The sequence below is a fragment of the Salinivibrio sp. MA351 genome, from assembly GCF_001996065.1.
GTDB classification, from domain to species: Bacteria; Pseudomonadota; Gammaproteobacteria; order Enterobacterales; family Vibrionaceae; genus Salinivibrio; species Salinivibrio costicola.
This window is the reverse complement of the sequence record NZ_MUFG01000001.1, coordinates 1-57,671: the sequence shown is the minus strand read 5'-3', so window position 1 is coordinate 57,671 and position 57,671 is coordinate 1. Positions and strand designations below refer to the sequence as shown.

Below are 57,671 nucleotides of genomic sequence, written 5' to 3'. Positions count from 1 at the left end.
GTGGGTCATCGTTGCATTGGTGCCAAAGTAGAAGGGCGAATTGTTCCGTTCACCTATCACCTACAAATGGGCGACCAGGTTGAAATCATCACGCAAAAAGAGCCTAACCCGTCGCGAGATTGGCTCAATCCCAGCCATGGATTTGTTAACTCAAGTCGTGCGCGCGCCAAAATAAATGCTTGGTTCCGCAAGCAAGACAAAGACAAGAACATTGCTGCCGGTAAAGAAATCTTGGATACCGAGCTACAAAAAATTGGCGGCATCAGTAAAGATGCCAATTTGGCGCTAAAACGCTTTAACGTTAACACGCTGGACGAGCTTTATGCCGGCGTGGGCAGTGGTGATTTGCGCATTAATCAGGTAGTGAACCATATTAATGGCCTGATTAATAAACCGAGCCTGGAAGAAGAAGAGCAGCAGTTGTTAGAAAAACTGCAGCAAAGCGAACAAAAACCGAGCACCGGCAAAGCCCACCGCGATGCCGTGGTTGTCGAAGGTGTTGATAACCTGATGACGCATCTCGCGCGCTGCTGCCAGCCGTTGCCGGGTGATGACATTAAAGGATTTGTTACCCAAGGGCGTGGTATTTCGGTCCATCGTGCAGATTGCGAACAGCTCAATGAGCTTAGCCATCATGCACCGGAGCGGATTATCGCCACGGTGTGGGGGAAAGGCCATATTGGTCAATACCATGTACGCATTCGCCTTTCGGCAAATGAACGAACCGGGCTGGTCAAAGATATCAATAACGTGCTAAGCAATGAGAAAGCACGGGTAGCCGGGATGCAAAGCCGAGTTGATTATAAAAAGCAAATGTCGATCATGGACTTTGATCTCGAAATCTCTGATTTAGATACCTTAAGCCGCGTTGTAAACCGGCTTGAACAAGTGAAAGACGTGGTCGAAGCGAAACGCCTCCGCTAATACATTCGCCCTGTTTCGACAGGGCGTTTTTTTCATGAAGGAACCTTCTTATGGCGTCAATTGACAACTTACTGACGATCATGGCGACCTTACGCGACCCTAATCATGGTTGTGACTGGGACAAGGCACAAACCTTTGCCTCTATCGTGCCTCATACTTTAGAAGAGGCGTACGAAGTGGCTGACGCCATCGAGCGTGAAAACTGGTCGGACCTAAAAGACGAGTTGGGCGACCTTCTTTTTCAAATTGTGTTCTACAGTCAATTAGGGCGCGAACAACATCGATTTGATTTTGACGATGTCGTCAGTGCAGTGTGCGATAAGCTCACGCGTCGTCACCCTCACGTATTCGGTCCTAAAGATGCGGACGGGAAGCCATTAAGCTCGCCTGATTGGGAAGGTATTAAGGCGCAAGAGCGCGCAGAGAAAATGCCCTCAACCCAATCCTGCAGTCTATTAGATGGCGTGACTCAGGGGTTGCCCGCGTTAACTCGCGCCCACAAGCTACAAAAACGATGTGCAAGGGCAGGGTTTGATTGGCCAACCGTGGCGCCGGTTATCGAGAAGGTGCGAGAAGAGCTGGAAGAGGTCGAACATGAATTGGCACAGACACCGGTTGACGCAAGCCGTGTGGAAGACGAAGTTGGTGATCTTTTGTTTGCTGTCGTCAATGTCGCGCGCCACCTAGGCACGGATGCTGAGCAGGCGTTGCGCGCAGCCAATCAGAAATTTGAACGTCGCTTTCGTGGCGTTGAAAATCAATTACGTGATAATGGAAAAAATATTCAACAATGTCAGCTGGATGAACTAGAATCGGCGTGGCAAGCGGTTAAAAAAGACGGGTAAGGCAATATCCTGTAATTGGCATAATTGATTTGTGACAATTAAAAACACCAGGGTGTGTGGTAGCTTTCACATTGTGGGAGTCAGTGGGGTCTGGTATCATAATATCCCGTCCAGAACTTCATTTATTTCCTCTAAATCCAACTCTCAGGTTTAGCATGACGACGAACTACATTTTTGTTACGGGCGGTGTTGTATCCTCCCTCGGTAAGGGTATTGCTGCAGCCTCATTAGCAGCCATTCTTGAAGCGCGTGGCCTTAACGTCACCATCATGAAACTCGACCCTTATATTAACGTGGATCCAGGGACAATGAGCCCTACCCAGCACGGAGAAGTATTCGTCACGGAAGACGGCGCAGAGACCGACCTTGATCTCGGTCACTATGAGCGCTTCATTCGCACTAAAATGACCAAGCGTAATAACTTTACCTCTGGCCGTGTTTATGCGGATGTACTGCGCAAAGAGCGCCGTGGAGACTACCTGGGGGCGACGATTCAGGTGATCCCACATATTACCAACTCGATCAAAGATCGCATCGTCGCAGGCGGTGAAGGTCACGATATTGTGATCGTCGAGATCGGCGGAACGGTCGGTGATATTGAATCATTACCATTTTTGGAAGCGATTCGTCAGTTGACGGTAGACGTGGGCCGCGAACATGCCATGTTCATGCATCTGACATTAGTGCCTTACTTGGCTGCGGCAGGCGAAGTAAAAACCAAGCCGACCCAGCACTCAGTAAAAGAGCTTCTGTCGATTGGTATTCAGCCGGATGTGCTGGTATGCCGTAGTGAGCGCCCAATTCCTGCCAATGAACGCGCTAAGATTGCGCTGTTCTGTAATGTGGCGGAAAAAGCGGTGATCACCATGAAAGACGTCGACTCTATTTACAAGATCCCATCGTTGATCCGTTCGCAAGGGTTGGACGATTTGGTGTGCAAGCGCTTTGGCATTGAAGCCGTAGAAGCTGACTTGTCTGAATGGGAGCAAGTGAGCTACGAAGAAGCCAACCCAATGGGTGAAGTCACCATTGGTATGGTCGGTAAGTACATTGAATTGCCGGATGCGTACAAGTCCGTCAATGAAGCGTTAAAACACGGTGGGTTGAAAAATCGCCTGACCGTCAACATCAAGTACGTGGATTCACAAGATCTTGAAACCCGCGGCAGTGAAATGCTGAAGGACTTGGACGCGATTCTCGTCCCTGGTGGATTTGGTGACCGCGGCATTGAAGGTAAGATCCTTGCGGCACAATATGCACGTGAAAACAATGTGCCGTATCTGGGTATTTGTCTTGGTATGCAGGTGGCGTTGATTGAATACGCACGTAATGTCGCCGGCATGGAAGGCGCTAACTCGACTGAGTTTAGCCAAGCAAGCCCTTATCCTGTCGTTGGCCTGATCACTGAGTGGGTCGATGAAGAAGGCAAAGTGGAAGAGCGTAGCGAGACGTCAGACCTTGGTGGCACCATGCGCCTAGGCGCGCAGCTTTGCCACTTAGCTGAAGGTTCGAAAGCGCATCAGCTCTACGGCAATACCCAAATCCATGAGCGCCATCGCCACCGTTATGAAGTGAATAATCTGCTACGTCCTAAGCTAGAAAAAGCAGGATTGTCAGTTTCTGGTCTGTCTGCCGATAAAAAGCTGGTAGAGATCATTGAAAACCCAGCACATCCTTGGTTCGTGGCGTGCCAGTTCCACCCGGAATTCACTTCAACGCCGCGTGATGGCCATCCACTGTTTGCTGGATTTGTTGCTGCGGCAGGCAAAAAACAGCGTGGTGAGCTATAAACGACATTCGAGCGGTAGCCCAGAAGGCGGCCGCTCTTTATTTTTAAAAACAATGACAGACGAGAGGAATCACAATGTCTAAGATCGTTAAAGTTCTAGGTCGTGAAATTATTGATTCACGCGGTAACCCTACCGTTGAAGCGGAAGTTCACCTAGAAGGTGGTTTCGTTGGTATGGCAGCAGCTCCTTCTGGTGCATCTACGGGTTCTCGCGAAGCACTAGAACTGCGTGACGGTGATAAGTCACGTTTCATGGGTAAAGGCGTACTGAAAGCGATTGAAGCTGTGAATGGCCCAATCGCAGAAGCATTGCTGGGTAAAGACGCTAAAGCGCAAGCGGATATCGACCAAGTGATGATCGATCTCGACGGTACCGAGAACAAATCTCAGTTCGGTGCTAACGCTATCCTCGCGGTTTCTTTGGCGAACGCCAAAGCAGCGGCAGCGGCAAAAGGCATGCCTTTGTTCGAGCATATCGCTGAGCTAAACGGTACTGCGGGTCAGTTCTCTATGCCTCTGCCAATGATGAATATCCTGAATGGTGGTGAGCACGCGGATAACAACGTTGATATCCAAGAGTTCATGATCCAGCCAGTCGGTGCTAAGACGCTAAAAGAAGCGCTGCGCATCGGTGCAGAAGTATTCCACAACCTTGCCAAAGTACTGAAAGCCAAAGGCCTAAGCACTGCTGTTGGTGACGAAGGTGGTTTTGCGCCTAACCTAGAGTCAAACGCAGCAGCACTCGCCGCGATTAAAGAAGCGGTTGAGCAAGCAGGCTACGAGCTGGGTAAAGACATTACTTTAGCAATGGACTGTGCAGCGTCTGAGTTCTATGACAAAGAGCAAGGCATCTACAACATGAAAGGTGAAGGTAAAACCTTCTCTTCAGAAGAGTTTAACCACTATCTTGCTAAGCTGGCTGAAGAGTACCCAATCGTGTCTATCGAAGACGGCCTCGACGAGTCTGATTGGGACGGCTTTAAGCACCAAACCGAACTGCTGGGTGACAAGCTTCAGCTGGTTGGTGATGACTTGTTTGTGACTAACACTAAGATCCTGAAAGAAGGCATCGACAAAGGTGTGGCGAACTCTATCTTGATCAAATTCAACCAGATCGGTTCATTGACTGAGACGCTGGCTGCAATCAAGATGGCGAAAGACGCTGGTTACACGGCGGTTATCTCTCACCGTTCAGGCGAAACTGAAGACGCAACCATCGCTGACTTAGCGGTGGGTACTGCAGCAGGCCAAATCAAAACCGGTTCGATGAGCCGTTCAGATCGCGTTGCTAAGTACAACCAGCTTATCCGCATCGAAGATGCGCTGGGTGAAAAAGCACCGTTTAACGGTCTAAAAGAAGTGAAAGGCCAATAATCGGCACTTAGACACTTTTATTAGAAAAGCCGCGCCGTTTAACGGCGCGGCTTTTTTCGTTTAGGAAAACCATGACACCAGCGACCTGATCCGCTAGCCTATGCGACTAGAATTCTATTGTGCAAATACGTCGAGCCGATATAGGAAGGAGTACAGGTATGAGGCTGCTATCGGTTGCGCTGTTTCTCACGCTTGTTTGGCTACAATACGATTTATGGTTAGGCAAAAATGGCGTGACAGATTACTGGCAAATTGAAGCCAATGTCGCCGTGCAGCAGCAGGCCAATCAAAAACTCGTGACGCGTAATCAACAAATGTACGCGGAGATTGCGGATTTAAAACGCGGTCAAGAAGCGATTGAAGAGCGCGCACGTAACGAGCTTGGCATGATCAAACCCGACGAAACATTTTTCCGATTGGTCGATACAAGACAATAACCGATTACCGCCTGCAGGCGGTACTAACAAAGAAGATAACTTGTGGTCGAACAAACCTCTTTGCAGCCTGGCGCTTTGCGGTCGGGTATCAGTGCCGTGGTCCCTGCCGCCGGGGTGGGACGGCGAATGCAGGCTCACTGTCCTAAACAATACCTTACTTTAGCAGGCAAAACGCTGCTTCAACATACCGTTGAGCGCTTGCTGGCACACCCTGCGATTAGTTCGGTGGTGATTGCGATTAGCGCTAACGACGGTTACTTTGCGCAAACTGGCCTTGGTGAGCATGCCGATGTGCAGGTTGTGACCGGGGGGCTAACTCGCGCAACCTCTGTACAAGCTGGATTAGCAGCGGTGACAACTCAGTGGGTCATGGTGCATGATGCGGCACGACCGTGTGTGACGCATGCAGACATTGATGCGCTGATCGCGCACGCGCAATCTCATCAAGACGGAGCCTTATTGGCGGCGCCAGTGAGAGACACGATGAAGCGCGCGAATGACGATGGACAAGTGGCACATACGGTTGAGCGCGAAGCGCTTTGGCATGCCCTGACGCCACAAATGTTTTTAACTCAAACACTAAAACGCGCACTGGAAATAGCCGGTGATCAGGTCACCGATGAAGCTTCCGCGATTGAAGCGATCGGCGGACATCCGATTTTGGTGCCTGCGAGTGCTAGCAATATTAAGGTCACCCATCCAGAGGATCAGTGGCTTGCAGCGTTTTACCTTTCACAACAAGAAGGCCAAGCATGATGCGAATTGGACACGGCTTTGACGTGCATAAATTTGGGGGCGATGGCCCGGTTATTATCGGTGGGGTGGCAGTGCCTTATGAGCAAGGACTGATCGCGCATTCAGACGGTGATGTTGCCCTCCATGCGTTATGTGATGCTTTACTGGGCGCGATTGCCGCCGGCGATATTGGCCAGCATTATCCAGATACCTGTGAAGAATGGGCTGGGGCCGATAGCCAGATGTTACTGCGAGACGTTTACACCAAAGTACGAGCGAAAGGCTATCAGCTCGGGAATGCGGATATCACCATTATTGCCCAAGCACCTAAAATGGGCCCGCATATTCAAGCGATGCGTGCGGCGATCGCAAAAGACTTGTGCGTGGAAACGGGCGCGGTCAACGTCAAAGCGACGACGTCAGAGCGTCTTGGTTTTACTGGCCGTAAAGAAGGCATCGCGTGCGAAGCCGTTGTCTTATTGAATAAAGAGGCTCTATGACAGACTTACTGGCACCTTTAGCGTACTCACATGGTCAGCCGACACAGTCCGGGACCTTAAAAGCCTCTCCAGACGATTTTATTGTCTCAGAATCCCTCGGTTTTACGCCATCTGGTCAAGGCGAGCACTTTTTAGTCCGAATTAAAAAGCGGGGTGAAAACACGCAATACGTGGCTAACGAGCTGGCAAAAGCCTGTGGTGTTACCTCGCGCCAAGTCAGCTGGGCCGGTTTAAAAGATCGCCATGCGGTAACAGAGCAATGGTTCAGCGTTCACCTGCCAGGAAAAGATGATCCGGATTTAGCGGCGTTTGTCGAGACCCATCCGGGTGTTGTCAGTCTCGAGGGCACCGCACGGCATCAACATAAACTACGTCCGGGTGATTTGATTGGTAATCAGTTTACGCTCTGTATTCGTCAGCTTACCGATCCGCAAGCATTGCTCCCTCGTCTTGAAGCCATTGCTAAAGAGGGCGTCCCTAATTATTTTGGCGCTCAGCGATTTGGTCGCGAGGGCAACAATGTGACGATAGCTCGTGCTTGGGGGCGTGGAGAGCGCAAAGTCCGGGATAAGAGTAAACGTAGTTTTTATCTCTCAGCTGCGCGTGCGTTGTTGTTTAATCAAGTGGTTTCTGCGCGATTAAAGGCTGGCTTGTTTGACCAGACACTGGCTGGTGATTTATGTATGGACGAGGAAAAACAAACGTATACGGTCGAGGCCGGTCTTCAAAAACCAACCATTACTGCACCGATGACGGGTGATAATGCTTTACCGACCACCGCTGACGCCGAGCAGTTTGAGTTAAATGTGGTAGAACAAGAGCCAGATTTATTGGCGGTGATTCGCGATAATCGCATGCGTCATGACCGTCGCCTAATACGTTTACTGCCTCGGGCCATGACGTGGTCGCACGATACTGATACCTTAACCGTCAGTTTCTTTTTACCTGCGGGGGCATTTGCGACAGCAGTGATGAGAGAAGTTGTGATTGCAAATGAACAAGGAGAGCGTGATGCGCATATTGATTAGTAACGATGACGGCTACCATGCGCAAGGGATCCAAACATTGACCGAGGTGTTATCGAGTATTGCTGATGTCGTAGTCGCCGCGCCGGATCGTAACTGCTCAGGGGCCTCCAACTCGTTAACGTTGGAAAATCCATTACGGGTACGTGAACTGGGTCCCCAACGTTATGCGGTTCAAGGCACCCCGACGGATTCGGTCCATTTAGCCCTGCGGGAGCTGTTGCCGTGGGAGCCCGATTTTGTGATTACAGGGATCAATCAGGGGGCGAATTTGGGTGATGACGTACTGTACTCGGGGACGGTCGCTGCGGCAACAGAAGGCTTTTTCCTCGGCGCGCCAGCAATCGCAGTCTCACTTTGTGGTCATCAACACTTTGACACTGCGGCACATGTGGTGAAACAGTTTTTAGCGAAAAACCAGCGTCATGAGGCGCCGAACCATCGTTTGATCAATATTAATGTGCCGGATGTGCCTCTTGACCGTCTTGCGGGTTGGAAAGTGACCCGTCTTGGCGCCCGCCACCACGCAGAAGATGTGATAAAACAAGGCGATCCGCGAGGTAAACCGATATACTGGATTGGCGCGCCGGGTAAAACACAAGACGCAGGACCAGGAACCGACTTCCACGCGATTTCTGAGCAGTTTGTCTCTATCACACCACTGCAAGTGGATTTAACCGCTCATGATACGCTAGGTGTGTTTTCGCAATGGCTGACTGAGTAATCCCCTCGCGTGCCATACTGGGCTAGCCGCAATGAGGCGGCAGCCTTATTTATCGATTCAAACTCAGTGATAAAGGAAGCAGACGTTGAGTCAAGCGCAATCACTTATTCAATTTTTGCAACAACAAGGTGTGACAAACACTGACGTTTTAGATGCCATGCAAGCCGTGCCCAGACATTTATTTGTCTCTGAAGCCATGACCCACCAGGCCTACGGAAACAATGCGTTACCGATTGGTTGGGGACAAACCATTTCACAACCTTATATTGTGGCTAAGATGACATCGCTACTCAATTTGCAACGAGATAGTCGCATTTTGGAAATTGGCACTGGGTCCGGTTATCAAACCGCCATCCTCGCGAACTTGGTCGATCATGTTTATTCTGTCGAACGGATTAAACAATTACAAATGCTGGCCAAACGGCGCCTTAAACAGCTGGATATTTATAACGTTTCCACCAAGCATGGAGATGGTTGGCAAGGTTGGCCGAGTAAAGGACCGTATGATGCTATTATGGTCACCGCGGCAGCCGCCAACATTCCGGAGGCTTTGTGTGAACAACTTAATGATGGCGGTGTGATGTTGATTCCCATTGGTGATGCTGAGCAAACGCTGATGAAAGTCACGCGTGACGGAACGAGATTCGACACCGAGATGGTTGAATCGGTTAAATTTGTTCCCCTTGTTGCGGGCGAACTGGCATAAACTGCCTGAGCGATGGAGCTGTGTTTTAAAATAGATGAAAATCGCGCTTTTTCTGTCACTATTGGTTTTTTTATCTGGTTGTTCCTGGCGAGGACCGGCACCGGTATCCAGTGTGACGCCCGATTACACCAGTGTGGATAGAGGCAGCTATCGCGGTAGCTATTATGAAGTGAAAAAAGGCGACACGCTTTACTACATCGCTTACATCACGGATCGCGATATTGACGATATCATCGAGCATAATAATTTACAGCCTCCTTACACCATTTACCCCGGGCAGACACTGGCATTGTGGAAGCCTGCTTATCAGCGTCCCGATGTGGCTAAATCGCCCACTAGGGACCAATCTTCCTCATCTTCTTCTGCTGCCGAGGTCGTCGCCAATGGCGCTTCTGTGGCCGCTGCCACAAAAGCCACTGCAAGTGCTGCGTCGGTAGCAGCATCTTCTAGAAAAGGCGCCGATCCTGGCAAATTCGAGGGGAAAAAGAAGTCAAAAACCGCGACTCAACGCACAAAAGACGTTGAATCGGACCCTTCAGCGGGGTACAGTCAAGTAAAAGAGAAAAGTAAGAAAGTTGTTAATAAGCGGACCGCTAGCGTATCTAACCAACAGATTACCTGGCAATGGCCAGCAAAAGGCCGAATGGTGTCCCGATTTTCTAGTACAGAGCGAGGCAATAAGGGCATAGATATTGCTGGGCAACGAGGACAACGTATTCAGGCAGCGGCAGATGGAAAAGTCGTTTACGCCGGAAGCGCGCTTCGAGGTTACGGTAAATTAATAATAGTGAAACACAATGATGATTATCTGAGTGCGTACGCGCACAACGATTCGTTTTATGTTTCAGAAGGCCAAGCTGTCACGAAGGGGCAAAAAATAGCTTCAATGGGCAGTTCTGGTGCAAACAGTGTTCGGTTGCATTTTGAAATTCGCTACAAAGGAAAATCGGTCAATCCGTTGCATTATCTGCCAAAGCGTTAGCACAGGGGCAAAACCAAAGTGATAACGCTGCAGCCACCGATGTGACGGGGCCGGTTAAAGCAGAAACACATTCTGCTTTGCTGCTACGTCATAAGGGAGGCGCTATGAGCCAAACAAATACCGCAAAAAAACTGGACGGCTTGAATCAAGACGTGGAATTGGACACCGTTGAGGCGCAAGCCCCAGAGGTGGCCGAAGAAGTCGAAGAGGCTGTTCAGCAACAAGCAGCCACGTCCAAAGCCTCTGATGCCACCCAACTTTACCTAAGTGAAATCGGCTTCTCACCACTTCTTACTGCCGAAGAAGAGGTGCTTTACGCACGTCGAGCGTTACGGGGTGATGAGGTTGCCCGTAAACGTATGATTGAGAGTAACTTGCGATTGGTGGTTAAAATTTCGCGTCGTTACTCGAATCGGGGGCTAGCGTTATTGGATCTGGTTGAAGAAGGGAACCTTGGCCTGATCCGTGCCGTAGAAAAGTTTGACCCAGAGCGCGGCTTCCGTTTTTCAACCTATGCAACCTGGTGGATTCGCCAAACCATTGAGCGTGCCATTATGAACCAGACGCGTACCATTCGTCTGCCTATTCATGTCGTCAAAGAGTTGAATGTGTATCTGCGTACTGCCCGTGAATTAGCGCAAAAGCTAGATCATGAGCCGACAGCGGAAGATATTGCCGCGCAGCTTGATAAGCCGGTTGAAGATGTAAATCGTATGCTCCGCCTTAATGAACGTATTGGCTCTGTGGATAATCCGATTGGTGGTGACTCAGAAAAAGCGCTGTTGGATATCATCCCTGACGAAAAGCAGGATGGCCCTGAATACACCACGCAAGACGATGATATGAAGAAATCGATTGTGCAATGGCTACAGGAGCTGAATCCGAAGCAACGCGAAGTGTTGTCGCGCCGGTTTGGTCTTCTGGGGCATGAAGCCTCTACGCTGGAAGATGTTGGGCGTGAAATTGGCCTAACCCGTGAGCGGGTTCGTCAAATTCAAGTGGAAGGCCTACGTCGTTTACGCGACATGCTGACCCATCAAGGGCTAAGTATTGAGTCGCTCTTTAATGTCGAACAATAGACAATACTACCCAAATCATAGAGCAACATTAAAACGGGACAGCAAAGGCTGTCCCGTTTTTTGTTGTGCGGTCATCGATGCTTTGGTGATGATTAACGCGCGATAATCAATGCGAATGGCTTCACTTAGCGTGATTAACGTGATTGCTGCAATGCTTTAAGGGCATAAAGCGCATCTAAGGCCTGACGCGGGGTCATTTCATCTGGATTGAGTGCATCAATTGCATGATCTAATTCACTGGGCTCGGGGAGCAAAGGCAATTGCGTCGGTATTATTTTACCGACCGACTGTTCGGTATTTGCCGTGTGCTGGCCGCTTTGCTCAAGTTGGGCCAGCTTATGTTTGGCGCGGCGAATGACGGGTTTGGGAACCCCGGCCAGGCTTGCGACTGCTAAACCATAAGATTTACTGGCTGCTCCCTCTTGTACCGCGTGCATAAAGGCGATTTCATCGCCATGCTCCATCGCATCTAGATGAACGTTGACCAAGCCTTCCATTTGTCCTGGCAGTTCGGTGAGCTCAAAGTAATGTGTGGCAAATAGGGTCATGGCATGGATTTTTTCTGCCAGCCACTCGGCACTGGCCCATGCTAAGGACAAGCCATCATAAGTACTGGTGCCGCGTCCAATTTCATCCATTAACACCAAGCTGTTGGCCGTGGCATTGTGAAGAATGTTCGCGGTTTCTGTCATCTCTACCATAAATGTCGAACGCCCTGAGGCAAGGTCATCGGACGCGCCAATACGGGTAAAGATACGATCAATAGGTCCAATGGAGGTGTGCTCGGCGGGCACATAGGCACCGATATGACTTAGCAAGGTGATCAAGGCTGTTTGACGCATATAGGTGGATTTACCCCCCATATTCGGACCGGTAATGATCAGCATGCGGCGTTCAGGATTTAATGTGATCGGGTTGGGGATAAACGGATCCGTCATGACCTGCTCAACCACCGGGTGTCGACCCGCTTCGATATCGATCCCCGGTTGTTCGGTCAATGTTGGGCGATGATAGTTGAGGCTATCAGCACGCTCCGCGAGGTTACACAATACATCTAACGCGGATAACGCCTCTGATGCTTGCTGTAATCGCGCCAAATGTGGCAGTAACTGATCAAACAATTCGTCCCATAAGCGTTTTTCGAGCGCCAACGCATTAGACCGAGAGCTTAATACTTTGTCTTCATGCTCTTTTAATTCTGGGATGATGTAGCGCTCGGCATTTTTAAGCGTTTGACGGCGAATATAGTGCGCAGGTACCCGATCACTTTGCGCGCGGCTGATTTGAATATAAAAACCATGCACCTGGTTATAACCCACTTTCAGCGTGTCGATGCCATATTGCTCGCGCTCGCGGGTTTCTAGTTCTTCTAAGTAACGTGATGCGCCTTCGGACAAGTCGCGCCACTCATCCAGTTCCGCGCTGTACCCTGGCGCAATCACGCCGCCATCACGGATCACTACCGGTGGATTGTCGACGACGGCCCGCGTGAGTAGATCGTGTAACTCCGGCATCGGAGTGGTGGCTTTTTGGTGATCGGAGAAGGCACTGTGGTCAAGCTCGGTGAGCAATGTTTGCACCTCAGGTAGCTGCGCCAATGCAGTACGTAGCCTTGCCATATCACGCGGGCGCGCTGAACGCATGGCCAAGCGAGCAAGGACACGTTCAATGTCTCCCACCGGCTTGAGAGCGTCGCTAAGATCCGTGTACAAGCTATTGTCTAGCAGGGTGCCAATGGCATCTAAGCGCTGATTGAGCACTTGGCGATCGCGCAAGGGTTGATGTAACCAGCGTTTGAGTAAACGGCTGCCCATCGGTGTCGTGGTTTGGTCTAGCACCTCGGCCAGCGTGTTATCGGTGCCACCGGCGAGATTTTGGGTGATTTCTAAGTTACGTCGTGTTGCAGCATCAAGCACGACAGAGCTATCTTGCTGATCTTTAACAATGGCACGAATGTGAGGCAGTGCAGTACGCTGCGTTTCTTTAGCATATTGTAAAACACAGCCTGCCGCGCTTAGCCCAAGAGAGCAGTCCTCGACGCCAAAGCCAACTAAATCGCGCGTACCAAACTGGCCGGTCAATTGGCTGCGTGCCGTGTCTAAATCAAACTCCCATATTGGACGGCGTCTTGCACCGCGGCTCACCGATAAGAGATCGGGGTAGGGGAAGTCCTCTGGATACAAGAGTTCGACAGGCTGAGTACGCTGCAATTCCGCCTGCATCTGCTCATAGGTTGTCGGCTCAGTCAGAACGAATCGCCCAGAGGTGATATCTAAGGTTGCAAAGCCAAACTGGTCGTTATCGCACGTCAATGCGGCCACTAGGTTGTCGACGCGTTCACTCAGCAATGCCTCATCAGAGACGGTACCCGGTGTCACGATGCGTACCACCTGGCGCTCAACGGGGCCTTTACTGGTGGCAGGATCACCAATTTGCTCGCAAATGGCAACGGGTTCACCCAATTGCACCAACTTGGCTAAATAGCCCTCCACGGCATGATAGGGCACGCCTGCCATGGGGATCGGTTCACCGCCTGAACTGCCGCGTTTGGTCAACGAAATATCTAATAATTGAGAGGCGCGTTTGGCATCGTCGTAAAAGAGTTCGTAAAAATCTCCCATACGATAAAAGAGCAGCTCTTCAGGATGCTGCGCTTTAAGTTTGAGATACTGTTGCATCATGGGAGTGTGCTTTTCGAGCGCTTGTACTGTCACGACTAGACCTGCAAAATGGAACGTTAAGGGCGTTAGAATACGTGATCGGACCGCAAGGGGTAAAGTTGTGGTGCAGGTTTCTCAACCCAATAAAAAGGAGTGCGCAGTGGACCCTTTATTCTCATTGGCAAAGCGTTTGGGTGATGCCCTATTGGATACAGAATTAACCGTGACTACCGCGGAGTCATGCACCGGCGGTGGTATTGCCTATTGCCTGACCGATGTGCCAGGCAGCTCGCAGTGGTTTCAGCAGGCATGGGTTACCTATAGCAACACCGCAAAGCAAGCATTAGTTCATGTCCCCACGGATTTACTGGCCCAGTATGGCGCAGTGAGCGAGCCTGTGGTCAGCGCGATGGCGGAAGGTGCATTGGCCGAGGCTAACGCAGGATTAGCGATTGCGGTCAGTGGTGTTGCAGGACCGAGTGGTGGTAGCGATGATAAACCGATCGGTACTGTTTGGTTTGCTTGGGCATGGCACAATGGTGAAACGGATAGTGAAGTATGTCATTTTGATGGTGATCGGCGCGCCGTGCGTGAACAAACCATTGAACATGCACTCTCATTTGCGCTACAGCGATTGTCGCCATAATCGGAGGCGTGTCGCATCCGATAGATTTTTTCTAAACAGGGCTAGACACTGTATAAATGGACAGTATACTTAGCCCCATTAATGATAGCTTTTATCTCATAGAGATAGCGTTTTATTTCCTGGAGACCGAAATGGACGATAACAAAGAAAAGGCGCTCGCAGCCGCACTCGGGCAAATCGAAAAGCAATTTGGCAAAGGCTCAATCATGCGTCTGGGTGATGACCGTACCATGGACATCGAAACCGTATCGACCGGCTCTTTGTCTCTGGATATTGCGCTAGGCGCCGGTGGCCTACCATTTGGTCGTATCATCGAGATCTATGGACCTGAGTCATCAGGTAAAACGACATTGACCCTAGAAGCCATCGCTGAAGCGCAAAAAAAGGGCAAGACTTGTGCGTTTATTGACGCGGAACACGCACTCGACCCAATCTATGCGCGCAAGCTGGGTGTCGATATTGATAACCTGTTGGTGTCTCAGCCCGATACTGGCGAACAAGCTTTGGAAATTGCTGATGCGCTGACGCGTTCCGGGGCCGTTGATATGATTGTTATCGATTCGGTCGCAGCCTTGACGCCAAAAGCTGAGATTGAAGGCGAAATGGGCGACTCCCACATGGGTCTGCAAGCGCGTATGCTGTCACAAGCGATGCGTAAGCTGACCGCCAACATCAAAAACAGCAATACCATGATGGTCTTTATCAACCAAATTCGGATGAAGATTGGTGTGATGTTTGGTAACCCAGAAACGACCACAGGCGGTAATGCATTGAAGTTCTATGCATCGGTCCGTTTAGATATTCGCCGCATTGGTGCGATTAAAGAAGGCGATGAAGTGGTGGGTAACGAAACCCGCGTCAAAGTGGTAAAAAACAAAGTCGCCGCACCGTTTAAACAAGCAGAGTTCCAAATCCTTTATGGTCAGGGCATTAACTTGCAGGGCGAGCTGGTGGATCTGGGTGTGAAACATAAACTGGTAGAAAAAGCCGGAGCTTGGTACAGCTACAAAGGCGATAAAATTGGCCAAGGTAAAGCCAATGCATGTAAATACCTGAAAGAAAACCCCCATATTGCTGAAGAAATTGACACCACCTTGCGTGAGATGTTGCTGCAGCCAGGCCTGAACAACGAAGCTGTAGACGCCAACGTTGAGGCAGATACTGAGGACGAGAAGCTGTAATGGCGGCATCGTGCCAAGAAATAGCGGTGGGCCTGTTGGCTCGCCGCGATCACTCTGTCCACGAGCTAACACAAAAATTGTCTCAACGCGGATTTGATGACGACGCAATTACCCTCACTATTAATGACTGCTTAGAACGAGGCTGGTTAGATGACGCGCGCTTTGCTACCAGCCTGTTGCGTCAGGGAATAAACAAACATCATGGCTGGTTGCGTATCTGCCAAGATGCGAAACGTAAAGGCGTTGATATTGAGCTACTCGCCCGCGCAGAGCAAGACGCTGAAGTGGATTGGTACCTACTCGCCAAAGAAACAGCGATACGTAAGTATGCTGACCTAGATGGCCGTCTTCCTCCTGTTGAGCACAAGGTGAAAGCGAAACGCATGCGTTTTTTACAATCGCGCGGTTTTAACTTTGATCAAATCCAATACGCGCTGAATGACGACGATATCGACCCGCATTTCTAAACCAATCCTACTCTGTCTCTTTTCCCCACGCGATCGGTTGTTTACAATGGCGTAAACAATACGATGCTCCCATCGCGTCATTACCATAACCGGTTGCTAACGCAATATTCGATTATCAGGATTAGCCAATGTATATGAGCACTGATGAGATCCGTACAGCGTTTCTCAAGTTCTTTGAAAGCAAAGGGCACCAGATTGTGCCTAGCTCATCGCTCGTCCCTGCCGACGACCCAACACTGTTGTTCACTAATGCAGGCATGAACCAATTTAAGGACACCTTCTTAGGGGCCGAGAAGCGAGACTACACACGTGCGACCTCAGCACAACGTTGTGTGCGCGCCGGCGGTAAACATAACGACCTTGAAAATGTAGGCTTTACCGCTCGTCATCACACCTTTTTTGAAATGCTCGGTAACTTTAGTTTTGGTGACTACTTCAAAAAAGACGCGATTGCTTATGCGTGGGCGTTTTTGACCGAGACGATCGGTTTGCCAAAAGAAAAACTGTTGGTGACCATTTACCACACTGATGACGAAGCGTTTGATCTTTGGCATAACACCATCGGTGTACCGGCGGATCGCATTGTGCGTATCGGCGATAAAGAAGGCGGAAAGCCGTATGAGTCAGACAACTTCTGGCAAATGGGGGATACCGGACCTTGTGGGCCTTGCAGTGAAATTTTCTACGACCACGGTGAGCATATCTGGGGAGGACCTCCAGGTACGCCTGAAGAAGACGGTGATCGCTTCATTGAGATCTGGAACATCGTTTTCATGCAGTTCAATCGACAAGCTGATGGCACCATGGAGAACCTCCCTAAACCGTCAGTTGATACGGGAATGGGGATTGAGCGTATCGCCGCGATTAAGCAAGGCGTGCACTCCAACTATGAAATTGATGTTTTCCAGCAATTAATTAAGCAAGTGGCTGACATCATCGGAGTTGAAGACCTGACCAATCAGTCTTTGCGTGTGGTCGCTGATCATATCCGATCTTGTGCGTATTTGATTGTCGATGGTGTGATGCCTTCTAACGAAGGGCGCGGCTACGTGTTACGTCGAATTATTCGTCGTGCGGTGCGTCATGGTAATAAGTTAGGCAGCAAAGACACCTTCTTCTACAAGTTGGTGGGGCCGTTGGCCACCATCATGGGCACGGCCGGCGAAGATCTGCGTGCGCAGCAAACCATGGTTGAAAAAGTCCTAAAAATTGAAGAAGACAACTTTAGTCGTACTCTTGAACGCGGCATGTTAATGCTAGAAGAAGCGTTAGATAAAGTGGATGGCGATGAGTTGGATGGCGAGACCGTCTTCAAGCTTTACGATACCTACGGCTTTCCAGCGGACTTAACCAACGATGTCGCACGTGAGCGCGGTTACCGCATTGATGAAGCCGGTTTTGAAGCGGCGATGGACGCTCAGCGTCAACGCGCGCGTGAAGCCGGTCAATTTGGCACCGATTATAACCAAACGATTAAAGTCGACCACGGCTCTGATTTCTGCGGTTACACAGGCACAGAGGCGAAAGGTCAGATTACTGAGATTTTCGTGGAGGGTGAATCGGTCGACCATCTGGCATCGGGCGATCACGCGGTGGTTATCCTCGACCACACCCCTTTCTATGCCGAAGCCGGTGGTCAGTGTGGCGATACAGGCATCATTGATACCGACCAAGGGCGTTTCACGGTAACGGATACCCAGAAGATCGGGCAGGCGATTGCTCATTATGGTGCTTTATCCGACGGACAGTTAAGTGTTGGCGCGCAGGCAACCGCGCAAGTCGATGCCAAGCGTCGTCATGCGGTGGCCATGAACCACTCAGCCACGCACCTGTTACATGCAGCGCTCCGTGACGTGCTCGGCGATCACATTGCGCAAAAAGGGTCCTTGGTGCGCGCTGATGGTTTGCGCTTTGATTTTTCTCACTTAGAGCCTGTGACTGCCGATGAGCTAAAAGCGGTAGAGCGTATCGTTAATGAGCAAATTCGCGCTAACAATGCAGTACAAACGGAAGTCATGGATATCGACGCTGCGAAACAAAAAGGCGCGATGGCATTGTTTGGTGAGAAATACGACGACGAAGTGCGCGTATTGAGTATGGGCGACTTCTCCATCGAGCTTTGCGGTGGCACGCATGCCAATCGTACCGGCGACATTGGTATGTTCAAAATCGTTTCAGAGGCAGGTATTGCAGCTGGAGTTCGTCGTATCGAGGCTATTACAGGTCAAGCGGCGATAGATAATGTGTACCAGACCCAAGCCGACTACGAGGCCAAATTGGATGAAGTGCATAGCAAAGCTAAAGGGTTGGAGAAGCAAATCCAACAACTGAAGCAAAAGCTCGCAGCACAAGAAAGCGCTGGATTGATTAATCAAGTGCGCGAAATCAATGGCACTAAGGTACTGGTCAGCCAACTCGATGGGGCAGATAACAAGGCACTGCGTAGTATGGTTGATGATCTCAAAAACCAAATGGGGAGCGGGATTGTGCTTCTTGGCAATGTCGCCAACGATAAAGTAGGCTTGATTGCGGGTGTGACCAAAGATCTCACCGGTACAGTGAAAGCGGGTGAGCTGGTCAATGTTGTCGCGCAACAAGTCGGTGGTAAAGGCGGTGGTCGCCCTGATATGGCGCAAGCGGGTGGTAGCGATGTAAGCGCATTACCCAGCGCGTTAGCCGCTGTCGATGCTTGGCTTGCCGAACGGTTATAATTCGCTAAAAAGCATTTAAGAAAAGTCAAGAAGGTCGCCATGCGCGGCCTTTTTTTGTGATCTAGATTAATAATTGCACTTTTTTTTTGATTCTGTATAGTGCAACGCCTTAGGCGATGTGTCGGTGCTGAGCGGTGATATCGCTTACATTTTATCGCTTTGCTGACCAGTGCAACACTGATTTCTCTTACTCTGTTGTCTCAGATCACGCGCCTTTATGGCTAACGGTATGATGATAAAACAGTAAATTTCTCTGCCCTTTTCTGGATATGGTGTGATAATTCGGCCATAGTGTGAAGTGCGGGTAACAAAACCTCCCGCATTGGCATCACGAGCAGGGAAATAATCCAACGATTGCAGATAGCGAGCCGATACGCTGGCGGGTTATCTGGCTCAGAAACTAATTGAATAAATAAAAGATTGATACTCAAGGAGTAGAAGCATGCTGATTTTGACTCGCCGTGTTGGCGAAACCTTGATGATTGGTGATGAAGTCACCGTCACTGTGTTGGGTGTAAAAGGTAACCAAGTACGTATTGGTGTGAATGCACCGAAAGATGTCTCTGTACACCGCGAAGAGATCTACATGCGTATTCAAGCCGAAAAAGGCGCGCCAGCCGGTAGTCAAAACGACTACTAACAAAGCAAAAGAGGTCGACCAGGGTCGGCCTTTTTTATGGTTGGTTTTCCCATAAAATCAAAATGAAACGGCGATAAAACCAACAATAAAAACACCTTGTGGGTGATAATTGTCCATTTGTTAGTAACAAGGCGACTTTTCCCCGAAAAGTGTTTGACATATATCTGGCTCAAAGTAATATGTGCACCCGCAGCGACGGTGAGGTGGCCGAGTGGCTGAAGGCGCTCCCCTGCTAAGGGAGTATACGGTTTGTAGCCGTATCGAGGGTTCGAATCCCTCCCTCACCGCCATGTTGTTGCAAGCAAGATAGATGCGCGTCCGTAGCTCAGCTGGATAGAGTACCTGGCTACGAACCAGGCGGTCGGAGGTTCGAATCCTCCCGGACGCGCCACTACTTGCGGTGAGGTGGCCGAGTGGCTGAAGGCGCTCCCCTGCTAAGGGAGTATACGGTTTGTAGCCGTATCGAGGGTTCGAATCCCTCCCTCACCGCCATTATCGACAAGCCTGCCTTGTGATAATTGCAGTAAAAGATGTGCGTCCGTAGCTCAGCTGGATAGAGTACCTGGCTACGAACCAGGCGGTCGGAGGTTCGAATCCTCCCGGACGCGCCATCACCTCCATGGAAGACCCGCAACACCGTTCATGATGAACATAAGATTGACGACACGCGCTCGTAGCTCAGCTGGATAGAGTACCTGGCTACGAACCAGGCGGTCGGAGGTTCGAATCCTCCCGAGCGCGCCATCTTCAATCTATGCAAATCCGTCAGCGCGTCCGTAGCTCAGCTGGATAGAGTACCTGGCTACGAACCAGGCGGTCGGAGGTTCGAATCCTCCCGGACGCGCCATTTTGCATTACCTCTTCCTTCTCCTTAATTCCCATTTCGCTATCTTTTCATTGTCACCCAAATCGACTTTTCCGTTTATTATTTTCGCTATCGCTATTGGACAGCGTATTGTGATACTGGAAAAACGCTTTTTCCAAAAATGGGATAGTGCGCCTCTATTGTTAGCCAAACCGTCAAAACCCGCTATGTACTAGGACGTTTCATCGCGCGATTAACGGACTTGGACGAGATAAATACGCCTTTTCGAGTGGCGGTTGTTCGCGTGCGATGAGCGCATCATGACCCGTGTTGTCAGGTAACAAAAACACAACACGAGATTGTCATTTATGCGAATTGTTAGTATTTTGAACGCCGATGATGAAATGGCCACCAAGATAAATGAATAATAACGGGCCATCCGCGCATCATTGTCAGTAAGAGTGAGTAACAAGGAAGAAACCATGGATTTAGGCGCGCTTTTAGAACAGGCAACGATGCTGATGTTAACCGGCATGGTTGTGGTATTTGTATTTCTTTCGGTATTAATTTTTTTGGTCCGCCAACTGGAACGTTTTGGTGACCCTACCCCCCCTGCCGCGGCGAAAGCGGCCGTTCAGCCCAAAGCCCAAGCAGCACCTGACGTATCGCAGCCTTCACCGGATGTCGTTGCCGCGATCACTGTCGCTGTCCAGCAGTACCGCCAACGCCATCGTTGAGTGGTAAGGCACATATAAAAAGGAGTTTGTTATGTCTACGCCGTTAGCTATTACCGATGTGGTATTGCGTGATGCCCATCAGTCGTTGTTTGCCACACGTCTGCGTTTGGACGATATGTTGCCGATTGCCGCCGAGCTCGATCAGATTGGGTTCTGGTCATTAGAAACATGGGGTGGCGCGACCTTTGATGCCTGTATTCGCTATTTGGGTGAAGACCCTTGGGTACGGTTGCGAGAGCTTAAAAAAGCCATGCCTAATACCCCGATGCAAATGCTTTTACGTGGGCAGAATCTCTTGGGTTACCGCCACTACGCCGATGATGTGGTATACAAGTTCGTTGAACGCGCTCATGCCAACGGTATGGATGTATTCCGCATCTTTGATGCCATGAATGATGTGCGTAACTTTCAAGCCGCTGTGGGTGCGGCAGTGGACGTAGGTGCCCACGCTCAGGGAACGATTTCTTACACCACTAGCCCTGTGCATACCATGGATACCTGGACCGATTTAGCCAAGCAGTTGGAAGATCTTGGCTGTCACTCTCTGTGCATCAAAGATATGTCCGGCCTGCTTAAACCTTATGAAGCGTATGAGCTCGTGAGCCGCATAAAATCGACCTGTGATATTCCCCTGTCGCTGCATTGTCATGCGACCACAGGGTTATCAACAGCAACGGCGGTTAAAGCAGTAGAAGCGGGGTTAGATGTCCTGGATACGGCCATTTCCTCAATGAGCCAAACTTATGGGCATACCCCGACTGAAACCGTTGTTGCGATGCTTGAAGGCACCGAGCGTGAAACTCACCTTGACCTGAATAAACTTGAATCGATTGCGGCTTACTTCCGTACCGTGCGGAAAAAATACGCCCAATTTGAAGGGCAGTTAAAAGGCGTCGACTCACGTATTTTGATCGCGCAAGTGCCCGGCGGTATGTTGACCAACATGGAAAGCCAGCTTAAAGAACAAGGCGCGGCTGACAAAATGGATGAGGTCTTAGACGAGATCCCGCGGGTGCGTGAAGACTTAGGATATATCCCCTTAGTTACGCCGACCTCACAAATTGTCGGATCGCAATCTGTCATTAATGTATTGACCGGCGAGCGTTATAAGAGCATTACTAAAGAGACTGCTGCGCTGTTAAAAGGCGAATACGGAAAAGCCCCCGCACCGGTCAATGCAAAATTACAAGCGCGCGTGCTTGACGGTGAACAAGCGATTACCTGCCGTCCGGCGGATAAATTAGCCCCCGAAATGGAAAACTTGACGCAGGCATTAACCGATAAAGCGTCGACAGAAGGTGTGAGTTTGGCGGAAGAGACGATTGACGATGTCCTCACTTACGCCTTGTTCCCACAAGTGGGTTGGAAATTCCTCCAAAATCGTGGCAATCCTGATGCGTTTGAACCGGTACCCACCGGAGACTCCACGCCGCCAGCAACGCCCGCGGCTAGCCCAGCGAGCCAAGTTGAGGTTGAAACTTACAGCGTGCGCGTTAATGGCCAGGTGTATCAAGTGGATGTCGGTCCCGATGGCGCACTAGGCGCGATCCAAACTGCTAACGATGTCGACAATGCGCCTACAGCACCGCGTGCCCCGGTGTCACAGCCGGCATCTACCCACGCAGAGCCAGTCACCGCACCGTTAGCGGGTAATATCTTTAAAGTCATGGTGACCGCCGGTGAGCATGTACAAGAAGGTGACGTTCTGATCATCCTAGAAGCGATGAAGATGGAAACCGAAGTCAGGGCTGCGCATGCTGGCACTGTCCAAGATGTACAAGTAAAAGAAGGCGACGCCGTGACTGTCGGCATGCCGCTTTTACATTTAGGATAAGAGGGCAGCATGGAAGGATTAATGATCCTGTGGTCGGAAACTGGACTGGCGAATTTCCAGTGGCCACAGCTGGTGATGATGGCCGTCGGTTGTCTGCTGCTCTTTCTTGCGATCCGACGTGGGTTTGAGCCTTTGCTTCTGTTGCCCATCGGGTTTGGGGCAATCTTGGCGAATATTCCCAACGCGGGTTTTAACGAGCCGGGCGGTTTGTTGTATTACGTCTACCATGTCGGGATTGATACGGGGGTTTTCCCGTTATTGATCTTTATGGGAGTGGGGGCGATGACCGACTTTGGTGCCTTGATTGCTAACCCGCGTACCTTGCTTTTAGGGGCGGCGGCGCAATTTGGCATTTTTGCTACCTTGTTCGGTGCTATCTTGCTCAATCTGGTCCCAGGCATGGAATTTAGCCTTCAAGATGCAGCATCAATTGCGATTATTGGTGGTGCGGATGGACCGACGGCCATCTTCTTGGCTAGCCGACTATCGCCGGATCTTCTTGGCGCGATTGCAGTCGCGGCCTATAGTTACATGGCGTTGGTGCCAATTATTCAACCGCCGATCATGAAGTTGTTCACCTCGCCACAAGAACGCCAAATTGAAATGAAACAGCTGCGTCATGTCTCGAAAACGGAGAAAGTGCTGTTTCCTTTAGCGGTCTTGATGATGACGATCTTATTCTTACCCTCCGCAACGCCCTTGGTTGGTATGTTTTGTCTGGGCAATCTGATGCGTGAGTGTGGCGTCGTCGATCGGTTATCGAGTACTGCGCAGAATGAGTTGATCAACATTGTGACCATTTTCTTGGGGCTTGCCGTTGGTTCCAAGCTAGAAGCGGATAAGTTTCTTCAGTTTGAAACCTTAGGGATCTTGGTGCTCGGAGCGGTCGCGTTCAGCATCGGCACCGGAACGGGCGTCTTAATGGCGAAGCTGCTTAACCGGTTTAGCCGCGATCCTATCAACCCACTGATTGGCGCGGCCGGCGTCTCTGCCGTGCCAATGGCTGCGCGCGTGGTGAATAAGGTTGGACTGGATGCCAATCCACATAACTTCCTGCTGATGCATGCGATGGGACCGAATGTGGCTGGCGTGCTTGGCTCGGCTGTCGCAGCGGGGATATTGTTGGCGTTAGTCGGATAGCCGTGCGATGTGAATATAGAGACAAACCGTAGCAAAAACAAAACACGTGAACAGTGAAAAGAAAACAGCGGCAGGCATTGAGTCTGTCGCTGTTTTTGTTAAGACTAGGGGTTTACGCGTTGCGATGACCCTGTGCTTTTTTATTATCTGCGCTATCAAATTTATTACCTGCGCCATGAAAGCATAATGGCATGCGAAAGGAGTCAATATGTCGAATAACTTGTCTCTTGCGATTACCGAATTCGGTGCGCCAGAGGTTCTCTCCCCAGTAAACCGTGCTATCCCCTCACCGTCGGAAGAGCAGGTGTTAATTCAGGTAAAAGCCGCGGGCGTGAACCCGATCGATGCTAAAACCCGTGCCGGACTGGGTTGGGCGGCGGAACATAACCAAGATAAGCTGCCTTGGGTACCCGGTTACGATGTGGCCGGTGTGGTGGTGGCAAACGGCACCAACGAAAGTAAGTTTGATGTGGGGGATCGCGTGGCAGGAATGATTGGTTTCCCGACCGAGGGAGGGGGATATAGCCAGTATGTGGCTGCCGACGCCGGACTGCTTTCCACGGTACCACCCAGTGTCCCAATGGTGGATGCTGCCGCGGTACCACTTGCCGGGCTCACGGCGTGGCAAGCGCTCGAGCATGTCAAACTCGCCCGTGACGAAAAAATACTGATTTTGGCGGGGGCCGGGGGAGTGGGCCACCTTGCGGTACAATTAGCAGTAAGAACGGGGGCTCAGGTGTATGCGACAGCATCGCCGGGCAACCATGAATTTTTGCGCCAGCTAGATGCGAAACCGATAGACTATCACCAGGCACATTGGGCGACAGCGCAGGGCGAGTTTGATGTACTGATTGATTTGGTCGGTGGCGATACGGGCATTGAAGCACTTGCGAGCCTAAAAACCGGTGGACGTGTGGTCACGGTGCCGACCAATACACGTGATATGATCACCGCTGCTGCGGCCGAGCGAGGATTAAAAGCCACGGGGATGCTGGTTGAGCCCAACACCTGGCAAACTCAGCGCTTGCTTGACATGCTTGATCAAGGCGAGCTTCATATTGATATTGCCGCTGTCTACCCTCTAGAACAAGGGGCGCAAGCCCATAAAGCGCTCGAGTCTGGTCATACACGCGGTAAGCGACTATTAGAAATGCCGTCGTCGTAACAACCATGGACGACTGGTCGGCGTTGGCGACACTGTTTGTCACCAGCTTTTTGAGTGCCACTTTGTTGCCAGGTGGTTCAGAAGCGAATTTGGTTTACTTATTAACTCAGCAACAGTTTGCTGATGGCGTAATTGTAGCTATTGCGACCGTCGGAAACACCCTTGGAGGCATGACCAACTATGCCATCGGCCGTTGGATTCCGGATTATCAGCCGCACCAACGCTGGCATCGTCGTGCGCACTTGGGACTGCAACGTTATGGTTATGCGGCTTTATTATTGAGTTGGGTCCCCATCATTGGCGACCCTTTGTGCGTGGTCGCCGGTTGGCTACGTTTGCGTCAATCATGGTGTTGGGCGGTTATCTTTATCGCCAAAGCATCGCGTTACATGGTTATTGTTTGGTCATTTAATTGGGTCACTGGGTAGGAATCATCATATGCAACGCTTATTGTTCGTCGCTGTTCTCGTTTTATCCGTTCTGACAGGGTGTCAGCGACTGGAAACATCGCCTCCTGCTACGCCAAAGGGGGTGACCTGGATAGAAACAGTCTCGCCACCACCGGGCAGTGCCCAAGTGCCTTATCAACAGTTTACGCTCGATAACGGGCTGACTGTTTTGCTGCACCAAGACCACTCCGATCCCTTAGTCAGTGTCGACATGCGCTATCATGTTGGCTCTGCGCGTGAGGAGCCTGGCAAATCCGGCTTTGCGCACTTTTTCGAACATATGATGTTTGAAGGCTCAGAGCACGTTGACGATCATGGTAAGCGTATCAAAGAAGTCGGTGGCTATAACAATGGCTCGACCAACCGCGATACTACCCAGTATTATCAAACGGTGCCGGCTAATGAATTAGAACGTGTACTTTGGTTAGAATCCGATCGCATGGGTTTTCTGTTGGATGCCGTGTCGCAGCGTAAGTTTGAAGTGCAGCGTGATACGGTGAAAAACGAGCGAGCCTTTCGGATAGACAATGTTCCCTATGGCCGCGTTAACGAAACCATTAATCAAGCGCTATACCCCGAAGGTCATCCTTATTCATGGCCGGTGATTGGTTACGTGGAAGATTTAGACCGCGTTGATGTCGATGACCTCAAGCAATTCTTTTTACGTTGGTACGGTCCCAACAATGCCACCTTGACCATTGGTGGGGATATTGATGTACAACAAACCTTAGCGTGGGTGAAAAAGTACTTTGGTGACATCCCGCAAGGGCCAACTATCCCCGCGGCAGACCCTCAGCCTGTCACTCTGGAAGCCGATCGATTTGTCACTTTAGAAGATAAAGTGTCGCAGCCTGTTTTGATCATGAGCTTCCCCACCAGTACGCCTGAGACAGACACCAGTACGCGTCTGAGTGTCCTGGCCAATGTGTTGGGACAAGGGCGAGATAGTGTCCTTTACCAATCATTGGTGCAAACGGGAAAACTGCTTAGTGCAGGCGCATCGCATCAGTGCGGTGAGCTTGCATGCACCTTCGAGATCTATGGTGTCGGCAGTCAAGATCAGTCGTTAGCTGAGGTGCGCACGCTACTGCGCCAGAGCATGGCGACATTTGCGGCGCAAGGCGTTGACCAAGACGATATCAGCCAAATCAAAGCCATGGTAGAAGCGGATAACATTTTTGCCCTACAAAGCGTCGATGGCAAAGTAGAACAACTGGCCAGTGACTATACGTTGCATGACGACGCAAGCATACTGACACAACGCCTAGCCCGTTTGGATGCTGTAACGCCTCAAAAGGTGATGGACAGTTATCAACAGTGGGTAAGCAATCAACCTGCTGTTAACCTCAGTGTGGTGCCTGAAGGGCGTCAAGATTTGGTCGCTTATCCGGCAAACTTTGTCTATCAGCGCCCTGATTATCGCCACGTCGCTAGCCAAAATAATGCGGATACACTGGCGTTACGCAACACGCCTGAACGCTTTGACCGCAGCCTGATCCCGCCCCCGAATGGAAGCGTGACTGTCCATGTTCCTACTATTTATCGCGCGGATCTCGACAATGGTATTCACCTGGCAGGCACTGTCAGTCGCGAGACCCCCACGGTGACCTTGCAACTTCGCTTGCCGGCAGGTGTGTTGATGGAGCCGAATGATAAGCGTGGTATCGCCGAGCTCACGGCTAGTATGATCAGAGAAGGCGGCGCGGGAATGTCGGCCGCGGAATTAACCCAAGCGCTAGATAAACTTGGCAGTCAGATGAGTGTTAATCCAGAGGCTTATCATACGACATTGACCGTGACATCCTTGAAAAAGCATCTGGGAGAGACGCTTCAATTAGTGAATAAGGTGATCAGTGCACCGACGTTTGCGGAGCAAGATTTTGAGCGGCTCAAAAAACAAGCATTAGAGGGAATGGCGTCACGCGCCGACGATGCGGGCTGGTTGGCAGATCAGGCTATTAGCCAATTGCTTTATCAAGATGCAACCTTCCGTGCCCCGCAAGGTGGTGTGGCAGAAGACGTTACCGCGCTCACCCTTGCCGACGTTAAACGCTTTTATCAACAGCATTATGTGTTGAAAGAAAGTCAGCTTGTCGTGGTGGGTGATTTGTCCCGTGAGCATGCGATCAATCTCGCTAACCGGATTCAACCTTGGCAACCGACTCCTGAGGGGCATGCTCAAGTAGCAAGGCCCGTGCCTCGAGACGAAAAAAGTCCACAAATTTGGTTAGTGGATAAACCACAAGCGCCACAAACCAGTATTCGTATGATACGTCATGGCATGCCTTACGACGCAACCGGCCCCATGTTTAAAACCCGCTTAGCTAACTTTAATCTCGGCGGAAACTTTAATGCCCGCATCAACCAAAACTTACGCCAAGATAAAGGTTACACCTACGGCGCCCACAGTGCTGTGTATGGTGGTCGTCAAACTGGGACCATTGAAGTCGGTGCCGATGTGCGTGCGGATGCCAGTGCCGAGGCCATTAAAGAGCTTTGGAAAGAAATGGCCCACGCGCACGAAAATGGATTTACTGAGCAAGAGCTTGCCTATTTACGTCAATCGAGCGGCCAGCAGGATGCACTCAATTATGAAACACCGTGGGAAAAAGCGGGCTTGATTGCGCACATTGAGGCGTTTAATTTGGATGACGACTATCGTGAAGCCCAAAAAGCCATGCTGTATTCACTGACACGCCAACAACTAAATGCCCAAGCATCGCGCTGGTTCGATCCTAACGACTACCAAATCATCGTGGTTGGCGATGCAGAGCGTTTGGAAGGGGATCTGCGTCAACTTGGCTTGCCAGTCAATAGGCTGGCGTTAGATTACCGTTAATACGGATTGGATAAACTTACCCCGCTGCGTGATGGCTTTTGAGCAATAGCTTGTTTATATTGACCACCACGCAGCATACAAATAAGAGATACATTTTGACTGATTTCACCCAGCGGTTAGCGCGGTTAGCGCAAAACCCAGACGCATTAAAGGGGATAGCCCGAGGGCTCGAGCGTGAAGCACTTCGTATTACACCGAATGGTCACTTAGCGCAAACTGCGCACCCAGACGCACTTGGCGCCGCATTGACGCATCGTTGGATTACCACCGATTTCGCCGAGTCGTTATTGGAATTTATTACTCCAGTCAACACCTCGGTGAAAGGGATGTTAGACGAGTTGCAGGATATTCATCGTTTTACCTATCAACAGATGGATGATGAACAGCTCTGGCCGATGTCAATGCCTTGTGTGGTCGCATCGGAAGACGATATTACTTTGGCGCAATATGGCAGCTCGAATATTGGTCGGATGAAAACGCTTTATCGGCAGGGACTCAAGCACCGTTATGGCAGTGTGATGCAAGTGATCTCGGGCGTGCATTTTAATATCTCACTCCCTGAGGCGTTTTGGCAGCACCTGTATCACTCAGAGACTGTTAGCCAAGCTGCGGTGACACAAGGCTATTTTGATTTGATCCGTAATTACTACCGCCATGGTTGGATGATCCCTTACCTGTTTGGTGCATCACCGGCTTTGTGTGGATCCTTTATCAAACATACTGACAGTCCGCTGGCGTTTGAGCATATGCCATCGGGAACCTGTTACTTGCCGTATGCAACGTCCCTGCGTTTGAGTGATTTAGGCTATACCAACAACGCCCAAGCCGACTTGAAAATAGGCTTTAATACATTAGAGCAATATTTAGAAGGATTACGTCGCGCTATTCGTACCCCTTCGCAGCAATTTGCACAGTTGGGGATTCGTGACGGTGAAACCTATCGACAACTCAATACCAATATGCTGCAAATTGAGAATGAGCTTTATGCTCCGATTCGACCAAAGCGTAATGCGGAAAGCGGCGAAAAGCCGACCGAAGCACTAAGCCGCGGCGGAGTAGAGTACATAGAAGTCCGCTCACTAGATGTGAATCCTTACAGCCCTATTGGCATTGAAGAAGATCAAGTGCATTTTCTCGATTTATTTGTGTCTTGGTGTGCGTTATCGCCCTCCGACCCCATGTCCGATCCGGAACTGAATTGCTGGCGGGATAACTGGAATAAAATTGTACTTGAAGGGCGAAAACCCGGCTTAACCTTAACCACAGGGTGCAATGGCGGTACCTTAACTCAGGCCGAGTGGGGACGTCAGGTGATGGCAGAGCTGAAACAATTAGCCAAAGTGATGGATCAGACCGTTGGTGATAGCCGCTATGAGCGCGTATGCGACAAAATGATTGCGTGTTTTGATAACCCCGAACTAACCTTATCAGGGCGTGTGCTGGCAGACGTGATTGCGCAAGGCGGAATTGGTGGTGTTGGTCTAAGCTTGGCGAGTGAGCACAAGAAGGCATTGGCTGATGTGCCGTATCAGGTTCACAGTGATGTCGACTTTCTCCGAGAAGCCGAAGACAGTATGGCACGTCAAAAAGCGGTAGAAGCCAGTGACACACAAAGCTTTGAGCAGTTTCTAAACGCTTATTTCAAAGATGTGCCGATGGCAGAAAGCTGGTAACTGGAATAATGGCGATGAGCAGGACGCGTATTCTCAACCGATTCGGGATAATCACCGCCATGATATTGTTACCCGGGTGCGCGACGCCGCCACCGGATAACCCCAGCAATGTCTGTACGATTTTTGAGCAAAATCCTGACTGGTTTGAGGCGGCCGTCGAGATGGAAGACAGCTGGGGGACGCCTATTCAGGTCGCGATGGCATTTGTGAAGCAAGAAAGCGCGTTCGTTCACGATGCTTTGCCTCCACGTGACTATGTATTAGGCATTTTACCCTGGGGGCGAGTGAGCAGCGCATATGGTTATGCGCAAGCACAAGACCCCGCGTGGTCAGACTATCAAAAAGCCACAGACAATGGCGGCTCTCGCACCGACTTTGCCGATGCGTTACAGTTTATAGGCTGGTACACATCAGAAACGCATCGTCAGCTTGGGGTGTCGCAATGGGATGTTTACCGGCAATATTTAGCTTACCATGAAGGAAGAGGCGGATTTCAACGTGGCTCATTTGAGCGAAAACCAGGGCTCAAACGGGTGGCGCGTAAAGTCGAACAACAAGCAAAGGACTACGGTTGGCAGCTAAAAGGGTGCCGGCAACGACTAGAAGACAATCTGAGCTGGTGGCCATTTTAAGGCCGCAGTGATGAATGAAGGAGGAAAGATGCCACTACTAGATAGCTTCACGGTTGACCATACCCGCATGAATGCACCGGCGGTACGGGTCGCAAAAACCATGCAAACGCCCAGCGGTGACACCATCACTGTGTTTGATTTGCGTTTTTGTCGTCCCAATGAACAGCACTTAACCGAAAAAGGGATCCATACCTTGGAGCACCTTTTCGCTGGCTTTATGCGTAATCATCTGAATAGTGACAAGGTGGAGATCATCGATATCTCACCGATGGGCTGCCGCACCGGTTTTTATATGAGCTTGATTGGCGAGCCCCAAGAGTCGGAGGTTGCTAAAGCATGGGAGCTTGCGATGGAAGATGTCCTTATTGTTCCTTCGCAAGATAAAATTCCGGAGCTTAACGAATATCAATGTGGTACTTATGAGATGCATTCGTTGAATGAAGCCAAAGATATTGCTCGTGCAATCATAGATGCAGGTGTGACCGTCAACAAAAATGATGATCTATCGCTGCCCGAATCGATGTTGCAAACGTTGCGCGTCGATTAAAACGCGACCAGTCATCCCTTTGCGGTAACACTGCCTTCTGTGTTACCGCCCCCCTCCCGATTTGAGTGTTCTTTTCATTATTTTTGTCTCAATAGCTAGATAAACCCAAGAGAAGTGTAGGCGTCGTTGCAGCTTTTTTGCCTGTTCAAGCACGCTTCTGCATTTTGTCGCTGCGTATTCGCCTGGGTTTCGCTAAGCTGACAACTGAAATCGACCATCAAAAAAGGCTGTGAAACCCAAAGTGAGTTTACGCACAAGACATCATATTCGGCCCATCAGTATGTATCATTACCTGCTAGGTATCATGTTGTTGGTGACGGTGCCGAGTGCGCAAGCGTCGTTAAATGGCTATTGGTCATATGACGAGTTTCTTGCACGGTATCCTGAGCAAAAAGCGCTGACGGCAACACTCGATAAACAAGTGCAAGCCGATCCTGCGCCAATGCAACGTGCGCTGGCACCGATAAAAATTTCAGTGGTCGTGCCGGGTCAGCAAATCTCTGATTATTGGCAGCGTAATGTGCGAGCGTTCGAACGTCGCTTACAAGCGCTTAATATTCCTTATCAGTTAAAAGAAGTCACAACACGACCGAACAACGACATACGAGAACAAAGTGCGTCTTTGTATGCGGCGCTGCGTGACGGTGCCGACTATCTTGTGTTTACCTTAAACAGTGTTCGTCACCGTAAGTTTATTAATCATGTGCTATCACAGAAAAAAACCAAGCTCATATTGCAAAATATCACCACACCGGTAAAAGCGTGGCAAGGTAATCAGCCTTTTCTCTACGTGGGGTTTGACCATCAGCGCGGCAGTCAGCTACTGGCTGATTATTATCAAACGCGTTATCCGAAAGGGGCAAGTTACTCGGTGTTGTTTTTTTCTCAAGGTTATGTGAGTGATGCACGTGGGGACACTTTTATTGAAACCATGAGTCGCCATGGTGATAGTCAATTGGTCTCGGCTTATTACACCAAAGGTGACCAACATTCTGGTTATCAGGCAGCCAAAGCCATGTTAAACAATAATCCGCAACTCGACTTTATTTATGCTTGCGCGACGGATGTGGCGTTTGGGGCAATCAAAGCGCTTGAAGAGTTGGGAAGAGAGGAAGTTGGTGTTAACGGTTGGGGAGGCGGGTCCGCTGAATTGGATGCTGTTATGTCAGGACAACTAGACGCAACCGTGATGCGTATGAACGATGATACCGGGGTGGCGATGGCTGAAGCCATCAAACGCGATCTACAACAAAAAGCTGTGCCTGTTGTGTACTCAGGTCGGTTTAACGTCGTCACTCAATATGATGATCCGGATCGAATAGAAAAACTTAAGCAACATGCATTTAGATACTCGGATTAGATCATGCCCACCCTTGGCTCACCTAAATTATCACTATCGCAATTACTGACTCGCTTGATTGTGGTCTTCTTCTTATGTGTGACCGCGGGCGTTTACATACAAAGTTACCAGTTGACCTTGGCGGGGATTAATCAAGAGATTAGCCGTACTTTGGTACAAACTTCTCGTCTATTGCAAAACGTCTTTGATAGTCGCTTAACGGCACTACAAATTCATCAAAATACCAATGCTGCAAGTATGACACTCCAATCACTGGTCGCCAGTGAAGACAGTGACGCACTTGATGACTATTTTATCGAACAAGAGCAACAAGATGTTGCAAATACCCCTGACTTTCGTTTTATCGCTAAAGACGACCGTGTGTTATGGCATGATGGCAGTAGCTTGTTTCACGGTATTGATAATGAGGGATTGGATCAGCTGCGTTTGCAATTACGAAGTATTAATCGTTGGACCTTAACCACTGTCACCACGGATACAGAGCAAGGTTATTTACTGATGCGGAAAACGCCGATCGTTTTTCAATCAAACGGTAAACTCGGCGGATATTTGTATGTGGTCGTGATGCTGAATGGCAACTTTTCGTTTGTGAAAAGTTTGCAGCGTGCCAGTGACACTCAGGCGGTATGGCTATCGGCAGACAATGCAACCTTAGCATCTACTCTTAGTGGTAACGATGACATAGGCAAGGCGTTAACGTTGCCGAGCGAGGAGAGCAGTCAAGCGTTTCGGCACTACTTAGTGAGCCAATCCAAGCTTCGCATCGGCGGTGAGTCAACCAAAATTTCATTGTTATCGGCGCAACGTAATGACAATGTTGTCACATTACAGCGGCAAATGGGCATCAACTTATTGCTCACTACCCTAATCATTATTATCGCCGCTTTTTGGGTCAATCGTTTTGTGAAAACTCGGGTCGCGGATTCGCTCGATAGGCTAATGCGATATAGCCAAGGGGCGCGATCACGTCAACGTACCTTGCCGTTTGCCGGATCCGATATTGAAGAGTTTAATCACATCGGTAAAACTTTAGAGTCGACTTTTCATGCGCTGCACGAGAAAGAGCGCTCCCTACAAGATTTATTTGATTACGCGCTATCACCGATTATTGTTTGGGACACGGACTTTGCTATCACCCGTATCAATCCAGCAGCCAAGTTGAAGCTGAACTATGATGAACAAATCCATGCCTCAAGCTGGTTGTATGATCAGTTTATGTATGCCATCTCTCCTCATCTAAAGCGCGCGGTTAATGGGACCATCCTCAAAGGGGTCAATATTGAGATTGACCGTCGCGTTTACCGCTGGAATCTTGCACCTTTAATGGTTGATAACCAAGTCAAAGCGGTGATCGGCCAAGGTCAAGAAATTACATCTCTTATCGAAGCCGAGCAACAAAGCCAGCGAGCCAAAGAAGCAGCGGAAGCCTCCGCGCGCGCTAAATCAGAGTTCTTAGCCAAAATGAGCCATGAAATACGCACGCCGCTTAACGGCATTTTGGGGATCACGCAAATATTAAATGATAGAGCTGAGGATAAGGCACAAAAAGACCTACTTGGTAGTTTATACCAAAGTGGTGAGCACTTACTCACAGTACTCAATGATATCCTCGATTTGTCTAAGATTGAACAAGGTAAAATGACCATCGAGTATGGGGAGTTTTATCTCCAAGATATCATTCGCACGGTGGAGAATATTTACACACCGCTTTGTGAAAGCAAGTCTATCTTATTGAATATCGATGCACCGATTGCGGCTGATACCATGGTGCGCTCGGATCAGTCCCGCCTCACACAAATCTTATTCAACCTAATGAGTAATGCGATAAAATTTACTCATGCAGGGCAGGTTGGGCTGACGGTCACCCTAGCGCAACGTGAAGTAGAAAAAACAGACGGGAATGAAAATTCGTCAGATCAATCTACATTGCGTCAATCTACATGGCGTCAATCTACATTGCGTCAATATACATTGCGTCTCGTAGTGAGTGATACCGGGATAGGAATGAACCAGCAGGCGCTTGAGTCTTTGTTCGATCCCTTTGTACAAGCGGATTCCAGTGTGACGCGGACTTACGGTGGTAGCGGCCTGGGCCTGTCGATTGTTAAAAGTCTATTAGACTTGCTGGAAGGTGACATTGATGTGACCAGTGAGCCAGATAAAGGCAGCCGCTTTGTGGTCGAGGTGCCGCTCACCTTGGTGGACAATAAACCGGCCAAGGCGCCAGAAAACGAGCCTTTCGATCCTGTGTCGCTCGGCATCAAGCGCGTCTTATTGGTTGAGGATAATAAGATTAATGCTATGGTCGCCCAAGCATTTTGCCATAAATATCATATTGAGGTGGAGTGGGTGAAAGATGGAGAACAAGCATTAGCGCGCCTTCAGCAAGTGCAGTATGACTTGGTGTTGATGGACAACCATATGCCCAATCTTGGTGGCGTAGAAGCAACGCAGGCCATACGGCAAACGCTCGGGTTAAGTGTCCCCATCTACGCTTGCACGGCCGATGCGTATGGCAGCGTGCATGACGCTTTTTACCAAGCAGGCGCGGATTACATCATCGTCAAACCGATTAAAGAAGCCAGCTTTATCGAGGCGCTCCGCCACTTAAAGCTCCGTCACTTAAAACATGGCGCACACGCTGACTCATGAGTGTGAGAGTTAACGTTGTGCGCTGCATGGTCTAAACACTAATATTGGCGTCGGGTTGGTCTGTAGGGAGGACTTTGACTTGCTTGATCATATTGTCGGCAACATCGACAATTTCAATATGGTGACCATCAATTTCAATGCTCAAGCGGCTTTTAGGGATATCCTCCAAGTGCTCGAGGATTAAACCATTGAGGGTACGGGGGCCGTCAGTGGGTAAGGTCCAGTTAAGACTCTTATTCAAATCGCGAATATTGGCGCTACCTTCAATCAAATAGCCACCATCGGTCAATGACGTAATCTCTTCGGCCAAGCTCGGTGATAAAGAGGTGGTAAACTCACCCACGATCTCTTCGAGAATATCTTCTAACGTCACTAGGCCAATCATGTCGCCGTATTCGTCTACCACTAAGCCGATACGTTGCTTATTACGCTGAAATTTAAGCATTTGTACGTTCAGTGGCGTGCCTTCCGGAATAAAATAGACTTCATCGGCGGCGCGAAGCAGCGTCTCTTTATTAAATTCGTTTTTCTCAACCATCAGGCGATAGGCTTTGCGGACGCGCAGCATCCCAACCACCTCGTCGATGGTATCGCGATATAACACCATTCTTCCATGCGGGGCATGCGTGAATTGGCGCATGATGGACTTCCAGTCATCATTGATATTAATCCCAGTGATCTCATTGCGTGGCACCATGATGTCATCCACGGTCACCTCTTCAAGCTCTAGAATCGATAGCAACATATGCTGGTGACGACGGGGGATCAAACTACCGGCTTCGTTGACAATGGTTCGCAGCTCTTCGGTGCTTAGATTATCCTTGCCGTCGGCTTTAGCGCCTATTCCTAACAAGCGCAAAAAGCCATTGGTGATAAAGTTCACTAGGCTAACAAGCGGATAAAACACCTTCATTAGGATGGTGAGCAAATGGCTGCTAATAAACGATACGCGCTCTGGATAAAGAGCAGCCAGCGTTTTGGGCGTGACTTCGGCAAACACCAGGATCACCATCGTTAATACACCGGTTGCGATCGCAATCCCTGCGTCGCCATACAAACGTAACCCTAGGACGGTCGCGATTGAAGAGGCAAGAATATTTACCAGGTTATTACCGATCAGAATAAGCCCAATCAATCGGTCTGGCCGAGTAAGCAGTTTTTCGACCCGCTTAGCGCCACTGTGGCCTGATTTAGAGAGGTGGCGCAACCGGTACCGATTAAGTGCCATCATGCCTGTCTCAGACCCGGAAAAATAACCGGAAATGACGATAAGCAATACCAAAAGGGAAATTAATATTCCCGTCGATATGTCGTCCAACGAACTGTTCCTTACGTTTGTTTTAAAATCAGAGCGTGTGCTCGAGTGTTTACGCTAAATGCGCGTAATCAATAGACTGCAATCAATATCTCACGAACAAACCGGCTACCAAAGTAGGCCAGAGTAAGGAGAAACGCGCCCACGATACTAAACCAGACCACCCGACGTCCACGCCAGCCGGACTGATAATGCCCCCAAAGGAGCACACCATAGACTCCCCAAGCGGCCATCGAGAGGAAGGCTTTGTGCGCTTTTCCTTGCGCGAACATGTCATCGACAAAGACAAAACCAGAGATTAGAGTGAGTGTTAATAATACTTGTCCGACTAAAATGATGTTGAAAAGCTGACGCTCCACCATCATTAAAGGAGGAACATTATGATTAATCACCTGGCGCTTTTTGTGTTTGAGCTGATAATCCAGCCAAGCCAATTGCAATGCGTACAGGGTAGCAATCATCAATGTTGAGTATGAAAACAGAGCCAGAGAAATGTGTAATAGCACCTCTGGGTGTGATTCAAGATGTGTAATAAAGGCACCGGGCAGCAGGGTCGCGCTCGCAAGGTTTAGTCCTGCAAAGGCATAAACCACCGGCAGCAAGAACCATAGCCGCAATCGGAAAATTAGCCCGGTCGTCATCATCGCAATGATAAAACTCACCAAGGAGGCGACGTTGAGCATGCTAAGATTCTGCCCACTTCCTGATAAAATCAGATCTTTGAGCAGATAAGCATGTAACGCCAGCGCAGCCAGTGCGGTGAAAAAGACCGGCTTCGCACTAATTTGATTGTTGCTGGACAAGCCGGGGATGATCTGCAAAATGGCGGCCAGATAAAGCAGTGATGCCAACAAGGCTGTCAGAATTTCCATCGTCACCGATCAGTCAGTTAATCAATAAGAATGAAGGTGTGAGTATACCTTGCCTCAATCTCTGTCGCTATCGATACATGCAAGTGATGGGGGGATTGCGGTATAATCTCAGTAATTTCGCGACAGCGATTGCACCCAGATGAAAAATCATGGGCCAATAGGACGAGTGGGCGAGTAACGCATGTTTGAAAACTTATCAGAACGTTTATCCCGGACGCTCAAAAATGTGAGCGGCCGTGGGCGATTAACGGAAGACAATATCAAAGAAACCCTGCGCGAAGTGCGTATGGCGCTACTGGAAGCCGATGTCGCGCTCCCTGTGGTTCGTGATTTTGTTAAACGCGTCAAAGAACGCGCCGTTGGCATTGAAGTCTCTAAAAGCCTGACCCCAGGGCAAGAGTTTATCAAGATTGTTCAAGCTGAGCTTGAAGCGGTGATGGGCGACGCCAATGAAAAATTGGATCTTGCGGCGCAGCCGCCCGCAGTGATTTTGATGGCGGGCTTGCAAGGGGCGGGTAAAACCACCAGTGTGGGTAAGCTGGGTAAGATGCTTACCGAGCAAGAAAAGAAAAAAGTGTTAGTGGTGTCTGCCGATGTGTATCGCCCGGCGGCGATCAAACAGTTGGAGACCTTGGCTAGCGAAGTGGGGGTTGATTTTTTCCCGTCCAGCACTGACCAAAATCCAGTCGATATTGCTCAATCCGCGGTTGAGCACGGCAAGCTAAAATTTTATGACGTAGTGATTGTCGATACGGCGGGTCGTTTGCATGTCGATGACGCCATGATGGGCGAAATCAAAGACGTTCACCGCGCGATCAACCCTGTTGAAACCCTGTTCGTGGTAGACGCCATGACAGGCCAAGATGCGGCGAACACCGCCAAAGCCTTTAACGATGCATTGGCATTGACGGGTGTGGTTCTGACCAAGGTTGATGGTGACGCCCGTGGTGGTGCCGCACTGTCGGTGCGTCATATCACCGGTAAACCGATTAAGTTCTTGGGTGTGGGTGAAAAAACAGACGCACTTGAGCCTTTCCATCCTGACCGGGTGGCATCCCGTATCTTGGGGATGGGCGACATGCTGTCGCTTATCGAAGATCTCGAGCGTAATGTCGATCAAGACAAAGCCGAGAAAATGGCCAAGAAGTTCAAGCAGAAGAAAGGCTTCGACTTGGCCGATTTTCGTGATCAGCTTGAGCAGATGAAGGGCATGGGTGGCATGATGGGCATGATGGATAAGCTGCCTGGCATGTCCAATGTGCCTGATAACGTGAAAGATAACGTTGATGATAAAATGTTCTTGCAGATGGAAGCGATCATTAACTCGATGACACCGCGTGAGCGCCAGCGTCCAGAAATCATCAAAGGGTCACGCAAAAAGCGGATTGCCGCCGGTTCAGGCACCCAGGTGCAAGACGTCAACCGCTTGCTTAAGCAGTTCACCCAAATGCAGAAGATGATGAAGAAAATGCAAAAAGGTGGCATGCGCAATATGATGCGCCAAATGAAGGGCATGATGCCACCCGGTGGTGGTCCCGGCGGCCCTGGCGGATTCATGGGTTAATCCGATTCGATATTTTGCTTGTTAGCCCAGTGCTAGCAGGCTTGATAACTCGCTGTGAGGCTGGGGACAGCTGGTGGAAATTTGACTAAACCAGTTGCATTCACAGCAATAAAGAGTAAAATTCCCGAGCTTTATTTTGGCACGAGGCCCCGCATTGCTTACGCGAAACGGGGCCAATTTTATTAAGTAATGCAAATGAGGACGATATGGTAACCATTCGTTTGGCACGTCATGGCGCGAAAAAACGCCCATTTTATCAAATCGTTGTAGCTGACAGCCGCCAGGCGCGCGACGGTCGCTTCATCGAAAAAATTGGTTTCTTCAACCCTGTTGCTCAAGGCCAGGAAGAGAAACTACGCCTTGACCTGGATCGCGTAAACCACTGGGTTAGCGAAGGCGCAACGGTTTCTGACCGTGTAGCTAAGCTAGTCAAAGACGCAGCGCAAGCGGCGTAATTGATCAGTGTCAGGGTTAAAAGAAGAAATGAGTGAGCAAGAGACGATTGTCGTTGGCAAGCTAGGCTCGTCGTACGGCATACGAGGCTGGCTCAAGATTTTTTCTTACACTGAAGATGCTGAAAGCATTTTTGCCTACTCACCCTGGTTTATCCAGGTGCGCGGGCAGTGGCAACGTTTCGAGGTCGAAGACTGGAAACGCCACAATAAAGGGTATGTCGCCAAACTTACGGGGCTGGATCAGCGCGAAGACGCGCAGATGCTGACCAACGCTGAGATTGCAGTCAGTGCACAAGCGCTTCCTGCTTTATCAGATCAAGAGTTTTATTGGCGTGAGCTGTTTGGTATGGACGTGGTGAATGCAAAAGGCTATCACCTCGGCACTGTGACTGACATGCTTGAAACAGGCTCGAACGACGTGCTTGTCGTTAAAGCCAACCTGAAAGATGCTTTTGGTAAAAAGGAACGCTTAATTCCGTTCCTTGAAGAGCAGGTCATCAAGTCGATTGATCGCACTGCTCAACGGATCGAAGTTGACTGGGATCCTGGTTTTTAAACTCCAACAGTAAGCGAGCGGAAATATGTGGGTTGGCATTATCAGCCTGTTTCCAGAAATGTTCCGAGCGGTCACTGATTTTGGAGTCACGGGCCAAGCGGTAAAAAAAGGGCTGTTAAACGTCGAAACGTGGAATCCGCGTGATTTCACCCACGACAAACACCGTACGGTCGATGACCGACCTTACGGCGGTGGCCCGGGCATGTTAATGATGGTAGAGCCTTTGCGCGATGCGATTCATGCCGCTAAACAAGCCGCAGGCGATAAAGCGAAAGTGGTTTACCTCTCTCCGCAAGGGCGCAAGCTCGATCAAGCGGGGGTCGAGTCGCTGGCGAGCAATGATAAACTCATTTTGATTTGTGGCCGGTACGAAGGGGTAGACGAGCGCATTATTCAAACTCACGTTGACGAAGAATGGTCAGTGGGAGATTTTGTGCTCAGTGGGGGCGAGCTGCCCGCGATGACGTTAGTCGATGCTGTTGCTCGGTTTGTACCGGGTGTGCTAGGCGATATGGCGTCAGCAGAGGAAGATTCCTTTGCCAATGGGTTGTTAGACTGTCCACACTACACGCGTCCTGAAGTGTTAGATGGGTTGGTGGTACCAGAGGTGCTAAAATCCGGTAATCATAAGGACATTCGTCGCTGGCGATTAAAACAATCGCTAGGTCGCACTTGGTTACGACGACCAGAGCTCCTGGAAAACCTAGCTCTGACTGACGAACAGGAATCACTACTTGCCGAGTTCATCAAAGAACATCGTGCAAGTGCCGAATCAAATTGAGTTTCAGTTTATTCTAGGGTTATAAATAATGAGTAACATCATCAAGCAGCTCGAAGACGAGCAAATGAAAAAAGACCTGCCTGAGTTTCAAGCAGGTGACACTGTCCTGGTACAGCTTAAAGTAAAAGAAGGTAACCGTGAGCGTCTGCAGCCATATGAAGGTGTGGTTATCGCTAAGCGCAATCGTGGTCTACACTCTGCATTTACCGTACGTAAAATGTCTAGCGGTGAAGGTGTAGAGCGTACTTTCCAAGCCCATTCGCCAGTTATCGACAGCATTACTGTTAAACGTCGCGGTGCAGTACGTCGTGCCAAACTGTACTACCTGCGTGAGCGTTCTGGTAAGTCAGCTCGAATCAAAGAGCGTCTTAACAAGAAGTAATCGCCCCTATGGCGTTTATTGCTCAAAAGCCCGTCCTGTAGGACGGGCTTTTTTAATGGCCAATCGGCTCATTCACACTACACCCTTCACCGCCCTCACCACTTAATCCTGTTTACAACCGTTTATCTGCACCGGCGACCACTCGCCGTTAAAGCGCGTGTATTCGACAACGCAATCGGCAAAATGGCATCTGTCCCCTACTAAAAGATTGGCAGCAGCGCTGCTAACGACACGGAGAGCAATTATGTCCTGGTTTTTACTTTGCGTAGTGACCTTGATTGTCGGCTACTTTACCTACGGCACTTTCATTACCAAAATTTTTGGGCCAAAACCGCAAAAAGCGACCCCGGCCATGAGCATGAACGATGGTGTCGACTTTGTGCCACTGTCAGATAAGAAAGTATATCTGATTCAACTGCTTAATATTGCAGGCCTCGGTCCGATTTTTGGCCCAATACTCGGTGCGTTATATGGCCCTGTTGCCATGCTATGGATTGTGTTTGGCTGCATTTTTGCCGGCGCCGTGCATGATTATTTCTCTGGTATGCTCAGTGTGCGTGCCAATGGCGCATCTGTCCCTTCTGTCGTGGGCGAGCATCTCGGTAACTTCGCTAAACATTTTATGAACTTCTTTGCGGTGTTACTCTTGATGCTGGTGGGCGTGGTGTTTGTGCTCGGTCCAGCCAAGTTGTTAGGTAGTCTGTCAGAAATGAGCGTGGCGCTGTGGGTGGGCATTATCTTTGCTTACTATGTATTGGCCACCGTGGTGCCGATAGACAAAATTATTGGCCGTTTTTATCCTATATTTGGCGCTTTGCTTGTCTTTATGTCGGTGGGCTTGATTATCGGCTTGGCCGTCAGCGATCACAGCTTCTACAGCCAAGGGCTCGACTTTGCCACCAACTTCCATCCGACCGATCTGCCACTATGGCCATTACTGTTTATCACCATCGCTTGTGGTGCGGTATCAGGCTTCCACGCCACCCAATCGCCATTAATGGCGCGTTGTATGCAGAATGAAAAGTCAGGCCGGTTTATCTTTTATGGCGCCATGATTGGTGAAGGTGTGATTGCGCTTATCTGGTGTAGTCTGGGCTTAAGCTTCTATGAATCGAGTGACGCGCTTAATCAAACGCTCGCTAACGGTGGCCCGGCAGCGGTGGTGCATGAGGTTTCCACCTCGCTACTTGGCACGGTCGGCGGCATTATGGCGGTATTAGGGGTGATTGTGTTGCCGGTCACTTCTGGCGACACTGCTTTCCGTTCTGCGCGTCTGATTATCGCCGACTTTCTGAATATTCAGCAAAAACCGATGGTGAAGCGCCTGATGATTGCGATCCCCATGTTTGTGGTCGGCTTTTTGATCACCAAAGCGGAGTTTGGCGTGATTTGGCGTTACTTCGGCTGGGCTAACCAAACTACCGCGATGATCATGTTGTGGGCTGCGGCGGCTTATCTGATTAAACGCGACAAATTTCACTGGGTATGCACCATTCCTGCGATGTTTATGACTGCGGTAACTGTCACTTATTTGGCCAATGCCGAAATCGGTTTTAGCTTACCGATGAATATCGCTACCATGATTGGTGTCGGGGCAACCGTTGCCGCCACGATTGGGTTCTTTATCGGTTATAAACCCAATTCGCAGTTAATCGCCAATGAAAAGCAGTTATAGGTAAGGCGTTATAGCTGATGGGTCTGCGCTCAGCTATATGACTGGTCTTCAAGCAATATTCAGTCAAATACGCTAAGATCTAAGCCTCAGTATTTACTGAGGCTTTTTTATGAGGGTAGGACAGGGCATGAAACAGACGTTTTTTTTATTATTCGCCATTTTACTTTTGGCCGGGTGCGCTGCTTCTACCACCCAAGGTTTGGTTGACGATCAAAATTGGTATGGCTTGGGGGAGCAAGATGGTCAGCGTGGTTTGCCACAGCGATCCGTGAAAGATTTACAAACCCTGGCAAGTAAAGCGACTGGGCCGATGAATGCAAATTATCTCGACTATGAGCAAGGCTACATCCATGGTATTGATGATTACTGCGATCCTGCTCATGCCTATCAGCTTGGGCTAGACGGAAACCCGTATATGGGCGTGTGTGAAAGTCGGCCAGGATCTCAGCGTTTTAGAATGGAATGGCAGCGTGGTCATCACGATTCTCAAAGCCAATCCAATAGCCTATTTTATTGAGCACTGGCGTATAAGTCTGGGTTAGTTAAGCCCCAATTGATTTTTTAACGCTTTTAAGTAACGTCGGCTCACCGGCACAACATGCGCTGAGGAGGTAATCACCTCGGCAAGGCCATTGTCGAGTAAGCGGATTTCGCGGATAGCGGCGGGGTGAATCAAGTATTGGCGATGACAGCGTATTAAGGGGGTTTTGTCCTCCAAGACCTTGAGTGATAGGTGCGTGGTAGACTCGCCTTTTGCGGTGAGCAGTGCGACGCCACTTAAGGCGGTACGCGCAACTTCGACCTCTTGATGTGGGATCAATGTAATCCGACTGTGTCCCGCACAGGGAAGCAAATCCAACGTTGGTGTCATTGCTCGGTAGTCGTTTTTCTGGCGTAGCTCACGAGTGAGTTTTTCCAAGGATTTTTTTAATCGCACGGTTTCGACGGGCTTTAACAGGTAGTCGAACGCATTTTCTTCAAATGCTTGTACCGCATATTCATCATAGGCGGTGACAAATACCACCTTGGGCATGGTATCGGGATCAAGCATGGCTAACAGCTCTAATCCCGTCACTCGCGGCATTTGAATATCTAAAAACACCACGTCTGGACGGGTTTGATTGATGGCTTTCAGTGCGTCAATGGCATTGTTGCATTGCCCAATGATGTCAACACCGCCTACCGCTAGCAACTCGTCTTCCAACGCCTCGCGGGCGTGCAGCTCATCATCAACAATCAATGCCTTAATCATGCCTCTCTCTCCTTATTGGGCGTTTGATACGTGAAGGGCAAAGTGACGGTTGCCCGTGTCCATATATCAGGCTTGCAGGTCATTTTTAGCGTATATTGGCCGCCAAACAACCCTCGTACACGCTTATCAACAATACGCATGCCGAGTCCTGAGTGTTGTGCTGCGGGTTGGTAAAGCCCGGCATTGTCTTCCACTTGTAAATACAGGCATTCGCCTTCTTGCCAGCCACGAATAATAATTTTGCCGTCTGCCATCAATTGGCAGATCCCATGTTTCACCGCATTCTCGACCAAAGGCTGTAAGGTAAAGCTTGGGATCACCGCGTGCAAGATAGCGGGATCAATCTGCTTCTCCACACTCATGCGATCGGCAAAACGGGCATGTTCGAGCTCTAAATAGGCATCGAGGTGATTCAGCTCTTGCTCAAGCGAGACGGTCTCGCGGTTTTGCTTAAGGTTACTGCGAAAGAAGGTCGATAGATGTTGGATCAATTGGCGTGCCCGCTCTGGCTCGCGTTTGACCACCGCACTAATCGTATTTAAGGCATTGAACAAAAAGTGCGGATTGACTTGGGCGCGTAATAGGTTTAATTCAGCCTGGGTGAGCAAACTTTGTTGACGCTGATAACGGCCGGTTAAAATCTGGTTCGAGAGCAATCGGGCGATCCCTTCGCCCATGGTGACATTAATGGCCGAAAAGAGCTTACGTTTTGGCTCATAGAGCTTGACGGTGCCCAATACATAGCCATCGCCTCCGCGTAGCGGGATCACCAGTACCGATCCCAACTTGCAATAAGGAGAAAGTGAGCAGCAATAGGGGATATCCGCACCATCAATATAGATCAGCTGATCATCGGCAATCGCGCGACGGGTGTAATCAGAGGCAATTGGCGTACCGGGTAGATGGTGATCATCGCCAATACCGGTAAACGCAAGGATCTTTTCTCTATCGGTAATCGCCACCGCCCCAACGCCGGTTTCTTGCTGAATAATGGCAGCGACTTGTTCACTGCTTTGTTGATTAAACCCGCTGCTTAAAAGGCCGACCGATCGTTCAGCAATTTTGAGTGCTTTGCTGGAAAATGCCGCTGAATAGCGCTCGAACAGGGTTTTCCGGTCGACAATAATGCTCATAAACATCGCCGCGCCAATAGAGTTAGCAATCACCATGGGGGCGGCAATCGCGCTAACCAGTTCATACGCGCGGCTAAAGGGTTCAGCGACCGCGAGGATAATCGCCATCTGCACTAACTCGGCGACGAAGGTTACCCCTAACACGACCGTGGGAGAGAATAAACGGCTGGTTTGATTGCGCGACACCAAATAGCGATGCATTACACCACCAATCAAGCCCTCTGCCGTGGTCGAAATGGCGCAAGCCAAGTCAGTAAAGCCGCCTAAACTGTAGCGATGTAAACCGCCGGTTAGCCCGACCAAAAAGCCCACAAATGGACCGCCTAGTAATCCGCCCATGACCGCGCCGATCGCACGGGTGTTGGCAATTGCATCTTGAATCCCCAAGCCAAAATAGGTACCGAGAATGCAAAAGCCAGAGAAAAGAAAATAACAAACAACTTTATGCGACAGTCGCCCCGAAATACTCAGCAGTGGCATAAATGCCGGTGTTTTACTGAGCAAATAGGCGATAACCAGATAGACGCTCATTTGCTGAAGAAGTGAGAGAATCAGTGCCATAACGACCCACACAAAAAAACCAATGCGCTATAGTAACGGTTGCCGTTGTAAGACTCTATTGTAATCTCTAGTGTAAAGTATTAATTACATAGTAAATAAATAAGTACAGTTTGTATTGCTTTTAAAATATAGGCTGGTATTGTTTGTGTAAAACATGATGAACATTAAAGGCAAGGCTATGCAGCAAGATTCGGTGACCAATATTCATATCCGTGATGAGCAGGTGCTCTTGACGCCAGAGCAGCTTCGCGCGCAGTTCCCTATTGAAAAAAGTACCCGGGCTGCTATCAGTGAGGCACGCGAGACAGTGGCGGATATTATTCATAAACGCGATCATCGCTTGTTGGTGGTGTGTGGTCCTTGCTCTATTCATGATGTTGAAGCGGCGAAAGACTACGCGCGTCGTCTGAAAGCCTTGTCGGATGAACTCAGCGATCACCTGTTTATTGTCATGCGGGTGTACTTTGAAAAACCGCGGACCACTACTGGCTGGAAAGGGTTAATCAACGATCCGCATCTGGATGGCAGCTTTGATGTGGAATCTGGCTTAAAGCAAGCGCGTGGTCTGCTCACGGATTTAGCACAAATGGGGATCCCGTTGGCCACTGAAGCGTTGGACCCAATCAGCCCGCAATACATTGGTGATCTGTTTAGCTGGGCGGCGATTGGCGCACGTACCACCGAATCACAAACCCACCGTGAAATGGCCAGTGGTTTGTCGATGCCAATCGGCTTTAAAAACGGTACTGATGGCAATCTGGCCACCGCCACTAATGCGATGAAAGCCGCCGCGTCTGGGCACCGGTTTATGGGGATCAACCAAGCTGGGCAAGTAGCATTGCTGAATACCCAAGGAAACCCTAATGGGCATGTGATCCTGCGCGGCGGCAAGCAAACCAACTACGATTCAGTCTCGGTCGCCGAATGCGAGCAGCAAATGGAAGCTGCGGGACTCAACCCGTCCCTGATGGTGGATTGTAGCCACGCGAATTCACGTAAAGATTACCGCCGCCAGCCATTGGTGGCAGAAGATGTGATCCATCAAATCAAACAAGGTAACCGCTCTGTCATTGGTCTGATGATCGAAAGCCATCTTAACGCGGGTAACCAATCGGCGGATTTGTCTAAAGATGAGATGGAGTACGGTGTGTCGATCACGGACGCTTGCATTGATTGGGCGTCTACCGAACAATTGTTACGTCATGCTCACCAAGAGCTGGCAACCTCTCTTCAACAACGTACTCAACAGGACTAAACCATGGTGGCGGAACTCAGCCGACTGCGCGATCAAATAGACGATGTCGATAAACAAATGGTGAGCTTGCTCGCGCGCCGTTTAGAGCTGGTAGCAGAAGTGGGGGAGGTGAAAAGCCAGCATGGCTTGCCCATTTATGCACCGGACCGTGAGGCGGCGATGCTCGCTTCGCGTCGTCAAGAAGCACAGTCGCAAGGGGTGCCACCGGATTTAATTGAAGATGTGCTGCGTCGCACCATGCGTGAGTCTTACAGCAGTGAAAATGACTCTGGCTTTAAGTGTCTAAACCCAGATTTACGCCAGGTGGTGGTGATTGGGGGTAAAGGCCAGCTGGGTGGCTTATTTGCTCGCTTGTTCCGTTTGTCGGGTTATCAGGTTGCGGTGCTGGATAAAGAGGATTGGGACCATGCCGATGCCCTGCTGGCCGATGCGGGGATGGTGGTGGTCTCGGTGCCGATTGACGTCACGGAAACGGTCATTAGTAAACTGACCCAGCTGCCAGACGATTGCTTATTGGTGGATCTCACTTCGGTGAAATCCGGTCCGCTACAAGCGATGTTATCCGTACACTCCGGCCCAGTGGTTGGCCTGCACCCCATGTTTGGCCCAGATGTCGCCAGCCTTGCTAAGCAGGTAATGGTGTATTGCGATGGCCGACACCCTGAGGCGTACCAATGGCTGCTAGAGCAGTTTCGCATTTGGGGCGCTGGGTTAAATCGGATCAGTGCCATCGAGCATGATGAAGGCATGACGCTGATCCAAGCGCTGCGTCACTTCACGTCGTTTGTTTACGGGGTGCATCTGGCAGAAGAAAATCCCAACCTCGATCAGCTCACCGCGCTAAGTTCACCAATTTATCGCTTAGAGCTTGCCATGGTGGGGCGCTTGTTCGCTCAAGATGCGGGGCTGTATGCGGATATTATTATGTCCTCGCCGCAAAACTTGGCGATGATCAAGCGTTTTTACCAGCGTTTTGGCGAAGCGATTGATTTGCTTGAACAGCACGACAAAGCCACTTTTGTCGATGCGTTCGCGCAAGTGGAAAACTGGTTTGGCGATTATGCCCCACGCTTTTTACAAGAAAGCCAAGGCTTGTTGCGACAAGCCAACGACGCCACCCATCGAACCGTGACCTAGCTAAGGCTCACCGTTGTAAGGGGATAGATGGAGAGCCGCACAGATAAAACGAGATAGCGTGTATACCAAGGTGATTGGCTAAGAACTGGGTCGCATGGATGGTATAATAGGCTGTTTTTCATCAGGTTTGAATACTGAAAAAGCGCGATTTTGTTGTAGAGTAAGCGGATTACAAGTGTTATTTCGTTGCTCTAGTCGATATGTGCGGTTGTTGCGTGTTTGAGTCTAGAGCTGCAGTCGAAAGCGCGTTAGAACTATCGTTGCAGAGCCTATGATTTAGGGATATAGTTACTAAGCGGTTGGAAACAATCTATGGTGTGCTGCCTTATTGCAGTGCGCTGAGCATAGAGCTCTTTCCGCCGCCTTCCTTCCCCATTCTCCTTCGTAGCTGCTCTCTATTAACTTAGTGACTCGTATATGTTTTTGTTGTACGCAGATGAATCAGGCACGCCAGGTGGGTCAGACCAAAAGCACTTTGTACTTGCTGGCTTTAGTGTGTTTGAGCGCTCTGCACATTGGCTTTCTCTTGAGTTAGATAAGATCGCGGCAACCTTCAATCCACAAGATCCACATTCTGTCGAACTCCATGGCGCGCCAATGCTTGCGGGCCGAGGCTTTTGGCGAAAGTTTGATAAAGAATTACGTTTAGAAGCGATCAAAAAGGCTCTTAACTTAATAGATGGGCGTAAATTTAGAATATTTGCCTCGGTTGTAAGAAAAAGTGCTATCTCTCCAAATGATCCGGTTCATTACACCTTTCAGCAGATTGTAACTCGCTTCGACCATTTCTTAGCCAGACAACATGTTCATTTCAATAATACTCAAAGAGGTCTGATTCTTTTTGATAAAAGTAGCAAAGAAGCGCCAATTCAGGCACTGGCTAAAGCGTTTAAACTCGATGGTCATGACTGGGGGCGGCTGAGGAATATGGCAGAAGTCCCTGCCTTTATCGATTCTGAAGCAACAAGATTGATTCAACTCGCGGATCTAATTGCCTACGCGTTATTTCGTCACTACGAAAAAGAGGATAGTCAGTTTTTTGACCTTATTGAGAGGAAATTTGATTATTTTGGGGGCGTTCAGCACGGACTTCATACGGTGGTTTAAGTGATATGATAGTGATTAAGCGCCAAAAGCCCACACTGTGGGCTATTTTATGAATAGTGATTCGCGATTACTCGTTGCTGTCCGGCAGCGATACCTCGGTGGGAGATATGGTCTCTGACGGGTAGCAGCCGAGCACCTTTAGATAACGGGTAAGAGTAGTGAGTTCGTCCAGCGCACTTTGCATCAGGTTGCTAGCCATATTGGCCTCAACATCGACGTAAAACATCTCTTCCCACGGGTTACCGAGCACGGGCCGGGATTCGAGCTTGGTCATATTGATGCCACGCTCGCGCAATACCATTAAACACTCCACCAAGGAACCCGCTTGTTGTGACGTCGACATAATAAAGGTGGTCTTGGCAGGGGTCAGTGATGATACTTTAACCGGCTTACGGGCCACGACAATAAAGCGAGTGTGATTTTGCTGTTGGTTGGCAATCTCGCCCTTAATCGCGGTTAAACCGTAAAACTCACCACTGGCAGCATGGCCAATCGCGGCCACATTAGGCTGGTTTAAATCCGCTACTTGTTGCATGGCTTCAGCGGTGCTGGAGCAATAAGTCTTCTTCACTTTACCCAAAGTATCAATGTATTCGCTGCATTGCTGGTGCGGTTGCGGGTGGGCATACAAGGTATCAATTTGGCTTGGGTCTTGGTCGCCGACAGTCAGCAGGCAGTGGTCGATAGGCAGCGTAAGCTCACCGACAATCGATAAACGTGTGTGCTGCAGCTGATCGTACACTTCGTTGATTGAGCCAGAGCTGGTGTTTTCTACCGGTAAGATACCGTAGTCGGCATGGCCAGTTTCTACCGTTTCTACCACCTTTTTAAAGCTGTCACAGGCCATCTCCACCAGTTCGGTTTGCTTACGGCTAAAGTACTGGCGCGCGGCGAGGTAGGAGTATGAGCCTTGGTTGCCCAGGAAGGAAACTCGTGCCACCGGACGCTGATTGTCGGGATTAGCGAGGTTTTGTAAATAGCGTTGCTGAATCAGCACCGAGTCTTCGATAATGGTGTGAAACAGGCTCAGCACATAGTGAGCATCTAACTGGTGATCTTGCGCTTTGGTCACCAGCTTTTCTAATAAGGCTTGCTCACGGGCTTGATCGCGAATCGGTTTTTGCACCGCGACTTTGTTTTTGGCGACATCTAGGCTTAAGCGACGGCGCTCGGCCAATAGTGTCAGTAGCTCTTGATCAAGCTGACTTATCCGCGTGCGTATCTCATCCAATGGGCGTGGTGTGTCTGGCATAAATTATCCTTGTTCTAATACAAAAAAACCTCCCGGTTGGGAGGTTAGTGCGCCAGGCTGATTGGGCTTAGCACGCTTCCTCCCGCGTTGGCGAGATAAAAAAGAAGCGAAAAAAACGAGCGTCAATCAGCATTGGGCGTTGTGTTGTTATGTTTGCGTATGGATTAACCATATGGGGCGCAGGCTGGCGTGTCAAGGATCAAAAAGCCCCGCGAAGACGGGGCTAACATGTTTAGCGATTTAGGTGTTGCGCTGAGGGTTAGATTTCCTCATCGGTTGGATTTTCTTCCATCGCAACCGTCGCAGCAGATTTATCATTGCGACGTGCTTCGCCTTTGTGTTGGACCTTATTCAGTTGCTTCTCGAGCTTTTGGCCCACATCATTAATTGCTTTGTACATGTCATCGCTTTCTGCTGAGGCAACCAGCGTTGAGCCCGGCAACCCAGCTTTGGCTTCGACTTTAAACTGGTGGTTTGGCTCTTTACTGATCACAGCGTGAGGATTGATGAGTGCCACCTGCCACTTGGCCAACTTATCAAAGCGGCTTTCGATGCGCTCACGGATGGCGGGAGTGATTTCGATGTTTTTGCCTGCAATTTCCACTCTCATACTCGTTCCTCTTTGTTCCCCTGTATTAGGTTCATCTTTAGATTACCGCTTTACGCCATTGATAACGTGACTTGGCTCATGTTTAAAGGGGGGGAGTTTTTCGATAGGAGGATCTGTGAGCATTCGCGAATCCTGACACGGAAAAGAGGCAAAAAGCCTTGAACTCACAGATGAAAATGCTAAGTTGGAAAGGGCTACGAATGCTGATTACTTGCCAATCAGGGCCCGCTCGCGCCCATCCTCCATCCTGATTTTTATTAGCGGTCAAAAATGTGCCACAAATACATGTGGGTCACTGTGTTGAATCTGCTTCATTGATGGCGCGTTGAGAAAAATCGCATAAAAAGGCGGCTTTGAAAGCCGCCTTTGACGTAGTCACACTGACATCGCCGGATCAGTTATTCGCGTGTAGCTCGTGGTTGAGCTCGACCGCACTTTTGTTGGTCAAACACTCAACCGCTCCTGTTTTTGAGTTACGGCGGAACAGGAGATCCGCTTTGCCCGCCAAATCACGCGCTTTGATACTTTCTACTGCTTTTCCATCAGCATCTAGCATGGTTACCTTAGTGCCCGCGGTCACATACAGACCCGATTCGATGGTACAACGATCGCCCAATGGGAAACCAAGACCCGCGTTGGCACCTAATAGTGAATTCTCGCCAATCGATACGACAATTTGGCCGCCGCCACTGAGGGTACCCATAATCGACGCGCCACCACCAATATCACTTCCTTGACCGACCATCACACCTGCTGAGATACGGCCTTCAATCATGCTCTTGCCTTCGGTGCCAGCATTAAAGTTGATAAAGCCTTCGTGCATCACTGTGGTGCCTTCACCCACATGGGCGCCCAAGCGAACGCGGGCGGTATCGGCAATACGCACACCGGCAGGTACCACGTAATCGGTCATTTTCGGAAACTTGTCGACGCATTCAACGGTCAGTGTTTCGCCTTTCAGACGTGCTTCCATTTGGCGCTCAGATAACTCAGGCAAGTCAATCGGGCCTTGATTGGTCCAAGCAATGTTGTGTAGTAGGCCAAAGAGCCCTTCTAGCACCACACCATGTGGTTTCACTAAGCGGTGCGAGATCAGTTGTAGCTTCAAAAAGCCTTCTGCAACCGATGCAGGCTTGCTGTCATTTTCGAGGATCACCAGCACCAGCGGTTGGGTGGTTTGTTGTGCCATGTTGGCGAAATGAGCGGCCTCTTGAGCGCCAGCCGCCGCGAAGGCTTCACTGATAGCACTACAGGTTTCTGGTGCAATCGCTACTACCTGATTACCCGCGTCGTAATCTGTCAGCGCGCTTAATGCACGGACAAGATCATCGCTCGGGTTAAGAAGCGGAGCCGGGAAAAAGGCTTCAATGATTTTTCCGTCCTGGTTTTGGGTCGCGGTACCGAGTGCCAGAGCAAAGCTTGCCATTGGGGGAGATCTCCTTATAGAAATTTGGGCTTAAAACATCGAACGCTTCATCTTAAAGACAACCGCCAGCGGTTGGAAGTACTCAACTGAACGCCAAGGTAAAATCCCACACAGGTCGGGGCACTGATTCGTGTTGATGCATAGCGTGGGTGATACCTTGTGAGTGAAATACAGGTTCAGCGCATAAAAAAAGCAAGCCAAGTGGGCTTGCTCTTTCGCGGATGCCAACAGGATCAGCAATGGGAGTGCTAGGCAGCGTCAGCGTCTTTGCTGTCGTCGCTACTTTCATCCGTTTTACTGTCACTCGCTTTCGCCGGTTTTTTCTTGACGGCTTTACGTTTGGCGCCCAGCGCCTCGAGGACCGAGTCTTTGTGTTGAGCAAGGTATAGCGACAAGGCTTCACGCTTTTCTTCGTCGTCTACTAGTTCGCTTTCTCCAATCAAGTCGAACATCGCATCTGCCATATCCAACATTTTATCGTAGGCATCGGCTTCGGCTTTGGAGGTAAATGTCATCTTTTCTTCTCCCTCGCGTTCGACCACGTACTTGACGATAACGGCCATAATTACCCTCTCTTCGTTGATTTACTGTCTTTTTATACAGTAGGATAAGGGCCATTGTCTACCGACCCTGCCGTGATTGTGACATGAGAGAAAAATTTAGCACCATTTATCAACGTGCCGCCGATCGCAAAGGTGGTCAACGAGAATTAGAGCGCATGCTGGTGGCACCGCTTGAACATCAGGCACTGTGTGAAATACCGGATGATCGCTGGTTAGCAGCGTTTAGCCAGAAGGTATTTCAATCGGGCATTAGCTGGCAGGTGGTACGCAAAAAGTGGCCGGGATTCGAAGAGGTTTTTTGGGGATTTGATATCGACAAAATGTTGTTGATGCCGCCAGAAATGTGGGAAGAGAAAGCGACGAACCCCGCGATCATTCGCCACTTAACCAAGGTGATGACCATTCCACACAATGCGGAAATGATCCACCGCGTGCAGCAATCGCATGGCAGTTTTAGCCAGTTTGTCGCCGATTGGCCCAGCGAAGATATTGTTGGTTTATGGCAGTATTTAAAAAAGCACGGTAAGCGATTAGGCGGTAATACGGGTGCTTATACCTTACGCCGAATGGGCAAGGACACCTTCTTGTTCACCCGCGATATTGAGCACTATCTGCGCGCGACTAAAATCGTTGATAGCGGCCGAGAGACCAAGCGGGCGATGCAAGCCGCGCAACAGGCATTTAATCAGTGGCAGCAAGAGTCGGGCCGTTCACTGAACCATATCAGCCAGCTGATTGCCTTCAGTGTGGGTGATAATCGCGTTTAATCGCTCAGCGATTTGCTGTGCTATCACACAGTTAGCAAGTCGTGTGCAAGGTCGCAGCGTGTCGGTGGCGGTTTGCGCTTATCACGGCAATCGGCCACAATCGATGCCAGTTATCTTTCCCATGTGAGCGCCTTGTGTTTACTGTTTATCACTCTAATCAGCTCGATCTGTTGAAATCGCTGTTGGTCTCCCTGATCCAACAGCGACCGCTGTCTGACCCTTTTCAAAAAGAACTTATTCTGGTGCAAAGCCCCGGCATGGCGCAGTGGTTAAAAATGGCACTCGCTAACGAGCAGCAGATTGTCGCTAATGTCGAATTCCCGCTTCCCGCTACCTTTATCTGGCAGCTATTTGTGCGAGTGTTGGATGGTGTGCCTGAGCGCAGTGATTTCAATAAAGAGGCGATGACATGGAAGCTGATGGACATCTTACCCAGCTGTCTGGATGAGCCTGAGTTCGCTGATTTAGCCGCGTATTTAGAAGATAGCCAGGATCAGCAGCGTGCTTATCAGCTGGCCGAAAAAGTGGCCGATATTTTCGATCAGTATTTGGTCTATCGCCCCGAGTGGGTGCTGGCATGGGAGCAAGAACAACCAGTGCCAGAGCTTGACGATGTGCAACCTTGGCAGCAAAAACTGTGGCGCCGCTTATACGATCACACCTTGGCGTTGGGCCAATCGCCTTACCATCGCGCCAATTTGTATCAAGAGTTTATCGATACCTTAACCAGTCATCAGCACAAACCTGCGGGACTGGCTGATATTGAGCGGGTCTTTGTGTTTGGCATCTCCGCGCTCCCACCACGCTATCTGGATGCGTTACAAGCACTGGGTGAGCACGTAGAGGTGCACTTTATGTTCACCAATCCATGCCGTTATTATTGGGGCGATATTCGCGACAAGCGCTATCTGGCTAAACGCGCCGCATTAGCGCGGGATAAAATCAGCCGAATTGAAGACATTCCCGCCGAGAGCCAATTGGCACTGGGGCTTGATGATCTCGAGCATGGCGAAGTAGGAAACAGCTTGCTGGCGTCGATGGGAAAACTGGGGCGCGATAACTTATTGCTGCTCTCGGAAATGGCCTGTAATGAGATTGATAGCGGCTTTGTTGAGATCAACCGCGATAATCTGCTGCATCACATTCAAGCCGATATTTTGGATTTGAACGAGCCGGGCGATCCCAAGCAAACCGAGATCAGTGCGGCGAAAACAGAAATCAAGCCAGATGACGCTTCCATCGCAATCCATGCCTGTCACAGCCCGATGCGCGAAGTCGAAGTGCTGCACGATCAGCTGCTCGCGATGTTTGAGGCCAACCCATCACTTAGCCCCCGTGATGTGATTGTGATGGTGGCGGATATCAATGCCTACAGTCCGGCTATTCAAGCGGTGTTTGGTAATGCGCCTCGCGAGCGTTTTATTCCTTTTTCCATCTCAGATCGCAGCGCTGATCAAGAAAGCCCAGTGTTGGCGGCATTTTTACGCTTACTCACCTTGCCCGATAGTCGGTGTAGTGCGGCGGAGTTGTTGGAAATTCTTGAGGTGCCGACGGTATCGCGCCGTTTTGCCATCGACAGCCAACAGTTTGATCAGATTAAACAGTGGGTGGAAGAAACGGGCATTCGCTGGGGGCTTGATACCCATACCGCGAGCCAGTTTGCGTTGCCAGAGCAATATCAAAACACCTGGCTGTTTGGCCTGAAACGTATGTTACTTGGCTATGCGATGCCGAGTGAGGCTGGATTGTTTGCAGACACCGTGCCTTATGATGAAGTCCAAGGGCTTAATGCGGAGCTTGCTGGGCGTTTAGGGCTGTTTATCGACACCTTGATTTACTACCAGCAGCAACTGGCGATTGAATGCGATGGCAAGACGTGGGTGGCGCGGTTGACCCAAATGCTGGATGACTGCTTTGCCATTGAAGGGGATGAAGAGTTAGCGATAAAGCTTATCCGCACCCAGTTGGACAGTTGGCTGACACAGCTCAGCGATGCCGCCTTTACCCATACGCTAACCTTGCCCGTGGTGCGCGATTACTTTAATGGTCGCCTCAATAACGAGCGAGTCAGCCAGCGCTTTTTGGCCGGGCAGGTTAACTTTTGTACCTTGATGCCAATGCGCTCCATTCCCTTCGATGTGGTGTGTCTGCTGGGGATGAACGATGGCGTGTACCCGCGCACTGTGCCCAGTGTCGGCTTTGATTTGATGGTCGGTCGGACGCGGGCGGGGGATCGCTCGCGCCGCGACGATGACCGTTATCTGTTTTTAGAAGCGCTGCAGTCGGCACAGCAAAGTTTATATATCAGTTATGTCGGTCGCTCAGTGCAAGACAACAGCTTAAAAGTCCCATCGGTACTGGTCACCGAGTTGCTTGAGTATTGCACTCAGGGCTACTGTTTGGCCGGTGACGGCGATTTACCCGAAGCGCAGTCACGCCAGCGGTTGGAAGAAAAGCTTATCCAGACGCATCCACTGACGCCCTTTAGCCCACAGGCGTTCGCTCATGGTGGTAGCTACGCGCAAGAGTGGCTGCCGGCCGCCAAAGGGCAAGGGACACAACTGCCGGTATTTATTGGCGATGCGTTAAGCCCTGATCCGGACAGCCACCAGGATCCTGTGATTGAGTTAGCTGAGTTGCAGCGCTTTTGGCGGTTGCCCGTGCGCTATTTTTTCCAACGCCGCTTGAAAGTCTTCTTTGAGCAGTTAGAAGCGCCGCTAGAAGAATTCGAACCCTTTAGTTTAGATACCTTGCACCGCTTTCAGCTGCGTGATCAGCTATTAGCGCACTTTATTGAAACCGATGACAGTCCCCAAAGCGTGCAGGACTTTATGGCCCGACAGCGTGGCCAGGGCAAGTTGCCTTTGGCGTACTTTGGCGAACTGACCTTGGATACGCAAGTCACGGTGATCCGTGATATGTACCAACGTTTAACGCCTTTGCTCGCCGCGCCGCGCCCCGATCTTGAACTAAATTTGACGCTCACCACCGCGCTAGGTGAGGTGCAAGTGCAAGGTTGGCTTAATCGGCGTTATCAAGACAGCTTGGTGCGCTTTCATTGCGGCGATCTGACCGTGCGTCATCAGCTTGCGGTATGGATCGATCATTTATGCCAATGCGCGATGGGCGAAGCGGTGCCGAGCACGTTGGTGGGCGTGAAAGAAACCATCGAGTTTTCCCCACTCAGCAAAGGTGACGCGCTTGCACATCTACAAGCCTTGGTTGAAGACTATCAAAATGGCCTGAATCAGCCGCTTACCTATCTGCCAAGCTCAGTCGGAGCGGGGATAAAAGCCCGAGATGGCAAAAAAGGCTTTGATAACAGTGAAACCGGCCAAGATAAAGCACTAAAAGCGATACGCGATACGTTTGTGGGGGGCTTTAAGCCTGGCGAAGGGCAAGATCCTTACGTTTACCGTGTTTGGCCGCAGTGGCGAGAGAGCCTCGGCCAAGCGCTGTTAGCAACAGGCGATCGCCACTTAATGCCGATGCTTGCGCAGCGACAAAAACGCTAATCACCAAAGGCGCCTCATAGGAATAGTGCGGCGCCGTTTCCCCCTCTATCCACTCTCTTTCCCACTCTTCTCTCTGTTAGCCAAGTCTATGCATGGCTCTTTTGTGGTTATTTACTCTTAATTTTTGACTTTATATTCATTTTGAGAAGTTAACTACTAGGATAGAGAAAATGGGTGGCTTGTCGATACAACCATCTTTTTTGTCATGTTTGTTACCATTGTGTAGGTTAAAGAT

Annotated in this window: 49 protein-coding genes and 6 tRNA genes (1 of these 55 running past the window's edge); 46 read left to right on the top strand and 9 right to left on the bottom strand. The window is 50.0% G+C overall.

Annotated elements, in window-relative coordinates; translation table 11 throughout:
* The 12 genes from relA to rpoS all read left to right on the top strand — a co-directional run.
* Positions 1–924, top strand: partial view of a GTP diphosphokinase gene (gene relA, locus BZG78_RS00275; protein WP_021022092.1) — the end only. 1,293 nt of this gene lie to the left of the window's left edge; only the last 924 of its 2,217 coding nucleotides appear in the window; its start codon lies beyond the left edge, outside the window; the stop codon is at positions 922–924.
* Positions 925–974: 50 nt separating this feature from the next.
* Entirely contained in the window at positions 975–1,769 is a 795-nt protein-coding gene (gene mazG / locus BZG78_RS00270) for a nucleoside triphosphate pyrophosphohydrolase (protein WP_077660067.1), read from the top strand.
* A gap of 155 nt (positions 1,770–1,924) precedes the next feature.
* On the top strand, positions 1,925–3,559 hold the full coding sequence (locus BZG78_RS00265) for a CTP synthase (protein ID WP_077660066.1): 1,635 nt from the start codon (positions 1,925–1,927) through the stop codon (positions 3,557–3,559).
* A gap of 74 nt (positions 3,560–3,633) precedes the next feature.
* Entirely contained in the window at positions 3,634–4,932 is a 1,299-nt protein-coding gene (eno, locus tag BZG78_RS00260) for a phosphopyruvate hydratase (RefSeq protein ID WP_077459783.1), read from the top strand.
* 158 nt (positions 4,933–5,090) lie between these two features.
* On the top strand, positions 5,091–5,369 hold the full coding sequence (gene ftsB, locus BZG78_RS00255) for a cell division protein FtsB (RefSeq protein ID WP_021022088.1): 279 nt from the start codon (positions 5,091–5,093) through the stop codon (positions 5,367–5,369).
* Between the two features lie 42 nt (positions 5,370–5,411).
* Positions 5,412–6,125, top strand: a complete 714-nt coding sequence (gene ispD / locus BZG78_RS00250) for a 2-C-methyl-D-erythritol 4-phosphate cytidylyltransferase (RefSeq protein WP_274533585.1) — start codon at positions 5,412–5,414, stop codon at positions 6,123–6,125.
* Positions 6,125–6,604 (top strand): 2-C-methyl-D-erythritol 2,4-cyclodiphosphate synthase, encoded by a 480-nt coding sequence (gene ispF / locus BZG78_RS00245; RefSeq protein ID WP_077660065.1) that lies wholly within the window; start codon positions 6,125–6,127, stop codon positions 6,602–6,604. Before ispD ends, ispF begins: the two co-directional genes overlap by 1 nt.
* On the top strand, positions 6,601–7,632 hold the full coding sequence (gene truD / locus BZG78_RS00240) for a tRNA pseudouridine(13) synthase TruD (RefSeq protein WP_077660064.1): 1,032 nt from the start codon (positions 6,601–6,603) through the stop codon (positions 7,630–7,632). Before ispF ends, truD begins: the two co-directional genes overlap by 4 nt.
* Positions 7,616–8,353 (top strand): 5'/3'-nucleotidase SurE, encoded by a 738-nt coding sequence (gene surE, locus BZG78_RS00235; protein ID WP_077660063.1) that lies wholly within the window; start codon positions 7,616–7,618, stop codon positions 8,351–8,353. The genes truD and surE overlap by 17 nt, the downstream gene beginning before the upstream one ends.
* Positions 8,354–8,438: 85 nt before the next feature.
* Positions 8,439–9,059 (top strand): protein-L-isoaspartate(D-aspartate) O-methyltransferase, encoded by a 621-nt coding sequence (locus tag BZG78_RS00230; protein WP_077459779.1) that lies wholly within the window; start codon positions 8,439–8,441, stop codon positions 9,057–9,059.
* A gap of 34 nt (positions 9,060–9,093) precedes the next feature.
* Positions 9,094–10,041, top strand: coding sequence for a peptidoglycan DD-metalloendopeptidase family protein (locus tag BZG78_RS00225; protein ID WP_077660062.1), 948 nt, complete (start codon positions 9,094–9,096; stop codon positions 10,039–10,041).
* Between the two features lie 104 nt (positions 10,042–10,145).
* Positions 10,146–11,120, top strand: coding sequence for an RNA polymerase sigma factor RpoS (gene rpoS, locus BZG78_RS00220; RefSeq protein WP_077660061.1), 975 nt, complete (start codon positions 10,146–10,148; stop codon positions 11,118–11,120).
* 134 nt (positions 11,121–11,254) lie between these two features.
* Here the strand turns inward: rpoS and mutS are convergent, their stop codons facing one another.
* The gene (gene mutS, locus BZG78_RS00215) at positions 11,255–13,834 is read right to left on the bottom strand and encodes a DNA mismatch repair protein MutS (protein ID WP_077660060.1); all 2,580 of its coding nucleotides are present in this window, start codon (positions 13,832–13,834) and stop codon (positions 11,255–11,257) included.
* 106 nt (positions 13,835–13,940) lie between these two features.
* On the opposite strand from mutS, the gene BZG78_RS00210 reads away from it, so the two are divergent.
* The 22 genes from BZG78_RS00210 (at position 13,941) to BZG78_RS00105 (ending at position 35,258) form a co-directional block, all read left to right on the top strand.
* Positions 13,941–14,426, top strand: a complete 486-nt coding sequence (locus BZG78_RS00210; protein ID WP_021022082.1) for a CinA family protein — start codon at positions 13,941–13,943, stop codon at positions 14,424–14,426.
* Between the two features lie 131 nt (positions 14,427–14,557).
* Positions 14,558–15,607, top strand: a complete 1,050-nt coding sequence (recA, locus tag BZG78_RS00205; protein WP_021022081.1) for a recombinase RecA — start codon at positions 14,558–14,560, stop codon at positions 15,605–15,607.
* Positions 15,607–16,074: a regulatory protein RecX gene (locus BZG78_RS00200; RefSeq protein WP_242412966.1), complete on the top strand. Its 468-nt coding sequence runs from the start codon at positions 15,607–15,609 to the stop codon at positions 16,072–16,074. Before recA ends, BZG78_RS00200 begins: the two co-directional genes overlap by 1 nt.
* 128 nt (positions 16,075–16,202) lie before the next feature.
* Positions 16,203–18,785: an alanine--tRNA ligase gene (gene alaS / locus BZG78_RS00195; protein WP_077660059.1), complete on the top strand. Its 2,583-nt coding sequence runs from the start codon at positions 16,203–16,205 to the stop codon at positions 18,783–18,785.
* 442 nt (positions 18,786–19,227) lie between these two features.
* A complete protein-coding gene (gene csrA, locus BZG78_RS00190; RefSeq protein ID WP_021022078.1) occupies positions 19,228–19,425 on the top strand; it encodes a carbon storage regulator CsrA in 198 nt (65 codons plus the stop codon).
* 197 nt (positions 19,426–19,622) lie between these two features.
* Positions 19,623–19,715 (top strand) — tRNA-Ser (locus tag BZG78_RS00185).
* 24 nt (positions 19,716–19,739) lie between these two features.
* A tRNA-Arg gene (locus BZG78_RS00180) sits at positions 19,740–19,816 on the top strand.
* Positions 19,817–19,824: 8 nt separating this feature from the next.
* Positions 19,825–19,917, top strand: a tRNA-Ser gene (locus tag BZG78_RS00175).
* 42 nt (positions 19,918–19,959) lie between these two features.
* Positions 19,960–20,036, top strand: a tRNA-Arg gene (locus tag BZG78_RS00170).
* 56 nt (positions 20,037–20,092) lie between these two features.
* A tRNA-Arg gene (locus BZG78_RS00165) sits at positions 20,093–20,169 on the top strand.
* A gap of 26 nt (positions 20,170–20,195) precedes the next feature.
* Positions 20,196–20,272, top strand: a tRNA-Arg gene (locus BZG78_RS00160).
* Between the two features lie 440 nt (positions 20,273–20,712).
* Positions 20,713–20,967 (top strand): OadG family transporter subunit, encoded by a 255-nt coding sequence (locus tag BZG78_RS00155; RefSeq protein WP_077660058.1) that lies wholly within the window; start codon positions 20,713–20,715, stop codon positions 20,965–20,967.
* 31 nt (positions 20,968–20,998) lie between these two features.
* The gene (gene oadA / locus BZG78_RS00150) at positions 20,999–22,801 is read left to right on the top strand and encodes a sodium-extruding oxaloacetate decarboxylase subunit alpha (protein WP_077459774.1); all 1,803 of its coding nucleotides are present in this window, start codon (positions 20,999–21,001) and stop codon (positions 22,799–22,801) included.
* Between the two features lie 9 nt (positions 22,802–22,810).
* Positions 22,811–23,941, top strand: a complete 1,131-nt coding sequence (locus tag BZG78_RS00145) for a sodium ion-translocating decarboxylase subunit beta (RefSeq protein ID WP_021022074.1) — start codon at positions 22,811–22,813, stop codon at positions 23,939–23,941.
* A gap of 208 nt (positions 23,942–24,149) precedes the next feature.
* Complete coding sequence (locus tag BZG78_RS00140; protein ID WP_077660057.1) at positions 24,150–25,106, top strand: NADP-dependent oxidoreductase; 957 nt, start codon at positions 24,150–24,152, stop codon at positions 25,104–25,106.
* A gap of 5 nt (positions 25,107–25,111) precedes the next feature.
* Complete coding sequence (locus BZG78_RS00135; protein ID WP_021022072.1) at positions 25,112–25,534, top strand: YqaA family protein; 423 nt, start codon at positions 25,112–25,114, stop codon at positions 25,532–25,534.
* 10 nt (positions 25,535–25,544) lie between these two features.
* The gene (locus BZG78_RS00130) at positions 25,545–28,394 is read left to right on the top strand and encodes a pitrilysin family protein (protein ID WP_077660056.1); all 2,850 of its coding nucleotides are present in this window, start codon (positions 25,545–25,547) and stop codon (positions 28,392–28,394) included.
* 95 nt (positions 28,395–28,489) lie between these two features.
* Positions 28,490–30,067 carry a glutamate--cysteine ligase gene (gene gshA / locus BZG78_RS00125; RefSeq protein ID WP_021022070.1) on the top strand — a complete coding sequence of 526 codons (1,578 nt, stop codon included), beginning with the start codon at positions 28,490–28,492 and terminating at the stop codon, positions 30,065–30,067.
* 14 nt (positions 30,068–30,081) lie between these two features.
* Positions 30,082–30,699, top strand: a complete 618-nt coding sequence (locus BZG78_RS00120) for a hypothetical protein (protein WP_077660164.1) — start codon at positions 30,082–30,084, stop codon at positions 30,697–30,699.
* Between the two features lie 28 nt (positions 30,700–30,727).
* On the top strand, positions 30,728–31,246 hold the full coding sequence (gene luxS, locus BZG78_RS00115; protein ID WP_021022068.1) for an S-ribosylhomocysteine lyase: 519 nt from the start codon (positions 30,728–30,730) through the stop codon (positions 31,244–31,246).
* A 280-nt stretch (positions 31,247–31,526) separates the two neighbouring features.
* Positions 31,527–32,606, top strand: a complete 1,080-nt coding sequence (locus BZG78_RS00110) for a substrate-binding domain-containing protein (protein ID WP_021022067.1) — start codon at positions 31,527–31,529, stop codon at positions 32,604–32,606.
* Positions 32,607–32,609: 3 nt separating this feature from the next.
* Positions 32,610–35,258, top strand: a complete 2,649-nt coding sequence (locus BZG78_RS00105; protein ID WP_077660055.1) for a LuxQ periplasmic sensor domain-containing protein — start codon at positions 32,610–32,612, stop codon at positions 35,256–35,258.
* A 31-nt stretch (positions 35,259–35,289) separates the two neighbouring features.
* On the opposite strand, the gene BZG78_RS00100 is transcribed toward BZG78_RS00105, so the two are convergent.
* On the bottom strand, positions 35,290–36,576 hold the full coding sequence (locus BZG78_RS00100; RefSeq protein ID WP_077646079.1) for a CNNM domain-containing protein: 1,287 nt from the start codon (positions 36,574–36,576) through the stop codon (positions 35,290–35,292).
* Between the two features lie 68 nt (positions 36,577–36,644).
* A complete protein-coding gene (locus BZG78_RS00095) occupies positions 36,645–37,445 on the bottom strand; it encodes an inner membrane protein YpjD (protein WP_077660054.1) in 801 nt (266 codons plus the stop codon).
* Positions 37,446–37,626: 181 nt separating this feature from the next.
* Here BZG78_RS00095 and ffh point away from each other — a divergent pair, with 181 nt between their 5' ends.
* The 7 genes from ffh to BZG78_RS00060 all read left to right on the top strand — a co-directional run bounded on the left by ffh (position 37,627) and on the right by BZG78_RS00060 (position 43,375).
* A complete protein-coding gene (ffh, locus tag BZG78_RS00090; RefSeq protein WP_077459766.1) occupies positions 37,627–39,009 on the top strand; it encodes a signal recognition particle protein in 1,383 nt (460 codons plus the stop codon).
* Positions 39,010–39,215: 206 nt separating this feature from the next.
* Positions 39,216–39,464 (top strand): 30S ribosomal protein S16, encoded by a 249-nt coding sequence (gene rpsP, locus BZG78_RS00085; RefSeq protein ID WP_021022062.1) that lies wholly within the window; start codon positions 39,216–39,218, stop codon positions 39,462–39,464.
* A 28-nt stretch (positions 39,465–39,492) separates the two neighbouring features.
* On the top strand, positions 39,493–40,020 hold the full coding sequence (gene rimM / locus BZG78_RS00080) for a ribosome maturation factor RimM (RefSeq protein WP_021022061.1): 528 nt from the start codon (positions 39,493–39,495) through the stop codon (positions 40,018–40,020).
* Between the two features lie 25 nt (positions 40,021–40,045).
* Positions 40,046–40,801 carry a tRNA (guanosine(37)-N1)-methyltransferase TrmD gene (trmD, locus tag BZG78_RS00075; RefSeq protein ID WP_077576447.1) on the top strand — a complete coding sequence of 252 codons (756 nt, stop codon included), beginning with the start codon at positions 40,046–40,048 and terminating at the stop codon, positions 40,799–40,801.
* Positions 40,802–40,829: 28 nt separating this feature from the next.
* Positions 40,830–41,183, top strand: coding sequence for a 50S ribosomal protein L19 (rplS, locus tag BZG78_RS00070; protein ID WP_021022059.1), 354 nt, complete (start codon positions 40,830–40,832; stop codon positions 41,181–41,183).
* Positions 41,184–41,427: 244 nt separating this feature from the next.
* Positions 41,428–42,858 carry a carbon starvation protein A gene (locus BZG78_RS00065; protein ID WP_077660053.1) on the top strand — a complete coding sequence of 477 codons (1,431 nt, stop codon included), beginning with the start codon at positions 41,428–41,430 and terminating at the stop codon, positions 42,856–42,858.
* A gap of 127 nt (positions 42,859–42,985) precedes the next feature.
* The gene (locus tag BZG78_RS00060) at positions 42,986–43,375 is read left to right on the top strand and encodes a DUF2799 domain-containing protein (RefSeq protein WP_077660052.1); all 390 of its coding nucleotides are present in this window, start codon (positions 42,986–42,988) and stop codon (positions 43,373–43,375) included.
* 21 nt (positions 43,376–43,396) lie between these two features.
* Here the strand turns inward: BZG78_RS00060 and btsR are convergent, their stop codons facing one another.
* Together btsR and BZG78_RS00050 are read right to left on the bottom strand one after the other, a co-directional pair.
* On the bottom strand, positions 43,397–44,110 hold the full coding sequence (gene btsR / locus BZG78_RS00055) for a two-component system response regulator BtsR (protein WP_077646085.1): 714 nt from the start codon (positions 44,108–44,110) through the stop codon (positions 43,397–43,399).
* Positions 44,107–45,804 carry a sensor histidine kinase gene (locus BZG78_RS00050; RefSeq protein WP_077660051.1) on the bottom strand — a complete coding sequence of 566 codons (1,698 nt, stop codon included), beginning with the start codon at positions 45,802–45,804 and terminating at the stop codon, positions 44,107–44,109. Before BZG78_RS00050 ends, btsR begins: the two co-directional genes overlap by 4 nt.
* 178 nt (positions 45,805–45,982) lie before the next feature.
* Here BZG78_RS00050 and BZG78_RS00045 point away from each other — a divergent pair, with 178 nt between their 5' ends.
* The 3 genes from BZG78_RS00045 to BZG78_RS00035 all read left to right on the top strand — a co-directional run bounded on the left by BZG78_RS00045 (position 45,983) and on the right by BZG78_RS00035 (position 49,303).
* Entirely contained in the window at positions 45,983–47,059 is a 1,077-nt protein-coding gene (locus BZG78_RS00045) for a 3-deoxy-7-phosphoheptulonate synthase (protein WP_077660050.1), read from the top strand.
* Between the two features lie 3 nt (positions 47,060–47,062).
* Entirely contained in the window at positions 47,063–48,196 is a 1,134-nt protein-coding gene (gene tyrA / locus BZG78_RS00040) for a bifunctional chorismate mutase/prephenate dehydrogenase (protein WP_077660049.1), read from the top strand.
* A 417-nt stretch (positions 48,197–48,613) separates the two neighbouring features.
* The gene (locus tag BZG78_RS00035; RefSeq protein WP_077660048.1) at positions 48,614–49,303 is read left to right on the top strand and encodes a DUF3800 domain-containing protein; all 690 of its coding nucleotides are present in this window, start codon (positions 48,614–48,616) and stop codon (positions 49,301–49,303) included.
* A 67-nt stretch (positions 49,304–49,370) separates the two neighbouring features.
* Here the strand turns inward: BZG78_RS00035 and pheA are convergent, their stop codons facing one another.
* The 4 genes from pheA to BZG78_RS00015 form a co-directional block, all read right to left on the bottom strand.
* Positions 49,371–50,555 carry a prephenate dehydratase gene (gene pheA / locus BZG78_RS00030; protein ID WP_077660047.1) on the bottom strand — a complete coding sequence of 395 codons (1,185 nt, stop codon included), beginning with the start codon at positions 50,553–50,555 and terminating at the stop codon, positions 49,371–49,373.
* Between the two features lie 259 nt (positions 50,556–50,814).
* Positions 50,815–51,165: a ribosome-associated translation inhibitor RaiA gene (raiA, locus tag BZG78_RS00025; protein ID WP_021022049.1), complete on the bottom strand. Its 351-nt coding sequence runs from the start codon at positions 51,163–51,165 to the stop codon at positions 50,815–50,817.
* A gap of 394 nt (positions 51,166–51,559) precedes the next feature.
* Entirely contained in the window at positions 51,560–52,591 is a 1,032-nt protein-coding gene (dapD, locus tag BZG78_RS00020; RefSeq protein ID WP_021022048.1) for a 2,3,4,5-tetrahydropyridine-2,6-dicarboxylate N-succinyltransferase, read from the bottom strand.
* A gap of 248 nt (positions 52,592–52,839) precedes the next feature.
* Positions 52,840–53,154, bottom strand: coding sequence for a YebG family protein (locus BZG78_RS00015; protein WP_077660046.1), 315 nt, complete (start codon positions 53,152–53,154; stop codon positions 52,840–52,842).
* A gap of 83 nt (positions 53,155–53,237) precedes the next feature.
* Here BZG78_RS00015 and BZG78_RS00010 point away from each other — a divergent pair, with 83 nt between their 5' ends.
* Together BZG78_RS00010 and recC are read left to right on the top strand one after the other, a co-directional pair.
* Positions 53,238–53,921 carry a DNA-3-methyladenine glycosylase I gene (locus BZG78_RS00010; protein ID WP_077459758.1) on the top strand — a complete coding sequence of 228 codons (684 nt, stop codon included), beginning with the start codon at positions 53,238–53,240 and terminating at the stop codon, positions 53,919–53,921.
* Positions 53,922–54,055: 134 nt separating this feature from the next.
* A complete protein-coding gene (gene recC, locus BZG78_RS00005) occupies positions 54,056–57,436 on the top strand; it encodes an exodeoxyribonuclease V subunit gamma (protein ID WP_077660045.1) in 3,381 nt (1,126 codons plus the stop codon).
* Positions 57,437–57,671 lie beyond the last annotated feature (235 nt).

Coding starts and splice junctions, on each gene's coding strand:
- mazG (WP_077660067.1), top strand. CDS start 975: ATGGCGTCAATTGACAACTTACTGACGATCATGGCGACCTTACGCGAC.
- BZG78_RS00265 (WP_077660066.1), top strand. CDS start 1,925: ATGACGACGAACTACATTTTTGTTACGGGCGGTGTTGTATCCTCCCTC.
- eno (WP_077459783.1), top strand. CDS start 3,634: ATGTCTAAGATCGTTAAAGTTCTAGGTCGTGAAATTATTGATTCACGC.
- ftsB (WP_021022088.1), top strand. CDS start 5,091: ATGAGGCTGCTATCGGTTGCGCTGTTTCTCACGCTTGTTTGGCTACAA.
- ispF (WP_077660065.1), top strand. CDS start 6,125: ATGCGAATTGGACACGGCTTTGACGTGCATAAATTTGGGGGCGATGGC.
- truD (WP_077660064.1), top strand. CDS start 6,601: ATGACAGACTTACTGGCACCTTTAGCGTACTCACATGGTCAGCCGACA.
- surE (WP_077660063.1), top strand. CDS start 7,616: ATGCGCATATTGATTAGTAACGATGACGGCTACCATGCGCAAGGGATC.
- BZG78_RS00225 (WP_077660062.1), top strand. CDS start 9,094: ATGAAAATCGCGCTTTTTCTGTCACTATTGGTTTTTTTATCTGGTTGT.
- rpoS (WP_077660061.1), top strand. CDS start 10,146: ATGAGCCAAACAAATACCGCAAAAAAACTGGACGGCTTGAATCAAGAC.
- recA (WP_021022081.1), top strand. CDS start 14,558: ATGGACGATAACAAAGAAAAGGCGCTCGCAGCCGCACTCGGGCAAATC.
- BZG78_RS00200 (WP_242412966.1), top strand. CDS start 15,607: ATGGCGGCATCGTGCCAAGAAATAGCGGTGGGCCTGTTGGCTCGCCGC.
- alaS (WP_077660059.1), top strand. CDS start 16,203: ATGTATATGAGCACTGATGAGATCCGTACAGCGTTTCTCAAGTTCTTT.
- csrA (WP_021022078.1), top strand. CDS start 19,228: ATGCTGATTTTGACTCGCCGTGTTGGCGAAACCTTGATGATTGGTGAT.
- BZG78_RS00155 (WP_077660058.1), top strand. CDS start 20,713: ATGGATTTAGGCGCGCTTTTAGAACAGGCAACGATGCTGATGTTAACC.
- oadA (WP_077459774.1), top strand. CDS start 20,999: ATGTCTACGCCGTTAGCTATTACCGATGTGGTATTGCGTGATGCCCAT.
- BZG78_RS00145 (WP_021022074.1), top strand. CDS start 22,811: ATGGAAGGATTAATGATCCTGTGGTCGGAAACTGGACTGGCGAATTTC.
- BZG78_RS00140 (WP_077660057.1), top strand. CDS start 24,150: ATGTCGAATAACTTGTCTCTTGCGATTACCGAATTCGGTGCGCCAGAG.
- BZG78_RS00135 (WP_021022072.1), top strand. CDS start 25,112: ATGGACGACTGGTCGGCGTTGGCGACACTGTTTGTCACCAGCTTTTTG.
- BZG78_RS00130 (WP_077660056.1), top strand. CDS start 25,545: ATGCAACGCTTATTGTTCGTCGCTGTTCTCGTTTTATCCGTTCTGACA.
- BZG78_RS00120 (WP_077660164.1), top strand. CDS start 30,082: ATGAGCAGGACGCGTATTCTCAACCGATTCGGGATAATCACCGCCATG.
- luxS (WP_021022068.1), top strand. CDS start 30,728: ATGCCACTACTAGATAGCTTCACGGTTGACCATACCCGCATGAATGCA.
- BZG78_RS00110 (WP_021022067.1), top strand. CDS start 31,527: ATGTATCATTACCTGCTAGGTATCATGTTGTTGGTGACGGTGCCGAGT.
- BZG78_RS00105 (WP_077660055.1), top strand. CDS start 32,610: ATGCCCACCCTTGGCTCACCTAAATTATCACTATCGCAATTACTGACT.
- BZG78_RS00095 (WP_077660054.1), bottom strand. CDS start 37,445: ATGGAAATTCTGACAGCCTTGTTGGCATCACTGCTTTATCTGGCCGCC.
- ffh (WP_077459766.1), top strand. CDS start 37,627: ATGTTTGAAAACTTATCAGAACGTTTATCCCGGACGCTCAAAAATGTG.
- rpsP (WP_021022062.1), top strand. CDS start 39,216: ATGGTAACCATTCGTTTGGCACGTCATGGCGCGAAAAAACGCCCATTT.
- rimM (WP_021022061.1), top strand. CDS start 39,493: ATGAGTGAGCAAGAGACGATTGTCGTTGGCAAGCTAGGCTCGTCGTAC.
- trmD (WP_077576447.1), top strand. CDS start 40,046: ATGTGGGTTGGCATTATCAGCCTGTTTCCAGAAATGTTCCGAGCGGTC.
- rplS (WP_021022059.1), top strand. CDS start 40,830: ATGAGTAACATCATCAAGCAGCTCGAAGACGAGCAAATGAAAAAAGAC.
- BZG78_RS00065 (WP_077660053.1), top strand. CDS start 41,428: ATGTCCTGGTTTTTACTTTGCGTAGTGACCTTGATTGTCGGCTACTTT.
- BZG78_RS00060 (WP_077660052.1), top strand. CDS start 42,986: ATGAAACAGACGTTTTTTTTATTATTCGCCATTTTACTTTTGGCCGGG.
- btsR (WP_077646085.1), bottom strand. CDS start 44,110: ATGATTAAGGCATTGATTGTTGATGATGAGCTGCACGCCCGCGAGGCG.
- BZG78_RS00050 (WP_077660051.1), bottom strand. CDS start 45,804: ATGGCACTGATTCTCTCACTTCTTCAGCAAATGAGCGTCTATCTGGTT.
- BZG78_RS00045 (WP_077660050.1), top strand. CDS start 45,983: ATGCAGCAAGATTCGGTGACCAATATTCATATCCGTGATGAGCAGGTG.
- tyrA (WP_077660049.1), top strand. CDS start 47,063: ATGGTGGCGGAACTCAGCCGACTGCGCGATCAAATAGACGATGTCGAT.
- BZG78_RS00035 (WP_077660048.1), top strand. CDS start 48,614: ATGTTTTTGTTGTACGCAGATGAATCAGGCACGCCAGGTGGGTCAGAC.
- pheA (WP_077660047.1), bottom strand. CDS start 50,555: ATGCCAGACACACCACGCCCATTGGATGAGATACGCACGCGGATAAGT.
- raiA (WP_021022049.1), bottom strand. CDS start 51,165: ATGAGAGTGGAAATTGCAGGCAAAAACATCGAAATCACTCCCGCCATC.
- dapD (WP_021022048.1), bottom strand. CDS start 52,591: ATGGCAAGCTTTGCTCTGGCACTCGGTACCGCGACCCAAAACCAGGAC.
- BZG78_RS00015 (WP_077660046.1), bottom strand. CDS start 53,154: ATGGCCGTTATCGTCAAGTACGTGGTCGAACGCGAGGGAGAAGAAAAG.
- BZG78_RS00010 (WP_077459758.1), top strand. CDS start 53,238: ATGAGAGAAAAATTTAGCACCATTTATCAACGTGCCGCCGATCGCAAA.